Origin of the sequence: Sphingomonas sp. NBWT7 (genome assembly GCF_014217605.1) — a bacterium.
In the GTDB taxonomy this organism is placed as follows: domain Bacteria; phylum Pseudomonadota; class Alphaproteobacteria; order Sphingomonadales; family Sphingomonadaceae; genus Sphingomonas.
Window position 1 is genome coordinate 285,320 of the sequence record NZ_CP043639.1, and the last position, 57,671, is coordinate 342,990.

Genomic DNA, 57,671 nt, shown 5'->3' on the forward strand with positions numbered 1-57,671 from the left:
TAATCCAAATCAAACGGCTTTGGCGTTATTTAGATAGCAAGCCCATCTGTTTGATATGAGCCTAGCATTGGAATCGTGCAAGTGGGTGATTGCGGGCGATCCACTCTCGGTCGTTACCGCCGCTAACCAACCCTTCATCCGGCTTTGGCAACATCGGGCTATGAGCTTCAACAAGCCCTTCCGCGCGGTGCCGATCAAGCTAGGCACTCACTACAAGTCTAGGCAGCGGAAAGAGCGGATGCATCGTATAAAGCGACCAGTGGCGATCTTGATAGGCGCCGCCGTCGTAGGTGCGACCGTAGGCGTCTACTCTGCATTGCTTCCGACAAACTTTAGCGCCGCAACGTCTGCTACCTACAACCAATCCCTATCCGGCTGCACCGCCACAGATGGTGATACGATCCGCTGTGGTGATGAACGCATCAGGCTTTTGGCAATCGATGCACCGGAGCTTCCGGGTCACTGTCGTAAGGGACGGAAGTGCGCGCCCGGCGATCCTTATGCATCTTCGGCGAACCTTGATGCCGCGCTTACCGGTGACCTATCGATAGATCGTGCTGGCGAGGATCGATATGGGCGCACCCTAGCTCGCGTTGCCGGTGCGAAGGGCGACCTGTCCTGCTGGCAGCTAGAACACGCGCACGCGATCTACAAAGTTGATTGGGACAACGGTTGGCGGGTCGCTCGAACCTGTCCCGGCTCGATCCTATAGGCGAACCAAGTCGCTTGATGAACGTTCCCGTTACGTTCTATTTCGACGGAACGGAGATTCGCACCATGGACACCATCAGCACCGACCAACTTGCCGCTCTGATCGAAGCAGCACCCTTACGTGCCACCACCGGACTTAGCGCTACGAATGAAGCCCTTCGGTACTGGTCTACGCGGGAGCTTGCGGAATTCATCGTAGAAGGGCTTGAGCGGCCTTGGACCGTACCGGACAGGGCGCAGCTAGCTTTACCGCTCTGATCGTCCTGTGACGCTTACAGCCGCATGGTTGGGGCTATTAGAAATTTGCGGGAGCTTGCCCATCAGGGCGGCAGCATATGCGCTACGTGTCGAGCTTGCGGTAAGGTGGCGTTGTTCGCTCCGTTCGAACTGGCGACCTACTTTCGGCATCGCGGCTGGTCCGATGCATGGCCGGGATTTGCGCAAAAGCTTGTTTGTGCCGGGCACGATGGTTGCGGCGCTAGAAATCCATTCGTCGTTTGGTCATCGAATGAACCGCCACCAAGAACCCCATCACCACCTAAGCCACGCTTAGTTCGAACAACGGTAGCGCCAGTTGATGAAGGGGAGTGGGAAAGAGCCAAGCGGCGGCGGGGGCGGTAGGACCCAACTGCAAACTGCTTTTTGATCTGCATTGGAACGCCCGGTGCAAACGTAGTACAAATGCAGCGTAGCGGAGCCGTCATAGAAGCAGTAACGAGCGAGCTACGGCCAAACGACGTGACGAAAAAGCTGACTATATGGCAAACGTGCATTCCATTGCCGACTGTAAGAATATGCTACTGGTGGTTCTGGCGACGCTGGACAGTTTATCTAGTCAGCCCGACAGTGAGCAGCGCCATAAGGCTATGGTTGCCGCGTTACATGTTCATCAAGCAATAGAGTCACTTCTTGAATCTGATGCGTTCGATACCGAGTTTCCAGTTACTCTCAACAGCTAAATCCAACGCCTTCTCCATACGCGCGAATCCGTCTTTCGATAGATAAACGATTGTTCTTCGTTTATCAAAAGGATCGTTTTCTCGTACAATCAGGCGTTGTTCGTGCAACAAATTTATCCATCGAAGCCCTGTTGTATTTGGCGAACGAGACGCAATACACAAAGAGGTCGCTGTGACAATATTGCCCCGTCGATAAGCAACGTATAAATCAAGTAGCATGTGCCATGCCGGATCGGAAAACAGATCGCCGCCAAACGCTTTATCTCTCGCGTTTGCAGCAGCGATCAAGCTCAATGCTACAGTCAGCCTATCAATTCTTGCGGGATGCTGTTCCGAGTCTTCCGACTTATCGCGTTCACAAGGCCGTGCAACCACGGTCGCTTCTTGCGTATCTCTGACTTCCGTTACCGCACGCTGCAATTGGTCCAGCGTCGTTTGTATACGGGCGAAAACGATATCGCTCATGCTAGCCAAGTGTCGCCCTTTCCTCCGAAAAGCTCGCTATCCCACGCAAATTACGCGCATATCATAAATCGGTTTCATCTGCCGCACTTCGCCCCGAGCCTTTTGATCCACATTGGCAGTAGCGCCTGCCATTGAAACCGATTTGCACAAAATGTCTGCGTGCATGATTGGGCGCAAAATCACGAGATTGACTGCCGTGACTATTGGGAGCTTTATCGCGACTATGGGCATAAAGCTGTTGGGTCGGAGTTAGTAATTTGAACGATACGTTTGATCGAGCGATGCTGTTAGAGCAGATCAAGTCCAGCCTTGAAGAGGCATTGGCTCGCGCGGACCAGCTATCCGAAGCGCACCTCGCAGTATCAGTTGCTACGGCTATTGATATATTGAAAGGCTTAAGCGCGAGTATTTAGTGCTTTTAGTCCAAAGTCCGCTGAACAGCGTACAATTCTTCCAATGTCTTGACTATCTTGGAATAGCCTTGTTCTGTAAGATTTAATAGGCCATTTCTTGACTCAACAAAACCTTCACTCTTCAACACGTAGATCCAACGCGTTAATAGCGAGCGCGATGTCCGAGGCGGTAATGTTATCGTTTCGATATCGACGATCTCCCCATCGTCTTCTGCAACCAATAACGTGAAGAGTATATATCGTGGCGCGTCGTCCAATAGCCTAGGAAGGTTATCTGATATTACGCTTGATGCCGCCAATAACCTTTGCGCAAATTGCGTTGTGGTGGGCGCCCGCGGCGCCTTGTCTCGTTTTGTCTCAAAGCGAAGCATCTTTGGCATTGAGCCGAAATCCCATCTAGCCTCCGAAATCTCGAAGGCTCATTCAGGCTTCCATACCGTGCACGCGAAATCAACACAGATTGCCGATGAAGGTTAAGACGTAAATTTGACTTATAGGGTTGAAAAAGCCGCCCCAAGCTAATGCATGGCGGTTTAGCGTTCAGCTACTAACCGCCGCCAAGATGCGCCTTTGCAGCAGCCTTCGCATCAGCAACGCTCTTGCCCTTGCGAGGTTTAGACGCGGGCTTTTCATCGGTGATAGCGTCAGCGACCTTCTCTACGATCTTGCGTCCTAGGCCGATCGCCTTCGCTGTGGCGCTTCGTGCAGCACTGTAAGACGGTGACGTCATCGGATAAGAAGGCGGAAGGTTATAGCGATCGCGGTACTGATCCGGCGTCAATCCGTTCGTGGTTAGATGGCGCTTAAGCGTCCTATATTTCTTCCCGTCGATCATCGATACGATAAATTCAGGATCAGCTAGCGACTTCCGTACGCTAACAGCGCGTTCGAACTCCGGTGCCACTTCGTCCTGGTCGGCGGCCGCCGTGCCAAGCGTAGAAACCGTTTTGTGCATCGTCGCCAGAAAGGCGGGAATGGCATCCACCTCGACGCGCGTGTTCGGATTAGCAAGCCACGCAACCGTAAGATCGGTCGCCAGCGCGATGGTATCTGTGGTGTCACTCATCGCGCTACACTACGCGCCATTCCACGAACGAGATAGTCGTCGATTGGTTAGCGCAAAGATGTTTTGTCAATCACAGATATCGATCTAGTTTCGGAGACATTGCCGCGATTAGTTAGCGGGGCGTTAACTAACCTGCATTCAGAATGGGTTCGAAGGGGAACCCATGACGATCATCAATACGAACGGCGCAGCGTTGCGGGCCATGGGGGCAACTCGCACCGCCGACATAAGCCTTGCTACGGCGATGGAGCGTCTCTCCACCGGAAAGCGGATCAACAGCGCGAAGGATGACGCGGCTGGCTTGTCGATTGCTTCCGGCATGACAGCGCAGATTATGGGGATGCGGCAAGGGATTCGAAATGCCGTGGACGGCGCTTCCTTGGTTCAAACGGCGGAAGGTGCGTTGGATGAAGTGACCAATATGGCGCAGCGCATTCGTGAGCTAACGATACAGTCCTTGTCCGGCACCTACAGCGACCAGGACCGCGCCAGTATGCAGGTCGAAGTTGGTGCGCTGAATGAGCAGATCGGCAAGACAATTAAAAATACGAACTTTAACGGGAAACAGATTTTTCCCATTGGGGGACTAGACCCTTCTGGCGCTTTGGAAGGCCCGGTTATCTCTATAAATATTCAAGCCGGTGCGAACGCAGAAGACTCCATTCCTATCAATGTGAAAAGTTTTCCTTTATCGTATCAGCGGCAAACACCAGCGTTCATTACCCCACCTGCTATAGGCCCCTACGTCAGTTCGCATTTCATAACGTTTGATGATTATGTGGTTGGGGCCACAAGTGGCGGGCTACCAATTCGTGCTGATCAAATTGGAACGACTGTAGATGGGTCAATAGGCGATCAATGGTACGATACCAGCCACTCCGGTCGCAACTTCTTCGGCGGTATCCTTTACTACGCTTATCGATCCATGGATTTTGAACAGGAAATCAGTGTAGCGAATACATACAAGGCCGAAAACACCTTAGCTAAGGTAGACGACTTTCTATCGCGCCTAACAGAAGCGCGGGCAGGTTTTGGCGCGTCACAGAACCGATTGGAATCAGCAGTCAACAATCTTGCTAGCGCCTCGACCAATCTTGCTGATGCAAAATCAAGTAACGAAGATGCAGATTTCTCAGCGGAAACGACCGCCCTTGCTAGGGCACAAATCCTGAAACAGGCATCAACGGCGATTTTGGCGCAAGCCAATCAGAGCCAGCAAGGCGTGTTGAAATTGCTTGGGTAAGCCGCAATAGGCTCTATGCTGCCCGCTAAGGCACCTTACAGCGGCGATCCGTGCCTTTAGAGTAGGACCGCCAGTCGATCAGCAATCGCGTTTGTAGAGCCTTGAATGGGTCAAAGCTGCTACGGCGCGTCGCTCGTTTCATTAACAGTCGAAGTCCTACCAGCATCCAAAAAGGGCCAGCATAGTCCTTTTCCACTTTTGCCATTGTGGTACCCTATCCTCACACTAACAATACGACGGCCTATTTCGCGTCGATGGTCGGGCGAACTCCCACGTAAGCTGCGAACTTCTCTGATAGCGCCTTGATTGCCAACTCTTTGTATCTCGCCGGAACGATGATTGAGTCATGTACGGGCAGCGCCGGTATGCCATGCTCAAAGGCAAGAGTGTGCACCGCATCTATCACAGCTTCACTCTCGATGAATTGAAGATCACCCCATCTAATGGGACTATCAGGCCATGATTTTAGAAGCGGTATCGCACTTAGAACCGCTTCCTTCACCGCTCCAAAGGGAACGGCTCGCAAGTCCTGTCCCGTCTTCTTTCGATACGTAGCAACGGCGTTGTCGGTCCAATCCTTGTGAAACCGGTCGTATCCCAAAGTCATCGTAACAAACGTCTTCACCACACCGCGATCAAAGCCGGGAATGATGTAGGGGTCGGGATGGTTCGGGAGCGGGATGCCAGCCATAGCGTGAAGGATCGTTAGGTGGCTGGCTTTGATATCCAGTTCTACCGTCTCTTCCCCGTTGATACGGATATCCTGCCTTATAACAGGCTGCGCGATAGTTCGCCGCTTACCGGCCAGTTGCTGGTAGTTGCCAAACCCTACGGAATATAGCCGTCCACCCTGATCCCAATTGAATGCAGATTGGTCCCCACGCGAAAACATGCGGACGAAGGCGTAGTGGCAGTTTGGCGTAATTTCCTGCTTTGCGAAGAAAGCATTTAGTTCGTTTACCTGCTCCGCAATCTGCTTCGCCTTGCCGTCACCAAGGTCAAACGTCATGCTCTGCGGCTCACGACCAAACCGCCGCGCCGTCTTCAATGTAACCGGGTTTCGCAATGCTGATGGCCGGGGCATGAACCCGAAGTGTAGGTACGCATTGGCTGGCGTGATCCCATAGGCGGCGGCCATTTCAAGCAGCTTGTCCGTGGCCCTAAACCGAGCAGCTTGGGCCTTCGCACCCGCCCCCGTATGCTCCCTGAAACCTCGCTGATAATCGATTAGCCGGAACTCATACATGCCTTGGATAACCGACCTGAACGGCTTGTATCCTACCGGCTCTTTCGTGAAAGCCCCTGGACTCATAACATGATATCCGTAGCTTAGCTCTTGATCTGCAACGATCCTAAATAGGTCGGAAACGAAAGCGCCTAATGCAGCTTTGAATGACGTTGATGGTTTATATGATTTGTCTGTTCTGGTTATTACCTTATTCGATAATTGTTTTATAAAATCTACTGATATTTCCGTATTCGGTCTGTTTATTAGGCTTAGATATTCGCCGTCACCCTCTATCTTATCATTATCTTCGATGAAGGATTTATAGTGACTCCCATATCCTTCTAATAATCCTTTTTGAAAGAAGGATTGGGAGAAGGAAGGAAGAGAGAAGGAAAGGGAAGAAGAGGAAGAAATAGGAAAGAGCATATAGAGTAACCAATTCATTGAAGAGGCATAGGCAGGGTCGAGTCGAACTAAGCGCCAACTGATTCAACGTCGAAGGACTGATGACGCTTCAACTCTAAGCTCCGCACACGGAAAGATACCACCACGGTGAAACGCGGTAGAACTATCATCGTGCGGTCGATGCGGAAGCGTATCAGCGATAGTAGGTGAACGCCGAAACCATCAAAGTCAGCGTGTATCGGCGGTTTAGCGGATCGAAGTGGCGAAGCAATGGCTTCGACTATCTCTTATGACTTCTCCATATTTAAATAACCTATGGAGTAGTTAAGCAAATTTCCCGATTTTCAATTTATACCAGCCACCGCAGCACGACTTTAAACGCGCTGATTAACGGTGCCTGATTTAGAAGACTGGTTGCTAACGAGGGGAAAAGACTTTTCCGCCTTAGTTAGAGCGACTGGTGAAGTCGTGATTCAACCACGATTTCACCAACCTCACAATCTAGGCGTCTTTCGTCGCAGGGCCGCATCTATCGCACCCCTGTTACGATGCTGATCCGATTGCTTCGCATTGGATCGAAAAGAATCCAGTAGTCGCCAATCTGCTCGACCGCCCATCCACGGGATCGGGCTTCCCGCATTACCGTTGAGCGGGTCGAGTAGCGATTAATTGACGATAGTTTGGGGCGGATAGGGCCACCGCTCCGCGCGACCGCACTGCGTTCAAAGAGGCTTTGCGCCCAGCCTTCCGGTGACGTGCGTTTGTAGGTCATAGCTTAGCCCTGCGCACCGATGAAGGCGTCAAGATCGGCAACGCGGTAGAACCGGCGGCCACCGACGCGAACGCTCGCCGGTCCAATGCCACGGCTGCTCCAATTCCCTAGCGTCCTGTAAGACAATCCCAAATAAGACGCTGCGTCACGACGGTTCATCCGCCCGTCAGGTGTAATGCGCACGGTGGTACTCTCAATCACAGTCATAGACCTTATTTTCAACAGGTGCCATAATCGGCCCGCGAATCGGCTATAAAGCGGAGCGTGACGTAAGAAAATGCGATGGACCTAGCGCCTCTACTTCGGTGAAGGACAAAGAAATTTAGACTTTGCGCTATGAAGCGCTGCACTTGTTTGAGGTTATGATGGCGAAGTTTGTAAAGATGACGCGTGATAACGTACGTAAGCTCATTACCGGGAAGCCCATTGCCGAACACGGGATCGTCGTTCAACGAACGAAGAAGGGCGACCTGCGGTACAGCATCAACGTGATGGTCGATGGTGAACGCATTCACCGGGTGATCGGTACCGACAGCGAGGGTGTCACACGCGAGCAAGCGGAACGCGCTATCGAGCAGTTCAGAACGCAAGCGAGGGAAGGGCGCTTAAACCTACCGGCAGGACGTAAGCTGCATCTAAGCTTCGCGGAAGCCGCTAAGGGCTACCTAGAACGGATGGAGCAGACCGGCGGGCGAAACCTCAAATCGAAAACCCGCCACATCAATGCGCACCTTGTTCCGGCGTTCGGAAGCGTGCGGGCTGATCGCCTTACCGACTTTCAGGTGCAGCAGTACACCCGGAAGCGCTTGGAGGTTGTGAAGCAGCCAACCGTCAATCGCGAGTTGGCTACCCTCTCCCATGCCTTGAAGCGGTTCGTGCAATGGAAGTGGATCAAGCACGACGATGCGCCGCGGATCGTAAAAGGATTAGAGCCTCGCAAGAAAATCGCTGTTCTTGATGAGCAGCACGCAACGGCGTTGATGGAAGCCGCCAAGGTCGATTCCGACTCGAGGTTGTGGCTTTTCGTTGCGTTCGGACTGAACGCGGCGATGCGTCACGCCGAAATCCTGCGGGTTCGATACGACCATATCGACTTCGCGAACTGTCGCATCTTCATCCCGGATGCGAAAGCGGGCGAGCGCGAGCAGCCGATCACTTCTAGCCTCGCGAATCACCTACGGAGCCAGTTGGCAGTCGATGGCGAATCGGCAGATTGGGTGTTCCCATCAGTTGGAAAGACGGCGCGTCAGCCGCACCGAACGAGCCTAGCGGTTCCATTCAAGCGAGCGGTGATTCGGGCCGGTTTGCTGCCGGGCAAGGTCACCCCGCACGTCATGCGGCATACGGCGATAACAAGGTTGGTGAAGGCTGGTGTCGACCTTCCCACCGTACAGAAGATCAGCGGTCATAAAACGCTCGCGATGGTTCTTAGGTACGCTCACGTTCACGGTCGCCATATCGACCAAGCGATTGCGGTATTGGACGCAAACGAGCGTTCCACAGCTACACCAGTTTTACACGCAGCCTGATAGATACGGGATAGGTGTCCATGCCCATCCCGGAAATAATCTTTGTTTACAGGCACTTGTGATGGTGCGGACGGCGGGACTCGAACCCGCACGCCCATACGGGCAGAAGATTTTAAGTCTCCGGCGTCTACCGGTTCCGCCACGTCCGCGCATCACCTGCGCTCGAAAGCGCGCGCTGACGGCCTACGTCAAGCGTTCAGACGTTGAGGCGCGCCCGCATCTCCTTGCCGGGCTTGAAATAAGGCACGCGCTTGGCCGTCACGTCGACCGTCTCGCCGGTGCGGGGGTTGCGCCCCGTACGCGCATCGCGGGCCCGGGTGGAAAAGGCGCCGAACCCACGCAGTTCGACGCGGCCATCCTCCGCCAGCCGCCGGACGATCTCATCGAAGAACGTCGCAACCAGCGCTTCGACGTCGCGCACCGACAGGCTGGGATTCTCGTCGACCAGCAGCTGCACCAATTCCGACCGGATCATTCTTCTACCCTCTGACGCGCCGTCGTCAGCACGACGGCGTCCCTATTCTAATACAGGTCAAGAAGGATCAGAATAGGACCGGAACGACATTAATTTCGTTAATGGCCGGAAATCGGGCCGGATCGCACGCGACCCGGCCCTCTTTCCGATCGATCAGTCCTTGCTCTGGCGCGCCTTGAGCGCCTCGCCAAGGATGTCGCCGAGCGACGCGCCCGAGTCGGACGAGCCGTACTGCGCCACGGCCTGCTTCTCTTCGGAGATCTGCATCGCCTTGATCGAGAAGGTTGGCTTCTTCGAACGGTCGAAACCCGTCACCATCGCGTCGAACTTCTGGCCGACCTGGAACCGCTCTGGACGCTGCTCGTCGCGGTCGCGGCCGAGATCGGTACGCTTGATGAAGCCGGTCGCGCCATCGTCGCCCGCCTGAACCTCGAGGCCCGCGTCGCGGACTTCGAGCACGGTGACGGTGGTGATCTGGTTCTTGCCCAGACGATCGCCGGCAGCCGCCGCGCCGCCCGCCACAGGCGCGCCGCGCTCGAGCTGCTTCATGCCAAGGCTGATACGCTCCTTCTCGGCATCGACGTCGAGTACGATCGCCTGAACGGTCTCACCCTTGCGGTGCAGGTTGAGCGCGTCCTCACCCGACACGCCCCACGCGATGTCGGACATGTGGACCATGCCGTCGACGTCGTTGTCGAGGCCGATGAACAGGCCGAACTCGGTGGCGTTCTTGACTTCGCCCTCGACGGTCGTGCCGACCGGATGCTCGGCAGCGAAGCGCTCCCACGGGTTCTGCTGCGCCTGCTTCAGGCCAAGCGAGATGCGGCGCTTGTCGGCGTCGACCTCGAGCACCACCACGTCGACTTCCTGCGAGGTCGAGACGATCTTGCCCGGGTGGACGTTCTTCTTGGTCCACGACATTTCGCTGACGTGCACCAGGCCCTCGATGCCCGGCTCCAGCTCGACGAACGCACCATATTCGGTGATGTTCGTGACGCGGCCCGACAGCTTCGCGCCGACCGGATACTTGGCCGATGCGCCATCCCACGGATCGCTCTCGAGCTGCTTCATGCCGAGCGAGATGCGCTGCGTGTCCTTGTTGATGCGGATGATCTGCACCTTCACCGTGTCGCCGATGTTGATCATCTCGGACGGGTGCTGGACGCGCTTGTAGCTGAGGTCGGTGACGTGCAGCAGGCCGTCGATGCCGCCCAGGTCGACGAACGCACCGTAATCGGTGATGTTCTTGACGACGCCGTCGATGATCTGACCCTCGGCGAGGCTCTGGATCAGGCCCGACCGCTGCTCGGCGCGGGTCTCTTCCAGCACCGCGCGGCGCGACACGACGATGTTGCCGCGCTTGCGGTCCATCTTCAGAATCTGGAACGGCTGCGGGATATCCATCAGCGGCGTGACGTCACGCACCGGACGGATGTCGACCTGGCTGCCCGGCAGGAAGGCCACGGCGCCGTTCAGGTCGACGGTGAAGCCGCCCTTCACGCGGCCGAAGATCACGCCCTCGACGCGCGCGGTCTTGGCGAATTCGGTTTCCAGCTTGTCCCAGGCGGCTTCGCGGCGCGCGCGGTCACGCGACAGCATCGCTTCGCCGTGCATGTTCTCGACGCGGTCGACATAGACTTCGACTTCGTCGCCGACCTTCAGCTCGGCCTTCTGGCCCGGCGCCGGCGCGAACTCGCGCAGCGGTACGCGGCCCTCGCTCTTCAGGCCGACGTCGATCACGGCCATGTCGTTCTCGATCGCGGTCACGGTGCCATGCACCACGCGGCCCTCGAAGCTGTCGGCGCCGCCGAACATGTCATCGAGCATCGCCGCGAAATCATCACGGGTTGGGGTTGGCTGGGTCGCCATAAAGTCGTTGGTCCTAACTCAGTTCGTTTCCGGCCAAGCGGTTGGTTCCGCTGGTCTTGGCCATCACCGCCGCTGCGGCCGAATGCCGCCGCGGCGTCCGCACGGGCAAGGGAGGGAGGAGGGCCAGAACGCGCTGATGCGAAAAGGGCGCGAGAGAATTTCCTCCGCACCGCGCCTCCGCGAACCCAGTCCGCCGGACGGCGCGCCTTACTGCAAAGCGCGGCCGATCACAAGGCGCATCGCCTCAGCCGCCGCGCCGCGCCTCGACCAGCGCGATCGCCTTCTCGACCGATGCCTCGATCGACAGGAAACTGGTGTCGAGCAGCGCGGCGTCACTCGCCGGCACCAGCGGCGCGGCGGCGCGGGAGCTGTCGCGCTGGTCGCGCGCCCGAATGTCGCCGAGCACCTGATCAAACGACGCCGCCGATCCGCGCGACAAGAGCTCGTTGTGGCGGCGGCGCGCGCGGATCGTCGGCGTTGCGCGCACGAACAGCTTGGCCTGCGCATCGGGGGCGATGACGGTACCGATATCGCGTCCGTCGAGCACCGCGCCGCCCTCCTGATGCGCGAACCTCTTCTGCCGCTGGAGCAGCGCTGCGCGCACCAGCGGGTGCGCCGAGACGATCGACGCGAGCTTGCCCATGTCGTCGTCGCGCAGCGCGGGATCGGCGAGCGTCAATTCGTCGAAGTCGCACGCCGCGACGGCATCGGCTTCCTTGGTCGGATCGAGTTCCAATCGTGCCACCGTCGCGCCGACCGCGCGATACAGCAGCCCGGTGTCGAGATGCGGCAGCCGGTAATGGCGGGCGAGCGCCTTGGCGATCGTGCCCTTGCCCGACGCGGCGGGCCCGTCGACGGCGATGATCATGCCAGCGCGTCCTGCCGCGCGAGCCAGCCGCGCACCAGCGCCACCGTCTCCGCCGGCCGATCGTTGAACAGCCCGTGTCCGGCGCCCGGCACGACGGCGAACTCGGCGCCCGGCACGCGCTCGGCGAAGCCGGCGGTGGTGACGGGACGCGCCTCGTCATATTGGCCACAAAGGAACAAGGTACGCTTTCCTTCCAGCTTGGCGAGCAGCGGCTCGCCGTCGTAATCCTTGAGCGTGCCGGTGGAGACGAACTCGCTCGCGCCCCACATCGCGCGGTACAGCGCCTGATTCGATCCCGGCACCACGCGGCGATAGGCCGCGACGTCGGCGGCGGCTGCCTCGCGTCGGCCGTAAGCGGCGTAGAAGGCGGCAGTCGGCGCGTCGCACGCCGGTGGCGGCACTAGCTCAGTCAGCGCGCCGCACTGCCGAAGCTGCGTCCGGACCGCCGGCGGCAGATCGCCGATCAGTGCCTGCGCGTCGGCAAGCCAAGTGCGCGTCGACACGAGCGGGCTGGCGAGCGCGAGCCCGGCCAGCGCCGCCGGCCGCCGCGCGCCATATTCCAGCGCGATCGTGCCGCCCCAGCTAGCGCCTAACACGTGCCAGCGCGCGATGCCGAGCGCCCGCCGGATCGCGTCAAGCTCGTCGACGAAGCGCGCGACACGCCAGTTCGCCGGATCGCCCGGGCGGTCCGAGCGCCCCGAATCGAGCTGATCGTACAGGATCACCGCGCGCTCGTCGGCGAGCGCCAGCGCCTCGAGGAAGCCGGCGTGCGTCCCGCCCGGCCCGCCGTGGATCATCACCACCGGCGGGCGCTTCGCGGCGAGGTCGCCGTCGACGCGAACGAAGATCCGCCCGCCCGGTACCGGTACCATCGCGGTGCGTACCGGCCGATCGAGCACGCGTGCGAACGCCGGCGCTGCGGCGAGGCTGGCGGCAATCCCGGCGATCAGGCCCCGGCGATCGATCACGTCCAGCTGACCGTCCCTCCCAGCGTCTCGAGCAGCGCGAAGAAGCCGGGAAAGCTCGTCGCGACCGGGCTCGCGTCGTCGATGGTGACCGGCGAACGGGCGTGAAGTCCAGCGATCGCCATGCTCATCGCGATACGATGGTCGAGACGCGAGGCGATCCGTGCGCCGCCCGCGATCGGCTCGCCGCCGCTGCCCTCGATCGTCAGCCCATCGGGATACTCGGCGGTGCTGACGCCGCAAGCGTCGAGCGCGGCCTTCATTGCCGCGATGCGATCCGATTCCTTGACGCGCAATTCGTCCGCGCCGCGCGCGATCGTGCGTCCGCTGGCGAACGCCGCCGCAACGAACAGCGCGGGATATTCGTCGATCATCGCCGGCGCCAAATCGTGCGGCACCTCGATCCCCGTCAGCGGCGCGTGCCGTACGCGCAGGTCCGCCACCGGCTCGCCGCCGACAGTGCGCGGGACGAGTTCGGTGATGTCGGCCCCCATCAGCCGAAGCGCGGTCAGCAGCCCGGCACGCGTCGGGTTGAGCCCGACGTTCTCGACGACCACGTCGCTGCCCGGCACGACGCTCGCGGCGACCATGAAGAAGGCAGCGGACGAGGGATCGCCCGGCACGACGATCGTCTGCGGCCGCAGCTCCGCCTCGCCCGTGATCGAGATGATCCGGCCCCGGTTGGTCGTCTCGACCTCGATCGTCGCGCCGAACCCTTCCAGCATTCGCTCGCTGTGGTCGCGCGTCGCCACCGGCTCAATCACGCGCGTGATGCCCGGCGTGTTGAGGCCAGCCAGCAGTACCGCCGACTTTACCTGTGCGGATGCGACCGGGAGCTCGTAGCTGATCGGCACCGCCGGGCACAGGCCGCGCACCATCAGCGGCAATCGGCCGCCGGGGCTGGCGGTGATGTCCGCCCCCATGCTCGCCAGCGGATCGATCACGCGCTTCATCGGCCGGCCGGAGAGCGAGGCGTCGCCGGTGAAGGTGGCGGTGATCGGATGGCTGGCGACCAACCCCATCAGCAGCCGCGTCGACGTGCCCGAATTGCCCATTTCGAGCGCGCCTGCCGGCTGCAGCAGCCCGCCGACGCCGACGCCGTTGATGCGCCAGACCGCATCCTCGCCGCGCGTGATCGTCGCGCCCATCGCGCGCATCGCGGCGGCGGTGGCGAGCACATCCTCGCCTTCCAGCAGCCCCTCGACGCAGCTCTCGCCCACTGCCAGCGCGGAGAGCATCAGCGCGCGATGGCTAATCGATTTGTCGCCCGGCACGCGGATCCGCCCGCGCAGCGTGGCGGCGGCGTGGACGGTCGCCTCGTGTGCGCCGTGGCGCTGATCGGCAGGAAGATTGGCGGGCGGGGCAGGGGGGTGCGGCATTGCGCGCCGCGCCTTGCCAGCGGGGTTGTGCTATGGCAATGGCCGCCCCACTTCGCGGGTCTGGGACTTTCCCGAACCTGTTGACTCTTCCCATCCGAAAGGCACGACACGGCATGATTAAGCCGGAATGGGGCACGAAGCGGACGTGCCCGAAATGCGCCACGCGTTTCTATGATCTGCAAAAGGACGATCCGGTCACGTGCATCGAATGCGGCTTCGCATTCGTGCCCGAGCCGATCCTGAAATCGAAGCAGCCGATGCCATTCGAGGCCGCCAAGGCCGAGAAGACCCCTGACAGCGATCTGGCGGGTGACGACGAGAACGATCTGGTCGCGGACGAAGACGAGGAGCCCAGCGCCGACGATGAGGTCGATTTGGGCGGCGACGACGATCTCGGCGTCGAGACGCAGACGGACGACGACGACAACAATTGACGGCAATTCGGCGAGCGGCCCGAACAGGCCGCTTGCCAAGCCATCCGCGCCCCGCTAGGGGGCGCTTCCCGGACGGATTGGGGCCGTAGCTCAGCTGGGAGAGCGTCGCAATGGCATTGCGAAGGTCAGGGGTTCGATCCCCCTCGGCTCCACCATTTCACCCGTCCTGCTTCACCTTCTTTGCTGCTTTTGTGACGATGGCGATCCGTGCTGCGTGAGCCTGCACGCCAGGCTTCTGCAAAGGCACATCGCTCCCCGACCTTCGCCACGTGACCGCCATTTCTGGCCGGCATGGCAGCAGGCCGGCGTAGCGCGGCATGATCGACAGTCAGCCGTGAAGCGCTGCGCCATTTCTCGCTGCGCACGATCTGCTCGACGGGCCTTGCCGCAAAGCTCGTTCAGCTTGTGCCGCCACGACGCCGCGCCACTGCCACGAAATCTACCATGCGTGGGGTATTTCCGTCCCATTTCGTGCCACCACATGCTTCGATACCGCCTGTGTAGCAGCAAGGTTCGGTGATCTTATGGTGAAGTATAGCGTCGCGGAAAATCGAGAATATTTCCTGAAGCGCAGCGTAGATCATTGTAAGCTCGCGGAATTGTCCGATGACCCGGCTCGGCGCGCGTTGCATTGCCGCTTTGCCGACCTCTATCGCGAGCGTGCCGAGACATCGGCCGTGGTAGAAGGCGACTAGGTACATCGCGCAAAGATACTAGGAACGACCCGCCGCAGTGCCGGTTTAAGCGTCCGGATCGGTCACATATTGTCGCCGATCGTGGAGGCGATAGCGTGATCAAGCCAATTATCGGTACACTGGCAACCTTGGCTGTGATCGGGTGCGCGGCCCCGGCCACGCGTATTTCGACCGGTCTGCAACGCTACGGGCTCGACGCCGAACGCTCGACCTGTGTCGGTGATCGCCTCCAGGCCAATCTCTCGCTCGGCCAGTTGCAGCAGCTCGGCAAGGCGGCGGCGGCCTATCGCCGTGATGATGCTGATCCGACCCGTCTCACCGCAAGCGACCTCGCGCGCGTCGCGGGTGAGATCGACGATCCCAAGATTGCGCCGGAAGTGGGCAAGGCCGCCGCGGGATGCGGCGTGCTGCTCTGAACTTCGCGACATTATTCAAGGACAAGCATCATGAACAAGCATGAGGTGCGCGGCGGCGTGCGCTATGTCGGCGGGAAGGCCGAGAAGCTCGTCGGCGACGTGATCGACGATCGCAACTGGCAGGTCGACGGCGTCGTCGATCAGGTGGCGGGCGCCGTCCAGCATACCTATGGTCGCGCCGTCAGCGTCGCCGAGGATGCGATCGAAACCGCGCCCGGCGCATTGCGCGACGCGATCGACGACGTGCAGGTGCGCGCCGCGCCGGCGGTGGCGGCGGCAAGGCAGGGGGCGCGTTCGCTTGCCGACGAGATCCGCGACAATCCGGCGCTGTGGGCCGCCGGCGCAGCGCTGGGCGGCTATGCGCTCGGCTGGCTGATCCACCGGCCGCGCGGCTGATCGCCCACGTGTCTCCGATGTTGAAGACGCTCCGCGAGACGGCCGATCTGCGCCACCTGCGCCAGATCATCGCCGGGCTCGACGAAGGAGTGATCCTGATCGATCCCGACCAGAGCCTGCTTTGGGCGAACGACGCCGCGCTGCGCATGCACGGTGTCGACAGCCTCGACGCGCTCGGGGCAACGGTCGACGATTATCGCGCGCGCTTTCGACTGCGCTACCGCAACAATCACCGGCTCGAGGCGGACGATTATCCGATCGAGCGCGTCGTCGCCGGTGATAGTTTTTCCGAAGTCGTCGTCGAAGTGACCGTCGCGGGCGAGGACAAGCCGCGCTGGGTCCACCAGGTGCGCAGCCTCGTCCTCAACGACGCCGACGAGGACGAACCGTCGTGCGTCGTGCTGGTGATCCAAGACGTCACCGCGCGATATGAGGCGGAGGACCGCTTCGAACAGTCGTTCAACGCCAACCCCGCGCCGGCGGTGATCTGCCGGCTCGCCGACCTGCGCTACATCAAGGTCAACCAGGGATTCCTGGACATGACCGGCTTCGCCAAGGACGAAGTGCTGTGCAAGACTGTGTATGACATCGACGTCCTGCGCGAGGCGACGCAGCGCGATCTCGGCAAGGAACGGCTTACCGAGGGCCGCACGATCCCGCAGATGGAGGCATCACTCGATCTGCCCGGCGGTGCGAAGCTCGTCATCGTCGCGGGGCAGCCGATCGACCTTGGCGATCAGCCGTGCATGCTCTTCACCTTCGCGGATCTCGAGCCGCGGCGAAAGGCGGAGTCGGCGCTGCGCCACAGCGAGGAGCGCTTCACCCGCACCTTTCAGATGGCGCCGGTGCCGATGGCGATCGGTTCGCGCGACGGGCATCGCCTTTGCGAGGTGAACCAGAGTTTCGCGGCGCTGACCGGCTACGGCGCGACCGAGATCATCGGCCGCGCGCTTGGCGACGTCGCGCTGTGGGCGACCGATACGGTGCGACGCGACATCGAGGGGGCGATCGAGCGCGGCGAGGATCTGCGCGGGCACGAAGCGGCGATCGGCGCGAAGGAGGGCGGGCGAATCGACTGCCTCGTTTCGACGGAGGCGATCACGATCGGCGACGATGCCTGCGTCCTGTGGGCGTTTCAGGACATCACCCAGCGCAAGGCCACCGAACTCGAACTGGTCGAGGCGATCGAGGCGGTGATGAAGGACACCAGTTGGCTGAGCCGGTCGATCATGGACAAGCTGGCCCGGCTGCGCGCGCCGATCCCGGATGAGACGGGCGTCGGGCTGAAGGACCTGACCGCGCGCGAGCGCGAGGTGCTGGCGCTGATCTGCCGCGGGCTGGACGACAAGACCATCGCGCGCACGCTCGACGTGTCGGGCAACACCGTGCGCAATCACGTCGCGCGCATCTACGCCAAGATCGGCGTCAACCGTCGCACGGCCGCCGCCGCCTGGGCGCGCGCGCGCGGCTTCGAGAGCGACACGGTCGCCGCCGGGCTGATCCGGGAGCATTCGGCATGACGGGCGATCGCACGGGCAAGGGGGCCAAGCGCGCCGCCGCCCGCCGCAAGGGCAAGGGGGCGGCGCACGAGATCATCGGCAAGCTGATCGGTGACGATGCCGCCATCCGCGAGGGCCGCGCCGAACAGGATGCGGCGAGCCCCAAGACCAACAAGACATCCGATCAACAGGAGTAACTATGGCAACAAATCTGAACTACGCCGATCTGCCGCGCGAGCAAACCGCGGTGGTCGGCACCGTCCGACGCATCTCATGGGGGGCAATCTTCGCCGGCGTCGTCATCGCGATTGCCGTGCAGTTGCTGCTCGGCATCCTGGGTACCGGCATCGGCCTCTCAATGGTCGATCCGTCGGACGGGACGACGCCGGGCGCGGCGGGCTTCGGCATCGGCGCGGGGATCTACTGGCTCGTCACGACCATTCTCGCGCTCGGCGCGGGCGGCTACGCCGCGGCGCGCGTTTCGGGCGTCACCGAGCGGTTTGACGCGATGGTTCATGGGCTTGTCGTCTGGGGCGTCACGCTGATCCTGACGCTGTACCTGCTCACCTCGGCGGTCGGCGGTATCATCGGCGGCGCGTTCCGCACCGTCGGCACCGTGGCCGGCGCGGCGGGTGCGACGGTCGGCGCGGCCGCCCCGCAGGTCGCTCAAGTTGCCGGCGTCAGCGCGGCGGACGTGCGCGAGCAGGCATCGGCCTATCTTTCGGACGCACCGTCCGATCCGGCGCAGATGACGCCCGAACAGGCGCAGACCGAGGTCGCCAAGCGGCTTCCTGCGCTCGCGCGCGGCGGCACCGACGGTGCGCGTGCCGAAAACGAGATCGTCGATATCGTCGCGGCGCAGCGCAAGATCCCGCGCGACCAGGCACAGGCTCAGGTGACGCGTGCCAAGGCGCAGTTCGTCCAGGCGAAGAACGAAACCGTCAAGGACGCCAAGGTCGCGACCGACAAGGTGGCGGGCGCCGCGGCCGGCACGTCGTTCGTCATCGTCCTGGCGCTGCTCGTCGGCGCGGTCGCCGCTGCCTTCGGTGCCGGCGCCGCAGCCCGCCGCCGATTCTGATCGGAAAGATGGCATGGGGGCGGGTAACGCCGCCCCCCAACCAGCAATAAGGGAGCCTAATCGATGAAGAAGAAGATCGGCCTCGCGCTTGGCCTCACCACGGCGCTGATCCTTTCGGCCTGTAACACCGTCGACGGCGCCGGCCGCGACCTCAAGTCCGCCGGCGACGCGGTGTCCGACGCATCGGGCAAGGACGGCAAGTAAAGTGATTCGGGGCGGCGGCGATGCGCCGTCGCCCCAGCACGCGTCACAATAGGATCATCGCGCCGCCCAGCGACAGCGCCAGCGCGACCAGTGACGCGGTGACGATTACCAAAATCGGCTTGATCCCGGTTTCCAGTAGCGAACTCATCGGCGCACGGATCCCCGTCGCCGCGACGGCACAGGCGAGACATGCCGTCGCAACATCCTGCGCGCCGCGACTGGCCACCGCCGGAATGACGCCGAGCGAGTTGATCCCGGCAAAGACGAAGAAGCCGACGACGAACCACGGCAGTGTGATTCCTGTCTTCTTGCCATCCTCGGGTCGGAAAAATGCGGCAACAAGCGCGAGCACCGGCGCGAGCAGCGCGACGCGCGTCAGCTTGACGATCGCGGCAATCTGCCCTGCGCCATCCGAATAGCTGTAGCCCGCGCCCAGCGCCTGCGCGACGTCGTGGATCGACGCGCCGAGCATGAAGCCCGCCTGCCGGTCGCTGAGCCCAAGCTGATGCGCCAGGGTAGGGTAGAGAAACATCGCGCTCGCGCTCGCCGCCGAGATCACGACCAGCACCAGCGCGAGCTGCGCTTGGTTGGCGCGCTTCTCGCCCAGCGTCGTCGCCAGCGCCATCGCCGCGGACGCGCCGCAGATCGCTACCGCGCCGCCCGCCAGCGTGCCGAACGCGCTGCCCAGCCCCAGGGCGCGCGCGATAAGCACGCCGCTGCCCAGCGTCACCAGCAGGATCACCATCACCGCCAGCAGCGTCATCGGCCCGAGCCCGACGATCTGCCCCATCGTGATCCGCGCGCCGACCAGCACGATGCCCCAGCGCAGCAGCGTCTTGGACGCGAAGCCGAGCCCCGGCCCCATGCGCGGATCGGCGCCGAGGAAGTTGAGCGCCAGCCCGATCAGCAGCGCCATCAGCGTCAGCGGCGCGCCATAGTGATCGGCGACGAACGCCGCCGCCATCGTCGCCAGCACCGCGACCATCAGCCCCGGTACCAGATCGCGCCAGCTCGCCTTGGGCGACGGCTCGAGATCGTTGTACAGATCCGCGGCGAGGGGGAGGGTGGGGTATCGAGTCATATCAATCTCCCGTAATTTCCGGCCGCTCGACCAACCAACTCCCGTTCGCCCTGAGGAGGGACTGAGCGAAGCGCAGCGGAGCCGAAGACCCGTCTCGAAGGGTATGGGTTGCGCAACAGCACTTCGAGACGGCACTTCGCTTTCGGCTCAGCACCTCCTCAGTACGAACGGAGAAGGGGCCCCTCACCGCGTCGCGATCGACTCGAACAGCGCCGCATGCTTGCTGTCGGTCCGCCAAAACACCGGCGGCTGCCCGATCGGCGCCGCGACCTCGACGCTTTGCCCGCCGGCAAAGGTCTCGCCCGACCACAGATGCCGCCATTCCGCGCCCGTGGGCAGGTACGCCGACCAGCGCGTTGCCCCCGCGTCGAGTACCGGCGCGACGATCAGGTCGCGGCCGTAGGCGAATTGCGTCTCGACGTCCCAGCACGCCGCATCGTCCTCGTAATTTAGGAACAGTGCGCGCTGCAGCGGCAGCCCGGTCGCCGCCGCCTCAGCGCACAGATGCGCGACATAGGGCGCGAGCGCCGCATGGATTCTGGTCATGGCGACGAAATGCGCGAGTACGTCGGCGTCGCCGTCAAGCTGCAGGTTTTTGTCGGGCCGGTTGCCCTCATGGCTGCGCATCACGGGCGAGAAGGCCGACAGCTCGCTCCACCGCATCAGCAGTTCGGGCGTGCGGACGTTGTCGTACAGGCTGGTGTAGCCGCCCAGATCGCTGTGGTGATACGCATTGCCGACCAGCCCGGACGAAAGCGCACCGCGGATCACCGTGCCGATCCCGTCGTGGCGCGAGAAATCGACGCATTGGTCCCCCGCCCACAGCAGCGGACAATGTGCGCCGACGCCGGTAAAGCCGGCGCGCATGAAGAACACCGCGTCGCCCGTCTTGCCGCGACTGGCGACCGCGCGCGCGTTCACCTCCGCCCAGATCGTCGGCCAGGCATTGTGCGCGAGCATCCCGTCGCTGCCGTCGTGCAGCCGCACGTCGGTCGGCAGATACTCGCCGAAATCAGCCATCCAGCCCGACAGGCCGATGTCGAGCATCTCCTGCCCGATCACCCGCTCGGCGAACCATTCGGCCGCGGCTGGATTGGTGAAATCGACCACACCGCAGTCGAACTCGCCGAAATCGACCAGATACGGCTCGTCCGCATCCAGCTTCAGCGCCAGATAGCCGGCATCGCGCGCCTCGCCATATTGCGTCCCGTCGACCGCGAGATACGGATTGACGTAGCCGAGGAAACGGATGCCGCGATCGTTGAGTTCGGCGATCTTCTGCCTGAGATGTGGATAGCGCGCGTCGTTCGCCTTCCAGTCCCAGAACAGCCGCTTGCCGAAGCTGGTGACGCGCAGGCCGACCCAGTCTTCGCACCACAGGCCGGTGACGATTGCGCCCGCCGCGAGCATTGCCTCCATCCGCTCGAAGCTGCGCGTGCCATCCTTCAGCCCCAGGATCGCGCCGGAATAGGCCCATTCGGGGAGCAGCGGCTGGCGGCCGAAGCGCGTCGACAATTGCTCGACGATCGCCGCGAAGCGGTTGGCAGCGAACAGCTCGATCCGCGCGGGCACTTCCCACACCGCGATCCCGGGCGAGGCCGCATCGCGGAAATCGAAGCAGCTGTACGCCGTCGTGTCGACATGCAGCGCGTAACGGCGTGAGGACAGATAGGTCGGCTGCGGATAATTGGTGTTCCAATAATCGCCGCCCGAGCGGTGGTCGCGATCGCACTGAAACGTCATCAGCGTCGATTTGTCGCGCCCGACGCCGGGCTCCGACGTCCACATCGGGAAGCGCCGCCCCGCCATGTCGACGTAGGACAATTGCTCGCCGCCACCCCAGAAGCGCTCGCCCGCCTCGCCGACGCACGTCAGCCAGAAGCGATTGAGCGCCGCGTCGTGCGCGTCGAGGTGCAGCGCCCCGTCGCGCAGCGTTAGCGTCAGCAGCGTCGCGCCACCTTCGTTCGACAGCAGAATCGTATTACCGTCGATCGTCGCCACGCGCAGCGCGATCCGCTCCGCAAGCCGATCCTCGAGGAAGTAATTGCCGCGGTACATGTCGACCAGCGGCGTTCCCGTGCCGACGAACAGCGCGGGCGCGTCGGGGCGATGGCGGATGACCAGCGCAGCGCCGGCGTAGATGTCAAAGCCGCCGTCGACCGCGTCGAGCCGCAGCGTCATGCCGCGATCCCGCCGGCAACCCGGGCCGAATAGTCGCGCAGCGCTGCCGTGGCGACCTGTCGGCCGACCAGCCGCAGCTGCTCGGTCACCGCCGGGTCGCTGCATCCGCCCTCCGCGTCGAGCTTCGCTTGGGCGCTGTTGACCGTTGCCGCGAACGGCGTCGGCCAGCCACGTAGCGCGTGCGCGATCGAGCGCAGCGCCGCCACGGTCGATCCGGTCGCCTGCCAGCCGTACGCGGTGGCGATCAGGCCGACGGGCACGTCGGCGAGATAGGGGCGGGAATCACGCGCGGTTTCCTCGAGCAGGTCGATCGCGTTCTTGACGAGCCCTGATACGCTGCCGTGATAGCCGGGCGAGGCGATGATGACGCCCGACGCGGCGCGCACCGCGGCGACCAGCGCGGCCTCGCCTGCCGTGCGATCGGTCAGGCCCGGCGTGTAGAGCGGCAGCTGGACGAGCGCGGCGCCGCCGAACAGCTGCGTCTCGGCGCCAGCCTCCGCCGCCGCCGCGAGCGCGATCTCCAGCGCCCGCTCGGTCGACGATCCCGCGACGGTCGTCCCCCCGATCCCGACGATCAGCGGCTTGTGTTGGGTCATCATCCTCTCCCCCTTCAGCCCTGACTGTTCCCCGGCAAAGTGCGGGATCCAGTAGGGAAGGCTGCGGCAACGAAGCGCTTCGGTCGTTCAGCGACGTTCCGCGACTGGACCCCGGCCTTCGCCGGGGAACAGTTTCACGCGATCACAGCACCAGCGGCCCGTGGCTGAGCTTCGGCAGCACGTGCCGCGCGAACAGATCCGCCTCGGCGGCGTGCGGATAGCCAGACAGGATGAACGCCTCGATCCCCATGTCCTGGTACATCCGCAGCTTGGCGAGCACCTGATCGGGATCGCCGACGATCGCCGCGCCGCAGCCCGACCGTGCCCGGCCGACGCCGGTCCACAGATGCTCCTCGGCATAGCCGTCGTCCTTCGATCCCTCACGCAGCGCCGCCTGCGCCGCGACGCCGGTCGACGTCGTGTCGAGCGACTTGTTGCGGATCGCCTCGCCTTCCTTGGCGTCGAGCTTCGACAGCAGCCGATCGGCGGCGGCACGCGCCTCTGTCTCGGTGTCGCGCACGATCACGTGCGCGCGATAGCCGAACTTCAGCGTGCGACCGTGCTTCGCGGCGCGCGCGGTCATGTCGTCGATGATCGCCTGCACCGCCTCGCGCTTGTCCGGCCACATGAGATAGACGTCCGCCCCCTGCGCCGCGACCTCGCGCGCGTCGGGCGATAGCCCGCCGAAATACAGCGGCGGCGCCTTGCCCGACACCGTCGTCACCGCCGGCGGATCGAGCTTCAATTGCCAGAACTCGCCCTGGTGATCGAGCGCTTCGCCGTTGAGCATCGTCTTCAGGATCTGCATCGCCTCGAGCGTGCGGGCGTAGCGCGGTGCGCTTGCCAGCGTCTCGCCCGGCAGGTCGGACGAGATGATATTCACCGTCAGCCGCCCACCCAGAATGCGGTCGATCGTCGCGATCTGGCGTGCCAGTTGCGGCGGCCAGCTCTCGCCGATCCGCACCGCCATCAGCAGGCGGATACGCTCGACCATCGTCGCGATCGCCGCAGCGAAAGCGGTGGTGTCGATCCCCAATGCATAGCCCGACGGCAGCAGGATGTTGTCGAACCCGCCGCTCTCGGCCTGCAGCACGATGTCGCGGCAATGCTCCCAGCTCGATTTCAGTTTGGCATCAGGAACGCCGAGAAACTCGTAATCATCGTCGCACAGCGCAGAGAACCAGCTGACTTCACACGATTTCGCTTGCGTCTCGTTCACGGCAGCTGTTCCCCCATGCTCGCCTGCAGCACCGCATACCACTCCTGGCGCGTCCACTGTGGCTTGTAGGCGTCGGGGACCGTGGCGATCCGCGACGCATTCTGTGTTCCGACGATCGGGATCGGTCGCGCGGGATGCGCCATGATCCAGCTGTACGCCGCCGCCGCGCGGTCGACGCCGGTCTCGGCCGCCTTGGCATCGAGCAGCGCGGCGACGTCGCGGGCGCGCGCGTCCTGCGGATCGGCGAGCCGCCCACCGCCGAGCGGCGACCACGCGAGCACCGCCATGCCGCGCTGCATCGCCTGGTCGAACAGGCCGTCGAACAACGGCGTCGTCACCAGCGCCGAGAATTCCGGCTGATGGCTGACGACCGGCACGGGAAGGAACTCGGCGAGCGCGGCGGTCTGCGTCGGCGTATGGTTCGACACGCCGATCGCGGTGATCTTGCCTGCGGTGCGCGCGTCGTCGAGCGCGCGCGCGGCCTCCTGTGAGTGCGTCAGCAGGTCGGGGCGGTGGATCTGGTAGAGGTCGATCTTCTCGCAGCCGAGCCGCGCCAGCGATGCGTCGATCGCGCTGGCGAGATAGTCCGCGCTCGAATCGTACGGCACGCCCATACTGATGCCGCCCTTCGAGGCGAGCACCATCCGATCACGCAGGTCGGGAGCTTCGGCGAACACCCGCCCAAGCAGCGCCTCGGCCGCGCCGAATTCCTCGTCGTTGTCAGGGCCATAAATATCGGCGGTGTCGAACAGCGTAATGCCGGCGTCCAGCGCCGCATCGATCAGCGCGCGTGCCTTGGCGACATCGGTGCCGCGGAAGCGCCACATGCCCCAGGCAATCGTGCTGACGGTTAGACCAGTGTCGCCGAGAGCGACGGAGCGAGCGGGGGCGGGCAAATAAGACACCGTTGTCTTATACGAAGAAATGCGCGATGGGGGAAGCAGTCAATTGATCGCGCCGCTGGCCTGCGCGCCGTTTGGCCCGCTGAACCCGGCAACGGCGCGGCGGGCGGGCGGCGCGCCGGGGCAGCGGTGTTCAGTGGTTCGTGCTTTCCAAGATTGGTTCAGGGTTCGGGGTTAGGAGAGGGTAATGACGGGTTTCACTTCAAAGGCGGTCTTGTTGACCGCCACGTGCGGTCTCGCACTGTTTGCGCAGGTCGCCAGCGCGCAGGCCATGTCGCCCGAGGGGCAGACGGTCGAGCCGGTGACCGAGAAGCAGCAGGATGCGCCGGCCCCCGGCGTCGCGGCTGAAGCACCCGCGACCGAGGATGTCGGCAGCGGCGACATCGTCGTCACCGCGCAGAAGCGCAGCGAGCGTCTGCAGGACGTGCCGCTCGCCGTCTCCGTGATCGGCGGCGACGCGCTCACCGCCACCGGCGCGCCGGGGCTCGACGGCGCGGTCGCGCTCGTTCCCTCGCTCAACTTTCAGAAGTCGGGCACCACGCTCAACCAATCGCTGTTCCTGCGCGGCGTCGGCACGACGACCTTCTCGATCGCGGGCGAGCCGTCGGTATCGTCGGTCGTCGACGGCGTCGTCTTCGCGCGTACCGGCGAGGCGTTCAGCGACCTCGTCGATATCGAGCGGATGGAAGTGCTGCGCGGCCCGCAGGGCACGCTGTTCGGCCGCAACGCGTCGGCCGGCGTCGTCAACATCGTCACCAAGCAGCCGACGCGCGATTTCGGCGGCTATGTCGAGGGCAGCTACTTCACCGGCGGTGACGAGGCGCGCATCCGCGGCGCGCTCAACGTGCCGCTCGGCGAGAACCTGCTCTCGCGCTTCACCGGCTTCTACAGCCGCTATGACGGCAACATCCGCAACGACGCCTTCGGTGGCCGCCGCGTCAACGGCTACGAGCATTTCGGCGGCCGCGTGCAGCTCAAGTGGACGCCGAGTGACACGACCACGATTGCGTTGATCGGCGATTATCACAAGAACGACGACGATTGCTGCGCCGAGGTGATCGGCACCGGCCCGCTGACCGGCGCGGGTGTCGGCTTCACCAGCCCCATCTCGGGCGTGCTGCCGACGCCGCGCGGCGACGAGACCCGCCGCATCAACCAGAACCTCATCACCCGCACCAAGGAGGAGGGCTACGGCGCGTCGCTGCAGATCGATACCGAGCTCGGCACGCAGACCGTCACCAGTATCACCGCTTATCGCGAATACAAGAACACCGAGATCCGGGACGGCGATTTCCTCGCCGCGCCTTATGCCGGCTTCACCCAGCTGCATGATCTCGGGCCGCAGACGGGCGACACGTTCAGCCAGGAGCTGCGCCTGACGTCGCCGTCGCGCCAGTTCGTCTCCTACGTCCTCGGCCTCTATTACTCGCGCGCCGAATCGGAGCGGACCTTCTCGCGCTCGGTCTTGAGCTGCAACGCGATCGTCGCGACGCCCAACGCGCTGGTGCCGTGCGGCAGCGCCAATGCGACGCCGACGACCAACCCGTTCGGCACTGCCACCTTCGGTTCGGTGTTCACCAACATGGCGGCGTTCGGCCAGTTCACGGTGAACTTCACCGATCGCTTCCGCTTCATCGGCGGCGCGCGCTACACCGCCGATCAGCTCGAAGTGTCGCACATCCGCCGCACCACGCTGGCGGGCCCGGGCGTCAACGCGAACTTCGACCAGGGCGTGTTCGATCGCTACAACCAGCTGCTCGCCGCCGGTGTCGCGCCTGGTGCGGCACAGACGCAGGCGGTGCTCGCCTCGAACGGCGTGGCGTGGCGCGGCAAGACGACCAACGACAATTGGTCGGGCAAGGCCTCGCTGCAGTTCGACATCAGCCGCGACATCGTCGCCTACGGTGGCTGGACGCGCGGCTACAAGGGCCCGGCGTTCAACGTCTTCTACAATCTGAACGCCAACGGCACCAACGTGATCGCGCCGGAAACCTCGGACAGCTACGAGGTCGGCCTCAAGAACACACTGTTCGACGGCGTGCTGACGCTCAACCTCGCCGCCTTTTACGCCAAGTACGACAATTTCCAGGCCAACAACCCGGATCTCGTCGCGGGCGTGGTGGTGACGCGCTTCACCAACGCGGGTGAGGTGTCGACGCGCGGCATTGAGGCGGATCTCGTGCTGCGTCCGATCGACGATCTGTCGATCTCGGGCGGCATCGCGTACACCGATGCCAAGGTCGACCAGTTCTTCGTCGCGCCCGGCGCGGCGGCGACGGCGGTGATTCCGTCGGGCACCTCCTTGCCCTTTGCGCCGAAGTGGAAGGGTTCGCTCGGCGTCGACTATCGCGTGCGCACCGGCGGTGCGTTCGACGTCTATCTCGGCGCCAACGGCAATTATCAGTCGAAGCAGCTCGCGCTGTTCTCGCCTGATGCCGTTCAGCGTCGTCTTGGCACGATCGACGGCTACGGCCTCGTCAATCTGTCCGCCGGCGTCGGTGATCAGGACGATCGTTTCCGCCTGACTTTCCAGGTGCGAAACCTGTTCGACCAGAGCTATGCCGCGGCGATCCAGAACGGCGGCCCGGCCGGCTCGTACCGCTACCAGATCCCGCGCGACGCCGATCGCTACTACGGCGTCACCGGTCGCGTGAACTTCTGATCCATTCCCGCCCGGATCGGAAGCAGAAGGCCCCCGGAGCGATCCGGGGGCCTTTTTTTGGCGCTGCCGAGCCGTCGAAGTCCAACCGGGTCCCGAGACAGCGCGTGCAGTTACGCACTGTCGTCGATCGGATGGGGCCGCAGCGGCTTCGTCGCCACGGCCCCGTCCGACATTCGAGCGTCAAGCGTTGGCGGCGCTCGTCCGGATCGTGCCGTTCACCCCATTGGGGAAGAACCCGCCCGCCGCCACCGCGGCGCGGTTCTGGTATACGACGTTGAGCACCTGCGGCGCGGTGCGGCCAAGCACCAGCCCGCCGCTATCGGTCGGCACGAGGTTCGCCGTCGCCGCGTTGCCGATGTCCTGATCGGTGTCACTCGTTCCGTCCAGTGCATCGCGCGCGTTGGAGATCTGCGTAATGCGGCTGTAGATGCTCGGCACCGTCAGCCCGCGCCGCCACAGCTCGGACCGGATGACGCCGTCGTGATAGCATTCGGTCGCCAGGATCCCTGCGGATGCTTCCAGAAACACCTTGTTGGTGATGAGCCGCGCCGACCCACGATAGGCCGTGACGCCGACGTCGGTCAGGAGGTACGATCCGATCAGGAAGTTCTCGTCATTGGCATAAGGATCGAAGATCTCGTTCGCGCCGATCACGCCGGCGGCGCGCGCCGCCGCAGTGAAGGCGCCCACGGCGGTGGCACTGCCGATGGTTACGCTCGCGCTGCCCGAGATGTTGAGCGCCGCCTGCGCCGACGCCGAACTGCCCAGCGTGGTGCGCAGGAAGCCGATATGGCCAAGCTCGTCGACTGCGATCTCACGCGCATATTCGCGCACCACGTTATCGGTGAAGTTCACCGCGCGCGCGGCGCCTTCGCCGCTGCCGGTGATCACCGCGCCCTGCGTACCCTGTCCGGATTGCAGATTGTCCGGGATCCCGCGGCCGGAGACGGCGTAGGAATAATAATTGCCTTCCAGATACTCGAGCTGAAGCGCGAAGTTCAGCACGTCCACCTCGGTTACCGCGGGGGCGGGCCCCGGGGTCGGAGTGGGGGAGGGCACCGGGTCGGGGATCAGCGTGCTGTCCTCGTCGCATGCGGCGAGCAGCGAGAGGCCGCCCGTCATCGCCGCCGCGCCGCCGCACAGCCGGATGAAGCTGCGCCGAGCGCGTCGCTGGTGCTCTGCGCGTTCCATCAGGTCGAGGAATTCGATCGTATCGGTCATGTCCCGCCTCCTCAGTTCGCGCCGGAGCGACGAAGCGCCGCGTTCGGATTGTTGGTGCCGTTGGGGAAGAAGCCGCCCGAGGTGGCCTGCGCACGCGTCAGATAGGCGATGTTGTGCACCTGTTCCGCCGTCCGGCTGAAGACGATGCCATTGTCGTCGGTCGGCACGAAGTTCGATGTCGTGCCGAACTGCGTCTGCACCGGCGAGATGCCCTGGTCGTCGTCCGCCACGCGCTGCGGCGGGCCGGAGGCGGTCGCCGTGCCGTCCAGCGTGTCGCGCGCGTCGGAGATCTTGTCGGCATTGCTGCGCAGCGTGGGTACCGCCACGCCGCGCCGGTACAGCGCGCCGCGGATGATGCCGGCGTGGAACGCTTCCGCCGCGAGCAGCCCGGCCGCCGCATCGACGATGTCGGGATTGCTGAGCAGCGGCGAACCGCCCTTGTACGCGGTCACGCCGACATCCTCGAAGATATAGGCTGCGATCAGGAAGCTGTCGTCATTGGCGTAAGGGTCGAACACGCCGCCCGTTGCTGACAGGTCGATGCCCGCCGCCGTCGCCGCTGCGGTGAACACCGCCGGCGACAGGTCGATTGCCGGCTGCGACACCGCCGCCGTCGACAGTACGCGGCGGAGCGAGCCGACGTGAGCAACCTCGTCGCCCGCGATCTCGCGCGCATATTGGATCACCGCTGGATCGGTGAGGTTCGCCTTGCGCGCGCCCGACACCGCGCCCTGCGTTTGCGTGCCCGTCAGCTGATCGGCAGGAAGGCCGGTGCCGTTTGCGGCGAAGCTGTAGAATTGCGCCTCGAGATATTCGAGGTTGAGCGCGAAGTTCAGGACGTCCGATTCGCTCGGCGCCGACTGTGCTAGCGCTGGGCTGGTCAGCGCGAGCCCGCCGACGCCGACGGCCGCCCCGGCAAGCGCCATCCGAAAGAAGTCTCGTCTCGGCGATCGCCGTTGAACGCGCGCGTCGAGCGCGTCCAACATCTTCTCTGTAGCGGGCATGGCAATGCTCTCCTCCCCGTTTCGACGGGGGACGGGCCCGCTGATCGATGGCAGCGGCCAGAGCAGCTACGCGCGGCGCCGGCGAAGGCTGCACGCGACGGCGAACTAACTACTTGATCCGCATCAGGATTGTTACTGGTCGGGAGGTCAAGAGGTGCGGCAGCGCGCGATCAAATGCGCTTCTGCCACCACCCGTGTGAAGGGAAAGCCACCGATCCCTGGCGACGGCGTAATTACCTCGAGCGACCGTGCCGGCGCTATCGGGCTTCCCGGCGCAGCGGCGGCGCTCGGCGCGCCGCCGCCTCGCCTTGGTCAGCCGACCGCGTCAATGCCCGACGGGTGCCGCCTTGGCCACGCCCGGCTCCGCCACCACCAGGCGCGGCACCAACAGGTGGATCAGCAGCAGTGCGACGAGATACGATCCGCCGCAGATCAGCAGCATCGGCGTGTAACCGTGGCCATTGTCGAGCGACCAACCGGCGAGCTCGATCATCCCCATGCCCGACAGGTTGCCCGCGAACGCGCCGATCCCGATCGCCGTCCCGATCATCCGCGACGGGAAGATATCCGCCGTCATCGCGAACACGTTGGTCGAGAAGCCCTGGTGCGCGAACAGCCCGAGCCCGAGCAGCCCCGCTGCCACCCACGGATCGCCCGTCAGCAGCACCAGCGGCACCGGCAGGATCAGGCAGGCGTAGAGCAGCATCGATCCCTTGCGGGCGCGGTTCACGTCCACCCCGCGCCGCAGCAGGTACGTCGGGAGGATGCCGCCGCTGAGGCTGCCCAGCGCGGCAAGGAAATAAATCATCGCGATCGGCACGCCCAGGCTGCCCTGGCTCATTCCGAACATACGGTGGAACAGGTCGGGCATGAAGAACAGCAGGAACCACCACACCTGGTCGCTCAGCGCCTTGGCTGCGATCACCGCCCACTGCCGCCGGTCGCGCAGCAGCGCCGACCACGGCACCGACGCGCCGCGATCGCCCGCCGCGGCGCCTGCCTCGCCCGGCGTCGCCGACGAGCGCGGCGTCACCAAGAGCCACGCGACGACCCACACCAGCCCGAGCCCGCCGGCGATCAGGAACGCCGCGCGCCAGCCGAGCGCCAGCGCGAGCGCCGGGATCGTGAGCGGTGCCACCACCGCGCCGAAGTTCGACGCCATGTTGCCGACGCCGAGCATCAGCGAGCGCTGCTCGGGCGGGAAATAGGTCGCGGCAGTCTTCACCTGCGCCGGGGTTCCAATCGATTCGGCCGCCCCCAGCGCCGCCCGCACGCCGACGAACCCGCCGACGCTGCCGACGAACGCGTGCGCCATGCCCGCGAGGCTCCACGCACCGACGCCGATCGCGAACCCGCGGCGAAGACCGATCCGATCGATGAACCAGCCGGTGCCGAGAAACGCGACCGCGGCGGAAAATTGGAAGGCGGAGGCCATGTGGCTGTAGTCGCGATCGCTCCAGCCGAACTCGGTCTGCAGCATCGGCTTCAACAGCGCGATGATCTGCCGATCAACGTAGTTGAGCATGATCGCGGTGAAGGCCAGCGCCACGATCAACAACCGGCGCGTATTGCCGATGCCCTGAACCATCACCCTCTCCACTTGCTCGTAAGACAACGGTGTCATCATTCGGTCGTTTGCGCAACCGGCGGCGCAGCGGATGACGCGCGTGTGACGACCTCGTGCGCCAGCCTGCGCTGCGTCGGCGCGCCATCCTCCGGCGGCGCAAGCAGCAAATCGGTCGCTGCGTCGGCCAGCGCGCGCACCGGCTGGCGCACCGTGGTCAGTGCGGGCCAGACGATCGTCGCGGTCGGCCCGTCGTCGAACCCTGCGACGGAGAGCGCGTCGGGCACGCGCACGCCGCGGCGGTGCGCGGCGGCGAGCACGCCCGCCGCCATATCGTCGCTCGACGCGAAGATCGCGGTCGGTGGCTGTGGCAGCGAGAGCAGCACGTCCGCCGCCGCCTCGCCCGAGGCGACGTCGAACTGCCCCTGCCGGATCAGGTCGAGGTCGACCGCCACCGCATGCTCGCCCAGCGCCCGGATATATCCCGCCAGTCGCTGTGCCGACGCGGCGAAGCTACGATCGCCGACGACGAAGCCGATCCGACGATGCCCCAGATCAAGCAGATGCGTCGTCATGTCGAATGCCGCGCGCTCGTTGTCGATCAGCACCGCCGGCGCCTCGTCGATCCGTACGCCGGGCTGCAGCCGCACGAAGGGGATGCCGCGCCGCGCGAGCTCGCCCAGCACGCGCGCGTCGTCGCACGCCGGCGGCGCGAGCACGAGCCCGTCGGGATGCGCCTGATCGAGCAGCGCGACGATATCCTCGAGCAGCGTCGGTGACGCACGGTCGTACGGCTGCGCGATCATGCGGATCTTGTCGCGCTGGCAGCGTTCGCGCACGCCCAGCTGAATCTCGTAGACGTACCAGGGGTTGGGATTGTCGCAGATCAGCGCGATCTGGTGCGATCGGTGCCCGGCGAGCGCGCGCGCCGCCTGGCTCGGTTGGAACCCGATCTCGCGCATCACCTCGCGCACGCGTTCGCGCTTGTCCGCGCTGACATATTGCTGGTCGTTGATGACGCGCGAGACGGTCTTGATCGAAACGCCCGCGATCCGCGCAACGTCGCGGATCGTCGGGCGGACAGGGTCGGGCGCGGCGGTGCTCATCGTCTGTCCCATAGGACAGGCGCCGGCTTTGTCACGCCGCCAATCGGCTTATTGCGCCGGCGTCGCCGCGGTGCCTTGCAGCGTGGTAAAATAATCGACGATCGCCGGCACGTCGCCCGGCCCGATCGGCGCCTTGTACGTGTCGCGCATCTTCTCCACCGTGGCCTGCCATTGCGCGGCGGTCAGCTTCGGCTGCGCCAATCCCATGCTCGCCGAGTGGCACGACAGGCAGCGTTGGTTGACGAGATCGGCGTGCGGCCCGGGCGGATAGGTCGCGGCATCGTCGGGCAGCTCGATCGCGGTCGAGGTGAGCGCGAAGCCGTTGGCCGATACGGCCGGGGCGGGGGGGGCACTCGATGATGCGGGCGCTGGCGCGCTGCGGCTGCCCCCGCCGATCGCGACCAGCACGAATAGGCTGCCGGCGATCAGCAGGACGACGATGGCGGCAAGCGATGGCGTGCGCATCACGTCAGCCTCACGACAACGGGCTCGACGCAATTGCGCATATAGCCGCCCGGGTTCCAGTTCGCCGCCATCGGCTGCGTTTCCCCACGTGTGTTGGTGCATCGCGCCATCACCTTGACGCGGCCCGGGCGTGGCACGCCCACCCGTGCGGTGAAGCGTCGGAAGCCGTAGCGATCGTCCTCGCGCCCCAGCGTCGCCGGCTCCCACGTCCGCCCGCCCGTCGCCGATATGTCGACGCGCGCGACGCCCGCGTCGCCGCCCATTGCGATCCCCTCGATCGGCAGCACGGGATCATAGCCATAGGTCGCGCCGTCGGCGACGCTGGTGATCCACGATCGCGGGATCATGCGGCTGATCGGCGTGGTCGGAAAGTCCTTCGATCCCGGCGCCACATTGGCGCGCGGGGCGGTGGGAATCTTGTACGCCTTCGCCATCCAGTACCGATCGTCCGGCGCGGGCAGCACCTCGATCGTGTCGAGCGCCTTCATCCAATATGTAGAAAACCAGCCCGGCACGATGAGGCGTACGGGAAAGCCGTTGAGCAGCGGCAGCTGCTCGCCGTTCATCGCGAACGCCAACATCACCTCGCCGTCGCGCGCGTGATCGATCGCGAGCGCCTTCTCGAAATCGGGCGCCCCCGCGACCAGCGGCTTGTCCATCCCGCCGACGCGCACCGCGACGGCGCCCGGGCGCACGCCGGCGAGATCGAGCACGTGACGCAGCGGCACGCCCATCCACTTGGCGTTGCCCATCGCACCGTGGCCCCATTGCGCGCCGGGCACGCGCGGCTCGAACAGCCCGCGCGAATTGCCCGAACACTGGTTCACCGCCGCAAGCTCGATCCGCGGCATGCGCAGCAGCTGCGCGAGCGGAATCGACAGCGGCCGCGCGACATGCCCGCCGACGCGGATGCGATACGTTTCCACATCGATGCTGGTCGGCAGATCGCCCCAGTGCCAGCGCACGAAGAAGCGGTCGTTCGGGGTGAAGAGCGACTGCTGGAACACCTCCATCGGCGTCTCGAGCAGCGCCGGCCGCGCGCGTTGCAGGATCATCGCGCCCTTCTGCGGGAAATCGCTCGTCATCGCGCGTTTGGACGGCCCACCGGGCAGCCGCAGGTCGACGTCGGCGCCCAGTGCGCGCGCCGCCAGCATCGCCCCGCCGCCGGCGACGCCCGCGGCCAGCAGCCGGCGCCGCGTCACCATCTGCGCCACGTCGAAATCAAGCCGATCCATCACTCACCGCTCTCTTGTCCACCTGTCACTACCACCGTCACCGTGTCGCCCGCGCCCGGCTCAGTCGCCCACGACGTGCACCATCGTCACTGCCGCCGCGTCGCACGCGGCGCGCAGGCCGTCGTCCATATCGTCGCTCACCAGATAATCGATGTCGTCCAGCCCGCCGATCCGCACCGGCGCCGGTCGGCCGAGCTTCGACGAATCGAGCGTCAGGATCACCTTGCGCGCTTGCGCGATGATCGTCTGCGACACGCGAACCTCGTCGACGTCGAAATCGAGAAAGGTGCCGTCGGCCTCGATCGCCGACGCGCCGATCAGCGCGTAATCGACGCGGAAGCTGCGGATGAAATCCATCGCCAGCGCGCCGACCACCGCGCGGTCGCCCGGCCGCACGCGCCCGCCGGCGGCGATCACCTCGATCCCGGGGCAGTCGGCCAGAATCTCGACGACGTTGAGGTTGTTGGTGATCACCATCAGTTCGCGATGCCCGGTCAGGTGGCGCGCGATCGCCTCGGTGGTCGATCCGATGGTGAGGAACAGGCTCGATCCGTCGGGCACCAGCGCGGCGGCCGCGGCGCCGATCGCGTCCTTCGTTTCCGCTGCGACCAGTCGCCGCTCCGCGTAGCGCAGGTTGCCGACACCCGACGTAACCACCGCGCCGCCGTGGACGCGCGACAGCATCGACCGTTTGGCGAGGACGTTCAGATCCTTGCGGATCGTCTGCGGCGTCACCCCCAGCGTCTCGGCGAGCGTATCGACCGACACGCTGCCGGTATGCCGCGCCGCCTCCAGGATCATCCGGTGGCGCGTCGCCACGACGTCGGCGGCCTGCTGCATCAGCCGGCGACGGCGACCGGCACCGGCGGCGACACCGCGAGATATTCGTCGAGCGCCTCAGCGGTGCCGGCCGGCGTATGCAGCCCCAGCTTGCTGCGCCGGTACAGAATATCCTCGGCGGAGCGCGCCCACTCGTGCGCGACGAGGTAATCGACCTCCGCCCGGTACAGGTCGCCGCCGAAGTTCTGGCCCAGCTCGGCGACCGTCTGTGCCGCGCCGAGCAAGCGATCGGTACGCGTGCCATAGGCGCGCGCCAGCCGGCGCAGCAGCGCGGGGGGCAGGGCGGGGCGCTCGGCGATCAGCTGCGCCAGGAAGCGGTCGAAATCAGCATCCGGCATGTCGCCGCCGGGCAGCACCGCGCCCGCCGTCCACGCCCCGCTCGCCTGCGGGAAGAAACGCGCGAGTTCCTTCATCGCATGCTCGGCGAGCTTGCGGTACGTCGTGATCTTGCCGCCGAAGATGCTCAGCATCGGCGCGCGGTTCTCGCCAGCGTCTAGATCGAGCACATAGTCGCGAGTGACGGCGGAGGCGTTGGACGATTTGTCGTCGTACAGCGGGCGGATGCCCGCATAGCTCCAGCGGATGTCGCGCTCGGCGACCTTCGTATCGAAATAGCGTCCGATCGTATCTAGCAGATACGCCGTCTCGCCCGCGCTGATCGCTGCCTTGCCCGGCTTCTCGCTCCACACCTCGTCGGTCGTGCCGACCAGCGTATACTCACCCTCATAGGGGATCGCGAAGACGATGCGGCGGTCGGGGTTCTGCAGCATGAAGGCGTGCGCGCCGTCGTACAGCTTCGGCACGACGATGTGGCTGCCCTTCACCAGCTTCACGCCGCGGTCGGTCCGCGAGTCGGGCACGCGGCCGAGGACATCGGCGACCCATGGCCCCGCGGCGTTGACGAGTACCTTCACGTGCACCTCGCGGCGCCCCTCGGGCCCCTCCAAAGTCCCCTTCCAGCCCCCATCGATGCGCTTTGCATCCACCAGCCGCGTCCGCGTCTCGATCGCCGCGCCGCGCGCGGCGGCATCGATCGCGTTGAGCACGACCAGCCGGCTGTCCTCCACCCAGCAATCCGAATAGATGAACGCCTTGCCCGCGCGCGGATCGAGCCCGGCGCCGACCGGCGACTGCGCGAGGTTCACCGTACGCGTGCCTGGCAGCTTCTCGCGCCCGCCGAGGTGATCGTAGAGGAACAGCCCCAGCCGCACCATCCACGCCGGGCGCGGCGACTGGTTCTGCGGCAGCACGAATTCGAGCGGCCAGATGATGTGCGGCGCCATATTCAGCAGCCGCTCGCGCTCGATCAGCGCCTCGCGCACCAGCCGGAACTCGCCATATTCCAGGTAGCGCAGCCCGCCGTGGATCAGCTTGGTCGATGCCGACGAGGTATGGCTGGCCAGATCGTCCTGCTCGACCAACAGGACGCTGAGCCCGCGCCCCGCTGCGTCGCGCGCGATCCCCGCGCCGTTGATCCCACCGCCGACGATCAAGAGGTCGACCGCATCCGCCGCCGTGCCCGTCACCATGCCGATACCTCCACCATCCCCCCTCCATACCCCCGCAAACGGCTAAACGAAAGGGTGTTGACGTTCGAGCGAAACAGGACAAGGCTCATTCGAACGTTCGTTTGGAGAGAGACGTGGGCGCGCATATTCTGGTGATCGATCAGGGGACCACCTCGACGCGCAGCGTGCTGTTTGACGATCAGGCGCGCCGCGTCGCCATCGGCCAAGTCGAATTTCCACAGCATTATCCGGCGCATGGCTGGGTAGAGCACGACGTCGAGGACATCTGGCGCGACACGCTGGCAACCGCGCGCGAGGCGATCGCGAAGAGCGGCGTCGCGGTAGCCGACGTGGCCGCGATCGGCATCACCAACCAGCGCGAGACGGCGGTGGTATGGGACCGTGCGACCGGCGAGGCGATCCACCGCGCGATCGTGTGGCAGGATCGACGCGGCGCCGCGCATTGCGCGCAGTTGCGCGCCAATGGAGCGGAGGAACTGATCCGCGCGCGCACCGGGCTGCTGATCGATCCGTATTTTTCCGCGACCAAGATCGCCTGGATCCTCGACAACGTCGCCGACGCCCGCGCGCGGGCCGAGCGCGGCGAGCTCGCGTTCGGGACGATCGACAGCTTCCTCCTTTGGCGCCTTACGGGCGGCAAGGTCCACGCGACCGACGTCACCAACGCCAGCCGAACAATGCTGTTCGACATCCATCGCGGCACGTGGGACGAGGAATTGTGCCGGCTGATCGGTGTCCCGCCCGCGATGCTGCCGGCGGTGCACGACAATGCGCACGTTTACGGCACCACCGATCCTGCCCTGTTCGGCGCGGCGATTCCGATCGCCGGGATCGCGGGCGATCAGCAGGCAGCGCTGTTCGGACAGGCGTGTTTCGATCGTGGCAGTGCCAAGTCCACTTACGGAACGGGCTGCTTCATGTTGCTCAACACCGGCGCGCAGGCGGTCGAATCGAAGCACCGCCTGCTCACCACGCCGGCGTATCGGCTGGCCGGCGAGACCACCTACGCGCTCGAAGGGTCGATCTTCGTCGCGGGCGCGGCAGTGAAGTGGCTACGCGACGGGATCGGCATCATCACCCATGCCAGCCAGACCAACGACATGGCGACCAAGGTCGAGAACAGCCACGGCGTCTACATGGTGCCTGCGTTCGTCGGGCTAGGCGCGCCGCATTGGGACCCGGACGCCCGCGGCTCGATCCATGGGCTGACGCTCGATACCACCGCCGCGCATCTCGCGCGCGCCGCGCTAGAGGCGGTTGCCTATCAGACGCTCGATCTCGCCGAGGCAATGGCGGCGGACGGGGGCAGCCGGCCGAAGATCCTGCGGGTCGACGGCGGGATGGCGGCGAACGACTGGCTGTGCCAGTTCCTCGCCGATCTCACCGATACCGCGGTCGAACGCCCACTCGATCTCGAAACGACCGCGCGCGGCGCGGCGTTCCATGCCGGGCTGGCCACCGGCTTGTGGTCGGGGCTCGACGCGTTGGCTGCGCTATGGGCGCGCGAGCAATGTTTCGAGCCGGTGATGACGGCGGAGGACCGCGCACCGCTCGTCGCCGGGTGGCGCAACGCGGTGCGACGGACGCTGAGCGATCAGGCGGCGGGCTGACGCGTCGTCAGGCGTGCCCGGCCGACGGGTAGAACATTGCTCGCACCAGGCCGTGACGGTTGAACGGCTTCCAATCGTCCTCGGGCTGCGCGAGCCGATCGGCGACCGCGTAGAGCACCGCGGGGTTGACGCCGAGCCCGCAATGGCTGCCGTGGACCTCGATATTGTCGCTGTTGCTCGCGAACGGCTCGACGCAATTCTGCCACGCGACGATGCCGTCCTCGCGGCTCCAGATCGCCGTCGACGGGACGGGCGGCGGCGTCGCGCTCTCGCGCAGCTGCTCGCGCGTGTGATTGTCGTCGATCCGTTGCCCGGTGAGCAGCTCGTACGCGCGCCACACGTTGGTCGCGCGCGGCGTGCCGGTGAACGGAGAGCCGAGCGAGATCACCTGCCGCACCGCCTCGGGTACGCGGCGGCTGACCATGCGCGCCATGACGCCGCCGAGGCTCCAGCCGACGAGGCTGACCTTCTTGCCGGTGAGTTCGTGCACGGCGTTGAGGCGATCGACCAGTTTCTCGCCCTGCAACCCGACCGCGCGGGGCCCGAGATTGCGGCCGAGGTCCCAGGTATGCGCGTCATAGCCCATGCGCGTCAGGTAGCGGCGCAGGACGGCGGTTGAGCGATCGGTAGTGGTGAAGCCGGGCAAGACAAGCACCGGATGCCCGTCGCCACGCGGCGCGGTGGCGAGCAGCGGTGCGGCCCACGGCAGCGAGCCGAACTCGGCCAGCGCGCGCGGCAATTCGGTGAGGGCGAGCACCGCCGACGGCGGCTTGACGTCGGTCGAGGTCGATGTGGCAGCAGAGGCCAAAGATATTCTCCTGGGATTTCCCACGTCGAACGCGCGGATGCTTATTAAGTTCGATCGCACCGCCGATCAGGAATCGAAACCATAGGCACGATGCTGTGCGGCGCTGCGTGAAATATCATAGGACAGGATCACGAGATCATGCGGCTGACCGGCACGATCGCGCACCTGATCCTTCAACAATGCTTCGCCGCGGAAGCCGAGGCTTTCGAACAGTGCGATCGCGCCGGTCTGGTCGGGCGTCATCGCCGCCGTTAGTTTGGCGAGCCCGCGCTCGGCGGCGATGCGCAACATCGCTTCGAGCAGGTCGCGCCCGAGGCCCTCGCCGCGCCGCTGCGCGGAGACCAGCAGCCGGATCTCGCCGACGTGCGCGGACCAGCCGAGCGGATCGCGGACCAGCGCGGCCGAGCCGATGATCGCGCCGTCATCCTCCGCGACTAGGCTGTCGATCCATTCCTCCGCGATCGCGCCGAGCCATGCGGCGATCACACGCGGGTGCTTCAGGTCCCGCCCAAGGAACAGCAGGTCGTGATCTGGTAGCGCGTCGGCGAAGCCAAGCATCGCCTCGCGATCGGCGATGCGAAAACGGCGGATGCGGTGCGTCATGTTGATCTTTCGGCAAGCCATGCGGCGAGCGCCGGCCACATCCGCTTGGCCGCATTGGGGCCGGCGACGAGGCTGACGTGCCCGCCCTTGAGGACGATCTCGCTCTTGTCCGCGGCGCCGATCATGCCGAGCAGCGGCTGCGACGCGGGACGCGGCACGATATGATCGTGCTCGGCGGCGAGGTGGAGGAACGGAACGGTGACGCGCGACAGATCGACGCGGCGCCCGCCGACGTCGAGCGTGCCGTGCAGCAGCGCATTGTCCCACATCAGCTGCTTGGTCGTCTGGCGGAAATACTCGCCGGCCAGCGGCAGCGTATCGGTGTTCCACCGTTCGAACATGCGGAACGACTTCACATATTCGTCGTCCCAGAGATTGTCGAACAGCCGCACGTTGCCCGCTGCGCGTGCGCCGGGGCGCAGCATGTCGAACGATGAATAGAGCATTTCGCCCGGCACGTTGCCGAACGTATCGACGAGGCGATCGACGTCGAAGAAGCGTTTGTCCGACCACGCCTGGAACATCTCCATCTGCGTGAAATCGACCGGCGTCGTGAAGGTGGCGAGATTGGCGAGTGGCCCATCGGCGTTGAGCGCGGCGTAGATCAGCGACAGGACGCCGCCGAAGCAATAGCCGACGACGCTGACGTCGGGCTCGCCCGTTTCCTCGGTGATCCGCTCGATCGCGCGAGGCAGGAAGCCGAGCGTGTAGCTCTCGAGCGTCAGCGATTTCTCGTGCGGACGCGGCGGCTCCCACTCGAGCATGAAGACGTCGAACCCGGCGCGCAGCAGGAATTCGACCATGCTCTGCCCGGGCACCATATCGAAGATGAAGCCGCGATTGGTCGTCGCCATCACCAGCAGCACAGGCACGCGATAGACGTCGTCGACCAGCGGGCGATAGTGGTTCAGCCGCATCGTGCCGTGCTCGATCAGCACGTCCTTCGGCGTCGCGCCGACGACGGGGGCGGGCGAGGTGAAATATTCGAGCCCCTTGATGTTGCGCGCCATCAGCCGCTCGAATTCGCGCGTGGCGGCGCCGATCGGATCCTCAGTGGTGTCGGGCAAGGCCGCGCGCGATCACTTCTGCGGCGCGACGGGCGGCTTGCGCCCGCGGGTCGGCCGTGGCTTGTCAGGATCGGACCGGGCGGTGCCGAGCTGCGCCTCGATCCGCGCGAGCGACGCTTCGATCGCCGCGATCCGCCCTGCCATCGCGTCGAAATCGCTACGCGTCGGCAGATTGGCCGCGGCGAGCGCCTTCTCGGTCATCTGCTGCATGTTGGCCTGCATCGTTGCGGTGGCGGCGGTGGCGGCGCCCATCGAGCGGCTGAACTCCTCCGATCGCATCGCCTCGCCGCCGAGGCTGTTCACCGTCTTCTCCCATTGGCCCAGCATATCGCGGAAAAAGGCTGCCGGATCGGGCGGGGTTCTCTCCATGACGGCCAAGCTTTCACGCCCGCCCGCGCCCGTCAAGTCATTGCTGCGGCGGTTGCTGCGCGGAAAGCACGGGCGTGCCGGCGGCGGTGTCGATCTGCGAATCGCCCCCTAGCGTGCGGTACAGCGTGACGAGATTGGTCGCGCGGATCAGCCGGGTCTGCACCAGCTGCTGCTGCGCGGCGTATAGCGAGCGCTGCGCGTCGAGGCTTGATAGGAAGGTGTCGATCCCACCGCGATAGCGCGCCTCAGTCAGCCGGTAGGTATCCGCGGCGGCGGCGGCGAACCGTTCGTTCGCGGCGAGTTCGTCGGTGATCGTGCCGCGCCGGGCGAGCGCGTCCGCCACCTCGCGGAACGCGGTCTGGATTGTGCCTTCGTACTGCGCGAGCGCAGCGCGTTGGAGGGCGGTCGCCTGCTCGACGCTCGCACGGCCGGCGCCGGCGCGGAAGATCGGGTAGTTGGCGGTCGCCGACGCGGACTTGGTCAGCGCATCGCCCGAGATCAGCGAGCCGAGCGCCTGGCTGGCGAAGCTGAACAGCCCGGTGAGCGAGATCGTCGGAAAGAGCGCGGCGCGTGCCGCGCCGATTTCGGCGTTGGTCGCGCGCAGCTCGTATTCCGACTGTACCACGTCAGGGCGCCGCAGCAGGATGCGGCTGTCGAGCCCGGCAGGCAGTTCGGCAACTGTCCGTGATGCTTCCTCGATCGAGGCGGGGAGGAGCGCGGGATCGACCGGGGCGCCGACGAGCAGCTGCAGCGCGTTGTTGTCCTGCGCCAGCGCAGTGCGCTGGCTGGCGATGTTACCCTCGGCGGTGGCCAGGATCTGTTCGGCCTGCCGCAGGTCGGTACGCGGCGCGACGCCGCCAGTCACGCGCGCGCGGGTGAGTGCGACCGAGCGACGCGCGATCGCGGCGGTATCCTCGGCGAGCTTCAGCAGCGTGCGATCGGCGGCATAGGTGAGCCACGCGCCCGCGACATCGCCGGTCAGCGTCAGCCGTGTCGCACGGGCGGCGGCTTCTTGCGAGAAATAGCGGTTGAGTGCGGCGTCGCTGAGCGAGCGAACGCGGCCGAACAGGTCTAGCTCGAACGCGTTCACCCCGACGCTGGCAGAATAGGTGGTGCCGCCGACCGCGAAATTGCCGCCCGCCGCGCCGCGGCCGATGTCACGCCGGTTGACCCCGCCGCCGGCGTCGATCTGCGGAAACAATTCGGCACGCTGGATGCGATATTGCGCGCGCGCGGCGGCGATGTTGGCGACGCTGGTGCGTAGATCGCGGTTGTTGGCGAGCGCCTGATCAATGATCCGCTGCAATCGGGTGTCGCGGAAGACGTCGCGATAGCTGACGCTGGGCAGCGCGGCCTCGCTCTGCCGCAGATACGCGTCGCCGACCGGCCAGGAGGGCGGGACGGGGAGGGCAGGCTGGACGTATTTCGGCGCCATGCTGCACGCGCCGAGCGCCAGCGTGCCGGCGAGCAGGATCGGGCGAAGCGCGCGCATCACGATTGCTCCAGCGTTGGCGGCGCGTAGGGCGGTTCGCGATTCTCCGCCGGCGGATGGAAGCCCGGTTCGCGACCGCGCAGCTTGGCCATGCCGTCGCGGAAGCCGCGGCGGACGAGGACGAAGAACAGCGGGATGTAGAAGATCGCCAGTACCGTCGCGGTCAGCATCCCGCCGATCACCGCGGTGCCGATCGCGATGCGACTGTTGGCGCCCGCGCCGGTCGAGATCGCGAGCGGTAGCACGCCGAAGATGAAGGCCAGGCTGGTCATCAGGATCGGGCGCAGCCGGATGCGTGCGGCGGTGAGCGCGGCATCGATGACGCGCGCGCCCTTCTTCTCCTCCTGCTCGGCAAATTCGATCATCAGGATCGCGTTCTTCGCCGCGAGCCCCATCGTCGTCAGCAGGCCGATCTGGAGATAGACGTCGTTGGTCAGCCCGCGCAGCGTGACGAACAGGATCGCGCCGATCAGCCCGGTCGGAATGACGAGCAGCACCGCAAGCGGGATCGACCAGCTCTCGTACAGCGCGGCGAGGCACAGGAAGACGACGATGATCGACAGGCCATAGAGCAGCGGCGCCTGCCCCGACGACAATCGTTCCTGATAGGAGATGCCGGCCCAGGCAATACTGGTCCCGGGGATCTGCCGGGCGAGCTCCTCGATCCGGTCCATCGCATCGCCCGAGCTGCCGCCCGCACTCTGCCCCTGGAATTCGAACGATTCGATGCCGTTGAAGCGCGACACGGTGGTCGGTGCCTGCGACCAGGCGGTCGTCGCGAAGCTCGAGAAGGGCGCCATCTGGCCGTTCGAGCCGCGGACGAACCATTGGTAGAGATCGTCAGGTTCGGCGCGATACGGCGCGTCGCCCTGGACGTAGACCCGCTTCACGCGGCCGCGATCGACGAAATCGTTGACGTAGCGCCCGCCCCACGCGGTCGAGAGGGTCGTGTTGACGTCGGTCTGGGCGATCCCGAGCGCCGCGATCCGCTGGGGATCGGTCTTCACCTGCAACGTTCCGATATCCGGCAGTTCGGACAGGCGCACGCCGGTCAGTTGCGCGTCACCGTTGGCGAGCCCGAGCAGCTTGTCGCGCGCAGCGGCGAATTCCTGTTTGCTGAGCCCGCCGGTGTTCTGCAGCTCCATCGTGAAGCCTTCGGACTGGCCGAGACCGCGGATCGCCGGCGGGACGAGGGCGAATACCTGTCCATCGCGCAGCACGCGGAGCGCCGCGGCGGCGCGGGCGACGATCGCGTCGGCCGTATTTTCCTTGCCCTTGCGTTGCGCCCAGTCGGTCAGCGCAATGAAGCCCTGGCCGGTGTTCTGCCCCGATGCGCCGCCGCCGCCACCGCCCGCGACGGTGAACATCACCTTGACGTTCTTCTTCTCGTATTTCTGAAAATACGCCTCGATCTCGCGCTGGATCTGCGTCGTACGCCCTTGCGTCGCGCCGGCAGGCAGGCGGAACTGGACGATCGCGCCGCCCTGATCCTCGGTCGGGAGGAAGCCCGTCGGCAGGCGAAGGAACAGCACGGCGAGCAATGCGACGACGCCGAGGTAGATGACGAGGAACAGCCACTTGCGATCTATCACGCGCTTCACGGCGTTGACGTAGCGCTCCGTGCCGCGCTCGAAGCTGGTGTTGAACCAGTCGCGTGCGCCGTGAACCTTCTGCGCCACGCGCGGGAAGCGGCGTTCAACCCAGCCGCCCTGCTGCTGATCCTTGTCGTGCCGCTGTTTGAGGAGGTGCGCGGTTAGTGCGGGCGAGAGAATGATCGCGACGGCGACCGACAGGATCATCGCCGAGATGATTGTCAGCGAGAACTGACGATAGATGACGCCCGTCGATCCGCCGAAGAACGCCATCGGAAGGAACACCGCAGACAGGACCAGCGCGATCGCAACGAGCGCAACGGTGATCTCGTTCATCGATTCGATCGTCGCCTCGCGCGGCGTCATGTCGGGGTTTTCTTCGAGCAGCCGTTCGACGTTCTCCACGACGACGATCGCATCATCGACGAGCAGGCCGATCGCGAGCACGAGACCGAACAACGTCAGCGTGTTGATCGAGAAGCCGGCGAGATAGAAGACCGCGAACGTGCCGAGCAGAACCACGGGAACCGCGATTGTCGGGATCAATGTCGCGCGCCAGCTCTGCAGGAAGACGAACATGACGATGACGACGAGGATCACCGCCTCGATCAGCGTCTTCACCACCTCTTCGATCGACAGCTTGATGAAGTCGGTCGAATCGCTCGAATAGGCGACCTTCATGTTGGGCGGATACGTCTTGGCAACGCGCGCGATCTCGTTCTTGACGAGCTCCGCGGTCTCCAGCGCGTCGGCGCCGGGCGCCAGCAGCACCGCGATGCCGGCGCCGGGATGGCCGTTGATCCGGCTCACCGCATTGTAATTCTCCGAGCCAAGCTCGACCCGCCCGATATCGCCCACGCGCACCGTCGCACCCGACGGCAGCGTCTTCAGGATGATCTCGCGGAACTGCTGCGGCGTCGACAGACGCGACTGCGCGGTAACCGTGGCGTTGAGCATCTGCTCCGACGGCATCGGCTGGCCACCGAGCTCGCCGGCGGCGACTTCGGTATTCTGCGTCTGGATCGCGGATATGACGTCGTTCGGGATCAGCTGAAAGCTCGCGAGCTTGGCCGGATCGAGCCAGATGCGCATGGCATATTGCGAACCGAAGACGTTGGTATCGCCGACGCCTTTGGTGCGGCCGAGCGGATCCTGCAGCGTCGAGACCATCAGGTCGGACACGTCGCGGTTCGTCATCTTGTCGGTCGTGTCGTACACGCCGGCGATCAGCAGGAAATCCGGGTTCGACTTGCGGACGACGACGCCCTGCTGCTGCACCTGCGTCGGCAGGCGGGTGAGCGCCTGCTGTATCTGGTTCTGCACCTGGACCTGCGCGATATCGGGATCGGTGCCCTTCTCGAACGTCGCGGTAATCGAGACTGACCCACGCGAGGTGGACGAGGACGCGAAGTAGAGCAGCCCGTCGATCCCGGTCAGCTGCTGCTCGAGGATCTGGGTGACCGAATTCTCGATCGTCTCGGCATTGGCGCCGGGATAGGTCGCGCGGATCGATACCTGCGGCGGGGCGACGTCGGGATATTGTGCGATCGGCAGCGCGAGGATCGCGCCAACGCCCGCCATCATCACGATGATCGCGAGCACCCAGGCGAAAATGGGCCGGTCGATGAAAATGCGTGACACGTCAGCCCTTGCCCTTGGCCTTCTGCTGCTGCTCGAGCTGTTCGGGCGACGGCGGTTTGGGTTGTTGCGGCGTGCCGGCGGGCACCGCCTTGATCTCGGCGCCCGGCCGCAGCGTGCTGATGCCCTGCGTGATCACCTTCTCGCCCGCGCGCAGCCCGCCGGTAACGACCCAATTCTGCCCTTCGGCGCGATCGGCCTTCACCGTGCGCTGCACGGCCTTGTTGCCGTTGACGATCCACACCGTGGCATTGCCCTGCGGATCGCGCGACACGGCGGCCTGGGGGACGAGGATGGCGTTGGCGGTGATTGCCTGCGCGAACACCGCGCGCACGAACATGCCGGGCAGCAACAGCCCCTGCGGATTGGGGAAGCGGGCGCGCAGCGTGACGGTGCCCGTTTGCTGATCGACGACGACTTCGGCGAATTCGACCGTCCCGGTCTGGCCGTAATCGCTGCCGTCCTCCAGTTTCAGCCGCACCGTGGCGTTGGCGGGAAGGACGCCGCCGGTCGCCAGCGCACGGCGCAGCTGCAGGATCGACGCGGCCGATTGCTGGATGTCGACGTAGATCGGATCGAGCTGCTGGATCGTCGTCAGCGGATCGGCCTGGCTGGTTGTGACCAGCGCGCCGACGGTGAACAGCGATCGCCCGATCCGGCCGCTGATCGGCGCGGGTACGGTGGTAAAGCGCAGGTTGATCCGCGCGGTTTCGAGCTGCGCGCGGTTCTGCGCGATCGTCGCCTCGGCCTGCCGCTGCGTTGCGACGGCGTCGGTATAGTCCTGCTTGCTCACCGCCTCGATCGCGGCGAGCGGGCGGAAGCGGTCTGCGCGGATGCGCGCCGCTTCGGCGGTCGCGCGCGCACTGGCGACGTTGGCGGACGCTTCGTTGGCGGCGGCGCGATAGAGACTGGGATCGATCTGATAGAGCGGCTGGCCCTGGCGGACGATCGTGCCTTCGGTGAAGAAGCGGCGCTGGATCACGCCCGTCACCTGCGGGCGGACCTCCGAGCTGCGGTAGGCAAAGGTACGACCGGCGAGCTCGGTGACGAGCGGCACCTGCGTCGGCCGCGTCACAACATAACCGACCTGGACAGGACCGCCGCCGCGACCCTTCTCCTGCGCGCCCTGCGATCCGCCGCTGCACGCCGCGAGTGCCAGCGCGCCGAGCGCCGCCAGCTGCCGTCCGTTAATCACCTGCATCAATCCGTTATGCTTCCGCGTCCTAGGCCGCAGCAACCGATCTCCATCGCCAAGGGAAAGCAAGGGGAATGCATCGATGATTGGTCTCCGAACGGGAGGATAAGCGCCTCGGGCCGGGAAGCCGCGAATTGAAGCAGCGTAACCGTATTCGTTCGGCACGACCAGCCCAAGTGCGACAGAATGATTGCCGCAACCGAATGAAACCATTCGCACATTGAGGCGTTGCGGTTGTGGCGGGTAATAAAAAATACGACGATTTGCGGGTGGAAAAGGGGCGTTTGGTGGGGTTCAATTCGGGGTGTCATCGCTGGTTGGCTGTTGCGTTGGTCACGGCCGCGGCACCGGCAACCGCGCAAATGGCGAAGCCGGGTACGGCACCGGCGACTGGGCCTGACGCACCGAAAGCCACGACGCCGGGTGGCGCGAACGGCACCGTCTCGACGAGCCAAGTTGGTCAGCCGTCTGTACCCGCTGATCCCACAGACAATGTCATCGTTCCCGATGCGGAATTCAATGCGGCGTTGCCTCCGTTGTCGAGCGATCTCAACGCGCCGCTCGAGCCGATGCCGCGGGCTGACGTCGAAGCACCGACCACTGCGGCCCCTGCCATTACGCCTGCGCCAATCGTACCCGCGGGTACGCTGCCACCGCCTGCCGTCGTCGACGCCGAACTCGCCCAGCCGCTCAACCCGCTGTCCACTGCGGATACCGTGCCGCTGCAGACGGTGGCTGATATCAAGGACGCCGACGCGCCCGAGATCCGTTACGAAACGGTGGTTCGCGGGCTCGAACCGCTCGGTCTCGACGACGAGTTCAAGTCGCTCTCGGCGCTGCGCGAAGGCCATGGAAAGGCTGGCAACGCGACGCAGGTCAATGCCCGTGCGAAGGAGGACGAGGGGCTCGCCGTTCGTCTGATGAAGTCGCTCGGCTATTACGACGGCGTCGCGGTGTCGACACTGGAGAACGTACCGGGCGAGCCGGCGAAGCTGCGCGCGATCGTTACCGCGACGCCGGGCCGGCTCTACAAACTCGACCAGATCACCGTGAACGCCGGCCCGACCGTGCCGCCCAACCTCGTGCGTGAGCAATTGCCGCTGAAGACCGGCGATCCGATCGAAGCGGCGCGCATCCAAGGCGCGGAGGCGAATGTCAGCCTCATCCTGCCGCAGAGGGGCTATCCCTTCGTCAAGGTGGGGGAGCGCGACATCCTTCTCGACGACGAGACGGTGACGGGCGATTATACGCTACCGGTCGACACCGGCCCGCGCTCGTCGTTCGGCGTGCTTCGGCCGGAGGGCGATGCGGTGTTCGACGTCGAGCACCTCAACGTCTTTCCGCGCTTCAAGCAAGGCGACCTGTTCGACACTCGCAAGCGCGACGATCTGCGCGAGGCGCTGGTCGCGACCGGCCTGTTCGACACGCTGGCGGTCGAGCCGGTACGCACCGGGCAGCCTGGGCCCGACGGAACCGAGCAGGTCGACCTCGTCGTCCGCCAGAGCAAGGGGCCGTGGCGCAGCCTCGCCGGCAGCGCGGGCTATGGGACGGGTGAGGGCGTCAAGGTCGAGGGCAGTTGGACGCACCGCAACCTCTTCCCGCCCGAGGGCGCGCTGGTCCTGACCGCGATCGGCGGCACGCAGCAGCAGGGCGCCTCGGCCACCTTCCGCCGGCAGAATGCGGGCAAGCGCGACCGCTCCTTCTCCGCGGGCGTCGCGGCCAACCATTCCAACTATGACGCGTTCGATGCCTTTACCGGCACCGCATTCGTGCGCTGGGCGTATGATTCGACGCCGATCTGGCAGAAGCGCTTCACCTATGCGTTCGGTGCCGAACTGACCGGCACCAACGAGAGTGTCTTCGATTTCACCCGCAACGAGCGCGTGCGCCGGACCTACGGCATCGCCGCCATCCCGGCGCAGGCGGTGTGGGACACGTCGGACGACCTGCTCAACCCGACCAAGGGCTATCGCCTCAAGCTCAACCTAAGTCCCGAGACGTCGGTACAGGGTTCGGTCCGCCCCTATGCGCGCACGATGATCGAGGGCACGGTCTATTATCCCGTCAGCGACAGCCTGGTGATCGCCGGCCGCGCACGCGCGGGATCGATCTTCGGCATCGACCGCGACGATATCGCGCCGTCGCGCCGCTACTACGGTGGCGGCGGCGGATCGGTACGCGGCTACGGCTTCCAGCGCCTCGGGCCGTTCGAGCCTGTATCGTCGCTCGTCCCTAACGAGGATGGCGAGATCGACATCGGCGATCTGCGCCCGGTCGGCGGGCGCAGCATCAACGAATTCGCGCTCGAGGCGCGCTACCGCTTCGGCAATTTCGGCATCGTGCCCTTTATCGATGCCGGCAACGCCTATGAGAGCACCTTTCCCAAGGCGTCCGACCTACGCTTCGGCGCGGGCGTCGGCGGTCGCTTCTACACCAACTTCGGGCCGATGCGCGTCGACCTGGCGACGCCGCTGAACCCACGCCCGGGAGACGGCAAGATCGCGCTCTACGTCTCGATCGGGCAGGCATTCTGATGCCCGAGGACAACGTCACCACCGATACCGTCGCCGTGCACCGCCCGCTGTGGCTACGCATCCTGAAGTGGATCGGCGTGGCAATCGCCGCGCTGCTCGTCCTGCTGCTGGTAATCGTGTTCGGCATCAACACCGATCCCGGTCGGCGCCTGGTGGCCGACCAGCTCGGCGGATATACCACCGCGGGCGGGCTCAACATCAAGGTTGGGCGGATCGACGGGTCGCTCTACGGGCGCATGGTGCTGAGCGACGTGCGCGTCAGCGATCCCAAAGGCGTGTTCATCTCCTCGCCGCGGCTCGACGTCGATTGGCGACCGTTCGCCTTCGTCAACAATCACGTCAACGTGCGGAGCCTGGAAAGCCAGCTCGTCACGATGACGCGCAACCCGGAATTCATTCCGCAGCCGAGCGATCCCGACGCACCGCTGCTGCCCGATCTCGACATCGATATCGACCGGCTGCGCGTCGCGCGCTTCGTGATGGAAGCGCCCGTTGCGGGCCAGCGGCATATCGCGCGGCTCGACGGCGCGGCGCATATCGCCGATCGGCGCGCGCAGCTGACGGTCGATGCCGCCGCCCTGCGCGCGCCCGGCGTCGCCGGCGGCGACACGCTCCGGCTCAAGCTCGACGCCGTACCCGACGACGACAAGCTCGATCTCGACGCGCGGCTGTTCGCACCGGCGGGCGGTCTCGTCGCGGCAATCGCGGGCACCAAGGCGCCGCTGACGGCGACGATCGGCGGGCAGGGGAGCTGGGCGGCATGGCGTGGCAAGGCCGTGGCGACGCTGGGCGGCGGGCAGTTCGCCGACCTCGACCTGTCGGCACGCGACGGACATATCGAGATCCGCGGGACGACGCAGCCCGGCCTCTATCTCGAAGGGCCGGTCGAACGGCTTACCGCGCCGCGGCTCGACGTCGCGATCGACACGACGCTCGCCGAGCGCCGCGCCGACACGCGGATCAAGCTCGCCTCGAGCGCGCTGGCGGTCGACGCCGGCGGGATCATCGATCTGGCGAAAAGCCGCTTCGGCAATTTCGCGGTCGACGCGAAGCTGCTGACGCCCGGCGCGATCGCGCCCAACCTGCGCGGGCGCGACGTGCTCGCGCGGATGGTGCTGAACGGCGCGTTCGCGACGCCGACGGTGGATTACAAGGTGCGCGCGACGACGCTCGGCTTCGCCGAAACGACGGTCGAAAACCTCTATGCTGAGGGGCTCGCTCGGGTCGACAGCGCGCGTATCCTGGTGCCGGTGCACGCCCGCGCGCGGCGCATCAGCGGGCTCAATCCCGCGCTCGGCGGTCTCACGACCAACGTGCGGATCGACGGCGACCTAGCGATCGACATGCCGACGATCCTGTCGGACAATCTGCGCATCTGGTCCGACACGATCGATGCGACCGCGATCATCGCCGCCAACATGGAGACGGGGCGCTACACCGGTGCGCTGAAGGGCCGCGTCAACAATTTCCGCGTCGAAAGCGTCGGTATCGTCAATTTGACGACCGACGCGAAGCTCGTCAGCACCCCCAACGGCGGCTTCGGCATCGTCGGCCGCGTCGCGGTGCAGACGCGCGAGATCTTCAACGACGGCGTGCGCAGCTTCCTCGGCGGCAACGCGGTGGCGGCGGCGAACCTCGGCTACGACACCAACGGCATCGTCACCTTTCGCGACGTGCGGCTCAACGCGCCGGCCTTCCGCGTGACGCGGGGCAGTGGGCGTTACGATCTCAACAGCGGTGCTGTGCTGGTCGACGCCGATGCCTATTCGGCGCAATATGGGCCATTGTTCGCACTAGTGACGGGCAGCGCCGCCGCCCCGGTGGTGACGCTGCGCGCACCGCGGCCGGGCGTCGGCGTCGGGCTCGCCGATCTCAACGCACGGATTGTCGGGCGCGGCGGCGCTTATGCCGTGACGGCGACGGGAAACACGACCTACGGCCCCTTCAACGCCGACGTGCTCGTCCGGCCGGGGGCTCAGCTGACGGTCGATCTCAACCGCGTGATCTTTGCCGGCGTCAATTTCACCGGGCGCGTCGTCCAGACCGCCGCAGGGCCGTTCGCCGGGCGCGTGCAATTCGCCGGATCGGGGCTGTCGGGCGCGATGCGGCTCGCGGCGCAGGGCCGCTACCAACGCGCCGATGTCGACGCGCGCGCCTATGCCGCACAGATCCCGGGGCAGGTCGATTTCGTCATCGGCCGAGCGATCGTGAAGGCCAGCATCGTGCTCTACGATACGCCGCAGGTGATCGCCGACGCGCAGGTCGCCGACCTGCGCTACGGCCCTACGGTGATCCAAACCGGGCGGGTGAAGGTGAACTATGCCGGCGGGCGCGGCACCGCGCAGGCGTTGTTCACCGGATCGAACAGCGTGCCGTTCCGCCTCGCCGCCAACGCACGACTGTCGCCGAACGACTATCTCGTCGCGCTGCAGGGCCAGACGAACGGCATCAACTTCCAAACCGGCAATCCGGCGCGGATCGTCGCCACCGGCGGGACGTACCGCCTGTCGCCGACGCAGATCGTGTTCGATCAGGGCCGCGCGCGCGTTGCCGGCAGCTACGGCAACGGGATCAACGCGCAGCTGCGGCTCGACAGCCTCGACCTGTCGATCGCCAACGCGCTGGTGCCCAACCTCGGGCTTGGTGGGCGCGCGACGGGCAGCCTCGATTTCGTCCAGGCGAACGCCAACGCTTTCCCGCAGGCGGACGCGCGCGTCGCGATCAGCAACTTCACGCGGTCGAGCCTTGCCGCGGTGTCGGAGCCGGTCGACGTTGTGTTCGCCGGGCGCCTGGTGGCGAGCGGCGCGGAGGCGCGCGCGCTCGTCAAGCGCGGGCCGACGACGGTGGGCCGGATGCAGGCGTTCCTGCGTCCGCTCGGCAGCGGCGGTTCGTGGGCCTCGCGGCTGATGGCGGCGCCGCTTAGCGGCGGCATCCGCTACAACGGGCAGTCGGGTGTGCTGTTCAGCTTCGCCGGTCTTGCCGAGCAGCAATTGTCCGGGCCTATTGCGGTCGCGGCCGATTTCGGCGGACGGGTGACCGATCCGCGGCTCAACGGCGTGATCCGCGCCGATGCGCTGACCTACGACAACGAAACCTACGGCACGCGTCTGTCGCAGATGGCGATCCGCGCACGCTTCACCAACGATCGCCTGCAGATCGACAGCGTGCGCGCGCGTGCCGGCCGCGGCACCGTGCAGGCGCAGGGCTATGTCAGCCTCGCCGCCGATCAGGGCTATCCAATGCAGATCGACGCGCAGCTCGACGACGCGCAGCTCGCCAAGTCCGACGCGCTCGGCGCGACGGCGAGCGGCACCGTGTCGATCACCAACGGGCGTAATGGCGGGCTGATCAAGGCGGACATCACGGTGCCCGAGGCGCGCTACCAGATAATCCGCCAGGGATCGGCCGAGGTCCCCGAACTGACCGGCGTTCGGCGCAAGCGCGACACCCGCCCGGCGCGGATTACCGACCGGCCCGCGCCTGCTTCGCCGCCGGGGCTGTTCCGCCTCGACATGCGCGTGCGTGCCGACAATCGCCTGTTCGTCTCCGGCATGGGGCTGGAGAGCGAGTGGGAGATGGACCTGCGCGTCGGCGGCACGTCCGCGGCGCCCGTGATCACCGGCGGGCTTGATCTGGTGCGCGGTACCTATTCGTTCGCCGGCAAGCGCTTCGAGGTCGAGCGTGGCCGCGTGCGTTTCCGCGGCGGAGCGCTGACCGATCCCGATATCGATATCCGCGCGACGACGACGAACGACAACGTGACCTTCGTCATCGCCATCACGGGGACGGGGCAGCGGCCGCAGATCGCCTTCACCTCAACCCCGGCGCTGCCGCAGGATGAGGTGCTGAGCCGGCTGCTGTTCGGCACCAATCCGGAGAATTTGTCCGCGACCGAGGCGATCCAGCTGGCGGCGGCGCTCAACTCGCTGCGCGGTTCGGGGGGTGGACTCAATCCGCTTGGCAAGCTGCGCTCGGCCACCGGCTTCGACCGGCTGCGGATCTTGGGCGCGGACGAGGCGAGCGGGCGCGGCAGTGCGCTGGCGGCAGGCAAGTATCTGACCGACGACATCTACGTCGAGATCGTCACCGACGCGCGTGGCTTCACCGCGACGCAGCTGACGATCGCGCTGACCAAGTCGCTGAGCTTGTTGACGCAGGCCGGCTCGTTCGGCGGCTCGAACGCGCAACTGCGTTATTCGAAGGACTATTGATCGCGTGCCGCACTCCCCTGGCGGGGGCGGGCGGCACCGGACAGGCAATTTACATCGCGGTAAGTTAGGTCCTTTTCCGCAACCGGTCGTTGGGCTAGGGTTGCGACAGGAAGAGGATCCCGCGCATGAACGAGCACGTCGACGTCATCATCGTAGGCGCCGGGCTGTCCGGCATCGGCGCGGCGCATCATCTGCAGCAGCGCTGTCCCGATCGCAGCTACCTGATCCTCGAGGCTCGGCAGGCGATGGGCGGCACGTGGGACCTGTTCCGCTATCCGGGGATCCGATCGGATAGCGACATGCACACGCTGGGTTACAATTTCCGCCCGTGGACCAAGGCGAAGTCGATCGCCGACGGCCCGTCGATCCGCGAATATATCGAGGATACGGCGCGCGACGGCGGGATCGATCGCCACATCCGCTTCGGCCACAAGGTGACGGCGATCGAATGGTCGACCCCCGATGCGCACTGGACGGTGACGACGCAGGGGCCGGACGGCACGGCGACTTTCACGTGCAACTTCCTGCACATGTGTTCGGGATATTACGATTACGATCGCGGGCACACGCCGCATTTCGCGGGACAGGAGAGCTTCGCCGGCCGCATCGTTCATCCGCAGCACTGGCCGCAGGACCTCGATTATGCCGGCAAGCGCGTGGTGGTGATTGGCAGCGGCGCAACGGCGGTGACGCTGGTGCCCGAAATGGCGAAGCAGGCGGCGAGCGTCACGATGCTCCAGCGCTCGCCGACCTATGTCGTCTCACGCCCCGGCGAGGACGCGCTCGCAAACTGGCTGCGCCGCAAGCTGCCCGGCAAGACCGCCTATGGCATGACGCGGTGGAAGAACGTGCTGATGGGCATGGTGTTCTATCGCATGACGCGCAAGCAGCCGGAGAAGGTGAAGCAGAAGCTGCTCGACGGGGTGCGCGAGCATCTCGGCCCCGATTATGACGTCGCAACGCACTTCACGCCGCGCTACAACCCGTGGGACCAGCGGCTGTGCCTGGTGCCGGATGCCGACCTGTTCGACACGATCAGGGCGGGGCGCGCCGATGTCGTCACTGACACGATCGAGCGCTTCACTCCGGCAGGCATCCTGCTCACATCTGGCCGCGAGCTTCCCGCCGACGTTATCGTCACCGCGACGGGGCTCGAGGTGAAGCTGCTCAGCGGGATCACGCCGGTGGTCGACGGTGTTGCAAAGGAACTCGGCGAGGCGCTGCAATATAAGGGGATGATGTTCTCCGACGTGCCCAACCTCGCCTTCACCTTCGGCTACACCAATGCGTCGTGGACGCTGAAGGCCGATCTGGTGGCGATGTACCTGTGCCGTATCCTCAACGTGATGAAGAAGCGCGGGCTGCGCCAGGCAACGCCGCGCATCGGCGGCGACGCGATCACGCCCGAACCGTTCGTCGATTTCAGCTCGGGCTATATTCAGCGCGTCGCGGATCAGCTGCCCAAGCAGGGCAACCGCAAACCGTGGAAGCTCAACCAGAATTACGCGCTCGACGTGATGGCGCTGCGCTTCGGATCGGTCGAGGACAGTATGGAATTCTCCAACCCGGCGCCGAAACCCGCGAAGCAGCGCGTCGCGGCCTAGCCCGCGAGCGCCGGCGGCGGTAGCAGCGCGAGGGCGAGCGTGCAGAGGCCGAGGCTGAAGGAAAGGATCAGCCGCAGCTGCAGCCAGCCGGCGGCCGGCGGCGCGGCAATGCGCGTGAGCGCCCGATCGGCCACAGGGCTGAGCAGCAGGCAGACTCCCAGCACGACGAGTGACGGGCCCGGCCAGGCAAGCCCCTGGAACCACGGCAACAATGCGCCCCAGGCGACGAGGCTCGGGGTGACGGCAAGCAGGTAGTGCCACCACCGCCGATCGCCGGCACGCAGCGCGTCCGCCCACCAGATGCCGCCGAGGAACGACAGGATGATCGCGGCGTAGAAGCATCCCGCCGCATTCGCCGCCCAGCGCGCTGCGGGATCGACAACGCCCGACACGACGCACGCGGCCTGCGGCAGGATACCCGCAAGCCCGAGGACGACGACGGGGCGGGGCAGCGAGCGAAGCGACATCATCGGTCCTGACGAATACGTATCGGACCCGAACGCCGGGGGCGATCAACGGGTTGCCGCGCCTGCCGGTCGCGGTGCGGCGAGGTGCCGGCTCTTTCCGCTCCAGTTTCGTCACGCACGGCGCTAAGGCGCGTCGCTTGCCAGCCGAAGGAGCGCGATACGTGAACCAGATCCTGATCCTCACCACCGGCGGGACGATCGACAAACTCTATTTCGATGCGCTCAGCACCTATCAGATCGGCGAGAGCGTGGTCGATCGGATGCTGGCGACGGCGCGGGTGACGCTGCCGTACCGCCGCGTCGAACTGATGCGCAAAGACAGCCTCGAACTCACCGATGCGGATCGCGCCATGATCGCGGCGGCGATCGCCGATGCGCCCGAGCAGCGCATCGTCGTCACGCACGGCACCGATACGATGGCGCAGACGGCGCAGGCGCTACGCGGCATCGCGGGCAAGACGGTGGTGCTGGTCGGTGCGCTTTCGCCGGCGCGCTTCGCGGAGAGCGATGCGACGTTCAACCTTGGCATGGCGTTCGCCGCGGCGCAGGTAGCGCCGGCGGGCGTGTGGATCGCGATGAACGGCACGTTGTTCGACGGCCAGCACGTGCGTAAGGATCGCACGGTCAACGCCTTCGTCGCGGATTGATCACTGAATGGCGCGCCGGCGGCAATCAGCCGGCGCGCGACCGGATCAGCGCTGCGCGACGGCGACGGAGGCGACGGGCGGCGGGAAATCGAGCACACCGCACTTCTTCGCCTGCCACTCGCCCTTGCCCGACCAGCACTGCTTGTCGAGCCGCGGCACGCGCGCGCCGGCGTGGAACGAGCGCGGGAACTGCTGCTCGCCCCACGGCGTCAGGCTGTTGCGCAGCTGGCGCATCCGCTCCTGCGCGATCACGCCGAAGCTGCCGCGCGGCGCGTAAAGCGCAAGACGGCCGATCTCACCGGCGGACTGGCAGAAATTATATTGCGAGGCGACGGCGTTGAAGCTCGAATAGGTTTTCGTCCCAAATTGATCGAGCGCGCCCTGCCCCGCCTTGGGCGCCTTGTTGGTGCGCTGGAAATATTTGGTCAGCGTGTCGTAGCTGTCCTTCAGCTCGGCACGGTGATCGGTAAGGATCGCGTTGTAATTGTCGACCGTCAGCAGCGTCGGCTCGAACTGGCATTGCAGCGCGGCGACGTTGAGCGCGGCGCGGAGCGTCCACGTCAACCCGGCGCGCCGCTCGGCATCGGTGGCACCCGGCAGCGCCATGGCGATACCCGGTTCGTCGCCGCGCACGACGGTGCCGGTCAAATCCTTGGACTTCATGAAGAACTGTGCCGATGCGGGCATCGACGATACAAGCGCCACGGCGGCGACAGCCACCCCCGCGATCCGCAACCGACCCATTTTCTCTGAACTCCCCGACCCGAACGCAGCGGATTCATACGCATTTTCGGGCCGTTATCCAAGCCTCTTCATCATGTTCGCGCCTCAGTCGGTCGCATCGACCGGGCTGAGGAGACACCCGCAAAACGCAGAAAGGCCGCCCGGTCGCCCGGACGGCCCCCAACATAACGCCATTGGCGCGATGATTACATCGCGTTCGTGGTTGTGGTCATGCTGTTGGTCATCATCATGTCGTTCGACATCATGGTGTCGTTCGCCATCATGCCGCCGTTCATCGCGCCGTCCACGGCGGTCATGTTGTCGGTCATGGTGTCCATGCCCTCGGTGGCGTTCATGTCGGTGACGGTCGTGTTGTCGACGGTGGTCTCGGTCTTCGACCCGCAGGCCGACACGGCCAGCGCGGCTGCCGCGATAGC

General features: G+C 65.4%; 50 protein-coding genes and 2 tRNA genes (1 of these 52 cut by a window edge). 18 read left to right on the forward strand and 34 right to left on the reverse strand.

Features of this window, described 5'->3' with window-relative positions:
- The first annotated feature begins 777 nt into the window (after positions 1-777).
- Positions 778-969, forward strand: a complete 192-nt coding sequence (locus tag F1C10_RS16905; RefSeq protein ID WP_374939386.1) for a DUF6771 family protein — start codon at positions 778-780, stop codon at positions 967-969.
- 644 nt (positions 970-1,613) lie between these two features.
- On the opposite strand, the gene F1C10_RS01360 is transcribed toward F1C10_RS16905, so the two are convergent.
- On the reverse strand, positions 1,614-2,135 hold the full coding sequence (locus F1C10_RS01360) for a hypothetical protein (RefSeq protein WP_185208150.1): 522 nt from the start codon (positions 2,133-2,135) through the stop codon (positions 1,614-1,616).
- Between the two features lie 257 nt (positions 2,136-2,392).
- Here F1C10_RS01360 and F1C10_RS16520 point away from each other — a divergent pair, with 257 nt between their 5' ends.
- Positions 2,393-2,548 (forward strand): hypothetical protein, encoded by a 156-nt coding sequence (locus tag F1C10_RS16520; RefSeq protein ID WP_219729772.1) that lies wholly within the window; start codon positions 2,393-2,395, stop codon positions 2,546-2,548.
- A gap of 547 nt (positions 2,549-3,095) precedes the next feature.
- Here the strand turns inward: F1C10_RS16520 and F1C10_RS01365 are convergent.
- Positions 3,096-3,614: a MucR family transcriptional regulator gene (locus F1C10_RS01365; RefSeq protein ID WP_185208151.1), complete on the reverse strand. Its 519-nt coding sequence runs from the start codon at positions 3,612-3,614 to the stop codon at positions 3,096-3,098.
- Between the two features lie 163 nt (positions 3,615-3,777).
- Here F1C10_RS01365 and F1C10_RS01370 point away from each other — a divergent pair, with 163 nt between their 5' ends.
- A complete protein-coding gene (locus tag F1C10_RS01370) occupies positions 3,778-4,857 on the forward strand; it encodes a flagellin (RefSeq protein ID WP_185208153.1) in 1,080 nt (359 codons plus the stop codon).
- 241 nt (positions 4,858-5,098) lie between these two features.
- Here the strand turns inward: F1C10_RS01370 and F1C10_RS01375 are convergent, their stop codons facing one another.
- Together F1C10_RS01375 and F1C10_RS01380 are read right to left on the reverse strand one after the other, a co-directional pair.
- Complete coding sequence (locus F1C10_RS01375) at positions 5,099-6,529, reverse strand: hypothetical protein (protein WP_185208155.1); 1,431 nt, start codon at positions 6,527-6,529, stop codon at positions 5,099-5,101.
- 736 nt (positions 6,530-7,265) lie between these two features.
- Positions 7,266-7,469, reverse strand: coding sequence for an AlpA family transcriptional regulator (locus tag F1C10_RS01380; protein WP_185208157.1), 204 nt, complete (start codon positions 7,467-7,469; stop codon positions 7,266-7,268).
- 158 nt (positions 7,470-7,627) lie between these two features.
- On the opposite strand from F1C10_RS01380, the gene F1C10_RS01385 reads away from it, so the two are divergent.
- The gene (locus F1C10_RS01385; RefSeq protein WP_185208159.1) at positions 7,628-8,791 is read left to right on the forward strand and encodes a site-specific integrase; all 1,164 of its coding nucleotides are present in this window, start codon (positions 7,628-7,630) and stop codon (positions 8,789-8,791) included.
- A 62-nt stretch (positions 8,792-8,853) separates the two neighbouring features.
- On the opposite strand, the gene F1C10_RS01390 is transcribed toward F1C10_RS01385, so the two are convergent.
- The 6 genes from F1C10_RS01390 to aroA form a co-directional block, all read right to left on the reverse strand.
- A tRNA-Leu gene (locus F1C10_RS01390) sits at positions 8,854-8,940 on the reverse strand.
- A gap of 47 nt (positions 8,941-8,987) precedes the next feature.
- On the reverse strand, positions 8,988-9,266 hold the full coding sequence (locus F1C10_RS01395) for an integration host factor subunit beta (RefSeq protein ID WP_185208160.1): 279 nt from the start codon (positions 9,264-9,266) through the stop codon (positions 8,988-8,990).
- A 153-nt stretch (positions 9,267-9,419) separates the two neighbouring features.
- Positions 9,420-11,135: a 30S ribosomal protein S1 gene (rpsA, locus tag F1C10_RS01400; RefSeq protein ID WP_085809116.1), complete on the reverse strand. Its 1,716-nt coding sequence runs from the start codon at positions 11,133-11,135 to the stop codon at positions 9,420-9,422.
- A gap of 244 nt (positions 11,136-11,379) precedes the next feature.
- Positions 11,380-12,003 carry a (d)CMP kinase gene (gene cmk, locus F1C10_RS01405; protein ID WP_185208162.1) on the reverse strand — a complete coding sequence of 208 codons (624 nt, stop codon included), beginning with the start codon at positions 12,001-12,003 and terminating at the stop codon, positions 11,380-11,382.
- Positions 12,000-12,971 carry an alpha/beta hydrolase gene (locus F1C10_RS01410; protein ID WP_258043010.1) on the reverse strand — a complete coding sequence of 324 codons (972 nt, stop codon included), beginning with the start codon at positions 12,969-12,971 and terminating at the stop codon, positions 12,000-12,002. The genes cmk and F1C10_RS01410 overlap by 4 nt, the downstream gene beginning before the upstream one ends.
- Positions 12,968-14,347, reverse strand: coding sequence for a 3-phosphoshikimate 1-carboxyvinyltransferase (gene aroA / locus F1C10_RS01415; RefSeq protein ID WP_185208163.1), 1,380 nt, complete (start codon positions 14,345-14,347; stop codon positions 12,968-12,970). Before aroA ends, F1C10_RS01410 begins: the two co-directional genes overlap by 4 nt.
- 113 nt (positions 14,348-14,460) lie before the next feature.
- Here aroA and F1C10_RS01420 point away from each other — a divergent pair, with 113 nt between their 5' ends.
- Positions 14,461-14,781 carry a TIGR02300 family protein gene (locus tag F1C10_RS01420; protein WP_085809120.1) on the forward strand — a complete coding sequence of 107 codons (321 nt, stop codon included), beginning with the start codon at positions 14,461-14,463 and terminating at the stop codon, positions 14,779-14,781.
- Between the two features lie 79 nt (positions 14,782-14,860).
- Positions 14,861-14,936: transfer RNA gene (locus F1C10_RS01425), tRNA-Ala, on the forward strand.
- Between the two features lie 243 nt (positions 14,937-15,179).
- Here F1C10_RS01425 and F1C10_RS01430 read toward each other — a convergent pair.
- Positions 15,180-15,482 (reverse strand): hypothetical protein, encoded by a 303-nt coding sequence (locus tag F1C10_RS01430; protein ID WP_185208165.1) that lies wholly within the window; start codon positions 15,480-15,482, stop codon positions 15,180-15,182.
- An 89-nt stretch (positions 15,483-15,571) separates the two neighbouring features.
- On the opposite strand from F1C10_RS01430, the gene F1C10_RS01435 reads away from it, so the two are divergent.
- The 6 genes from F1C10_RS01435 to F1C10_RS01460 all read left to right on the forward strand — a co-directional run bounded on the left by F1C10_RS01435 (position 15,572) and on the right by F1C10_RS01460 (position 19,069).
- Positions 15,572-15,892 (forward strand): hypothetical protein, encoded by a 321-nt coding sequence (locus F1C10_RS01435; RefSeq protein ID WP_185208167.1) that lies wholly within the window; start codon positions 15,572-15,574, stop codon positions 15,890-15,892.
- Positions 15,893-15,922: 30 nt separating this feature from the next.
- Positions 15,923-16,288, forward strand: coding sequence for a CsbD family protein (locus F1C10_RS01440; RefSeq protein ID WP_185208169.1), 366 nt, complete (start codon positions 15,923-15,925; stop codon positions 16,286-16,288).
- Positions 16,289-16,305: 17 nt separating this feature from the next.
- Positions 16,306-17,808, forward strand: a complete 1,503-nt coding sequence (locus tag F1C10_RS01445) for a PAS domain S-box protein (protein ID WP_185208171.1) — start codon at positions 16,306-16,308, stop codon at positions 17,806-17,808.
- Entirely contained in the window at positions 17,805-17,984 is a 180-nt protein-coding gene (locus tag F1C10_RS01450; RefSeq protein ID WP_185208172.1) for a hypothetical protein, read from the forward strand. Before F1C10_RS01445 ends, F1C10_RS01450 begins: the two co-directional genes overlap by 4 nt.
- A gap of 2 nt (positions 17,985-17,986) precedes the next feature.
- Positions 17,987-18,865 (forward strand): hypothetical protein, encoded by an 879-nt coding sequence (locus tag F1C10_RS01455; RefSeq protein WP_185208174.1) that lies wholly within the window; start codon positions 17,987-17,989, stop codon positions 18,863-18,865.
- A gap of 63 nt (positions 18,866-18,928) precedes the next feature.
- The gene (locus tag F1C10_RS01460; RefSeq protein ID WP_185208176.1) at positions 18,929-19,069 is read left to right on the forward strand and encodes an entericidin A/B family lipoprotein; all 141 of its coding nucleotides are present in this window, start codon (positions 18,929-18,931) and stop codon (positions 19,067-19,069) included.
- 43 nt (positions 19,070-19,112) lie between these two features.
- On the opposite strand, the gene F1C10_RS01465 is transcribed toward F1C10_RS01460, so the two are convergent.
- From F1C10_RS01465 to F1C10_RS01485, 5 genes are all read right to left on the reverse strand, one after another.
- Entirely contained in the window at positions 19,113-20,150 is a 1,038-nt protein-coding gene (locus F1C10_RS01465; RefSeq protein ID WP_185208178.1) for a YeiH family protein, read from the reverse strand.
- A gap of 183 nt (positions 20,151-20,333) precedes the next feature.
- Positions 20,334-22,331, reverse strand: coding sequence for an alpha-glucosidase (locus tag F1C10_RS01470; protein WP_185208180.1), 1,998 nt, complete (start codon positions 22,329-22,331; stop codon positions 20,334-20,336).
- Positions 22,328-22,927, reverse strand: coding sequence for an NADPH-dependent FMN reductase (locus tag F1C10_RS01475; protein ID WP_185208181.1), 600 nt, complete (start codon positions 22,925-22,927; stop codon positions 22,328-22,330). The genes F1C10_RS01470 and F1C10_RS01475 overlap by 4 nt, the downstream gene beginning before the upstream one ends.
- Before the next feature lie 142 nt (positions 22,928-23,069).
- Positions 23,070-24,146: an LLM class flavin-dependent oxidoreductase gene (locus tag F1C10_RS01480; RefSeq protein WP_258043011.1), complete on the reverse strand. Its 1,077-nt coding sequence runs from the start codon at positions 24,144-24,146 to the stop codon at positions 23,070-23,072.
- Positions 24,143-25,051, reverse strand: a complete 909-nt coding sequence (locus F1C10_RS01485; RefSeq protein WP_374939359.1) for an aldo/keto reductase family oxidoreductase — start codon at positions 25,049-25,051, stop codon at positions 24,143-24,145. Before F1C10_RS01485 ends, F1C10_RS01480 begins: the two co-directional genes overlap by 4 nt.
- Before the next feature lie 184 nt (positions 25,052-25,235).
- Between F1C10_RS01485 and F1C10_RS01490 the strand changes: the two genes are divergently transcribed.
- Entirely contained in the window at positions 25,236-27,710 is a 2,475-nt protein-coding gene (locus F1C10_RS01490; protein ID WP_258043012.1) for a TonB-dependent receptor, read from the forward strand.
- A gap of 180 nt (positions 27,711-27,890) precedes the next feature.
- Here F1C10_RS01490 and F1C10_RS01495 read toward each other — a convergent pair whose 3' ends face one another.
- The 8 genes from F1C10_RS01495 to F1C10_RS01530 all read right to left on the reverse strand — a co-directional run bounded on the left by F1C10_RS01495 (position 27,891) and on the right by F1C10_RS01530 (position 36,674).
- Complete coding sequence (locus tag F1C10_RS01495; protein ID WP_185208185.1) at positions 27,891-28,931, reverse strand: ferritin-like domain-containing protein; 1,041 nt, start codon at positions 28,929-28,931, stop codon at positions 27,891-27,893.
- An 11-nt stretch (positions 28,932-28,942) separates the two neighbouring features.
- Positions 28,943-29,935 (reverse strand): ferritin-like domain-containing protein, encoded by a 993-nt coding sequence (locus F1C10_RS01500; RefSeq protein ID WP_185208187.1) that lies wholly within the window; start codon positions 29,933-29,935, stop codon positions 28,943-28,945.
- 325 nt (positions 29,936-30,260) lie between these two features.
- Complete coding sequence (locus F1C10_RS01505) at positions 30,261-31,523, reverse strand: MFS transporter (RefSeq protein WP_185208189.1); 1,263 nt, start codon at positions 31,521-31,523, stop codon at positions 30,261-30,263.
- A gap of 35 nt (positions 31,524-31,558) precedes the next feature.
- Positions 31,559-32,605: a LacI family DNA-binding transcriptional regulator gene (locus F1C10_RS01510; RefSeq protein WP_185208190.1), complete on the reverse strand. Its 1,047-nt coding sequence runs from the start codon at positions 32,603-32,605 to the stop codon at positions 31,559-31,561.
- Between the two features lie 48 nt (positions 32,606-32,653).
- Positions 32,654-33,070 carry a hypothetical protein gene (locus tag F1C10_RS01515; protein WP_185208192.1) on the reverse strand — a complete coding sequence of 139 codons (417 nt, stop codon included), beginning with the start codon at positions 33,068-33,070 and terminating at the stop codon, positions 32,654-32,656.
- A complete protein-coding gene (locus F1C10_RS01520) occupies positions 33,070-34,305 on the reverse strand; it encodes a molybdopterin-dependent oxidoreductase (protein ID WP_185208194.1) in 1,236 nt (411 codons plus the stop codon). The genes F1C10_RS01515 and F1C10_RS01520 overlap by 1 nt, the downstream gene beginning before the upstream one ends.
- A 60-nt stretch (positions 34,306-34,365) precedes the next feature.
- Positions 34,366-35,145, reverse strand: coding sequence for a DeoR/GlpR family DNA-binding transcription regulator (locus F1C10_RS01525; protein ID WP_185208196.1), 780 nt, complete (start codon positions 35,143-35,145; stop codon positions 34,366-34,368).
- Positions 35,145-36,674 (reverse strand): glycerol-3-phosphate dehydrogenase, encoded by a 1,530-nt coding sequence (locus tag F1C10_RS01530; protein WP_185208198.1) that lies wholly within the window; start codon positions 36,672-36,674, stop codon positions 35,145-35,147. Before F1C10_RS01530 ends, F1C10_RS01525 begins: the two co-directional genes overlap by 1 nt.
- A gap of 113 nt (positions 36,675-36,787) precedes the next feature.
- Between F1C10_RS01530 and glpK the strand changes: the two genes are divergently transcribed.
- A complete protein-coding gene (gene glpK / locus F1C10_RS01535; protein ID WP_185208200.1) occupies positions 36,788-38,284 on the forward strand; it encodes a glycerol kinase GlpK in 1,497 nt (498 codons plus the stop codon).
- A gap of 7 nt (positions 38,285-38,291) precedes the next feature.
- On the opposite strand, the gene F1C10_RS01540 is transcribed toward glpK, so the two are convergent.
- The 7 genes from F1C10_RS01540 to F1C10_RS01570 form a co-directional block, all read right to left on the reverse strand.
- On the reverse strand, positions 38,292-39,092 hold the full coding sequence (locus tag F1C10_RS01540; RefSeq protein ID WP_185208202.1) for a triacylglycerol lipase: 801 nt from the start codon (positions 39,090-39,092) through the stop codon (positions 38,292-38,294).
- Between the two features lie 66 nt (positions 39,093-39,158).
- Entirely contained in the window at positions 39,159-39,695 is a 537-nt protein-coding gene (locus F1C10_RS01545; RefSeq protein WP_185208203.1) for a GNAT family N-acetyltransferase, read from the reverse strand.
- Positions 39,692-40,762: an alpha/beta fold hydrolase gene (locus F1C10_RS01550; RefSeq protein WP_258043013.1), complete on the reverse strand. Its 1,071-nt coding sequence runs from the start codon at positions 40,760-40,762 to the stop codon at positions 39,692-39,694. The genes F1C10_RS01545 and F1C10_RS01550 overlap by 4 nt, the downstream gene beginning before the upstream one ends.
- A gap of 12 nt (positions 40,763-40,774) precedes the next feature.
- Positions 40,775-41,131 (reverse strand): poly(R)-hydroxyalkanoic acid synthase subunit PhaE, encoded by a 357-nt coding sequence (locus F1C10_RS01555; protein ID WP_185208205.1) that lies wholly within the window; start codon positions 41,129-41,131, stop codon positions 40,775-40,777.
- Between the two features lie 37 nt (positions 41,132-41,168).
- On the reverse strand, positions 41,169-42,623 hold the full coding sequence (locus F1C10_RS01560; protein WP_185208207.1) for an efflux transporter outer membrane subunit: 1,455 nt from the start codon (positions 42,621-42,623) through the stop codon (positions 41,169-41,171).
- Entirely contained in the window at positions 42,623-45,799 is a 3,177-nt protein-coding gene (locus F1C10_RS01565; protein ID WP_308458086.1) for a multidrug efflux RND transporter permease subunit, read from the reverse strand. Before F1C10_RS01565 ends, F1C10_RS01560 begins: the two co-directional genes overlap by 1 nt.
- A gap of 58 nt (positions 45,800-45,857) precedes the next feature.
- On the reverse strand, positions 45,858-47,054 hold the full coding sequence (locus tag F1C10_RS01570; protein WP_185208210.1) for an efflux RND transporter periplasmic adaptor subunit: 1,197 nt from the start codon (positions 47,052-47,054) through the stop codon (positions 45,858-45,860).
- A 356-nt stretch (positions 47,055-47,410) separates the two neighbouring features.
- Here F1C10_RS01570 and F1C10_RS01575 point away from each other — a divergent pair, with 356 nt between their 5' ends.
- The 3 genes from F1C10_RS01575 to F1C10_RS01585 all read left to right on the forward strand — a co-directional run bounded on the left by F1C10_RS01575 (position 47,411) and on the right by F1C10_RS01585 (position 55,397).
- Positions 47,411-49,582: an autotransporter assembly complex family protein gene (locus F1C10_RS01575; RefSeq protein WP_185208212.1), complete on the forward strand. Its 2,172-nt coding sequence runs from the start codon at positions 47,411-47,413 to the stop codon at positions 49,580-49,582.
- Positions 49,582-53,793, forward strand: coding sequence for a translocation/assembly module TamB domain-containing protein (locus F1C10_RS01580; protein ID WP_185208219.1), 4,212 nt, complete (start codon positions 49,582-49,584; stop codon positions 53,791-53,793). The genes F1C10_RS01575 and F1C10_RS01580 overlap by 1 nt, the downstream gene beginning before the upstream one ends.
- 125 nt (positions 53,794-53,918) lie before the next feature.
- Positions 53,919-55,397: an NAD(P)/FAD-dependent oxidoreductase gene (locus tag F1C10_RS01585; RefSeq protein ID WP_185208221.1), complete on the forward strand. Its 1,479-nt coding sequence runs from the start codon at positions 53,919-53,921 to the stop codon at positions 55,395-55,397.
- On the opposite strand, the gene F1C10_RS01590 is transcribed toward F1C10_RS01585, so the two are convergent.
- Positions 55,394-55,864, reverse strand: a complete 471-nt coding sequence (locus F1C10_RS01590; RefSeq protein WP_185208223.1) for a DUF3429 domain-containing protein — start codon at positions 55,862-55,864, stop codon at positions 55,394-55,396. The two genes, F1C10_RS01585 and F1C10_RS01590, sit on opposite strands and share 4 nt — an antisense overlap.
- 161 nt (positions 55,865-56,025) lie before the next feature.
- Here F1C10_RS01590 and F1C10_RS01595 point away from each other — a divergent pair, with 161 nt between their 5' ends.
- The gene (locus F1C10_RS01595) at positions 56,026-56,511 is read left to right on the forward strand and encodes an asparaginase domain-containing protein (RefSeq protein ID WP_185208225.1); all 486 of its coding nucleotides are present in this window, start codon (positions 56,026-56,028) and stop codon (positions 56,509-56,511) included.
- A 45-nt stretch (positions 56,512-56,556) separates the two neighbouring features.
- Here the strand turns inward: F1C10_RS01595 and F1C10_RS01600 are convergent, their stop codons facing one another.
- Both F1C10_RS01600 and F1C10_RS01605 read right to left on the reverse strand, forming a co-directional pair.
- Positions 56,557-57,231 (reverse strand): hypothetical protein, encoded by a 675-nt coding sequence (locus F1C10_RS01600; protein ID WP_308458068.1) that lies wholly within the window; start codon positions 57,229-57,231, stop codon positions 56,557-56,559.
- 209 nt (positions 57,232-57,440) lie between these two features.
- Positions 57,441-57,671, reverse strand: the 3' portion of a protein-coding gene (locus F1C10_RS01605; protein WP_185208229.1) for a hypothetical protein. It continues 33 nt past the right edge of the window; 231 of the gene's 264 nt are visible here — the last part of the coding sequence; the start codon falls outside the window, past its right edge; its stop codon occupies positions 57,441-57,443.

Bases quoted from the DNA above. Each gene is read 5' to 3' on its own strand.
- F1C10_RS01505 (WP_185208189.1), bottom strand. From the start codon at position 31,523: ATGGTTCAGGGCATCGGCAATACGCGCCGGTTGTTGATCGTGGCGCTG.
- F1C10_RS01365 (WP_185208151.1), bottom strand. From the start codon at position 3,614: ATGAGTGACACCACAGATACCATCGCGCTGGCGACCGATCTTACGGTT.
- aroA (WP_185208163.1), bottom strand. From the start codon at position 14,347: ATGCCGCACCCCCCTGCCCCGCCCGCCAATCTTCCTGCCGATCAGCGC.
- F1C10_RS01500 (WP_185208187.1), bottom strand. From the start codon at position 29,935: ATGCCCGCTACAGAGAAGATGTTGGACGCGCTCGACGCGCGCGTTCAA.
- F1C10_RS01495 (WP_185208185.1), bottom strand. From the start codon at position 28,931: ATGACCGATACGATCGAATTCCTCGACCTGATGGAACGCGCAGAGCAC.
- F1C10_RS01370 (WP_185208153.1), top strand. From the start codon at position 3,778: ATGACGATCATCAATACGAACGGCGCAGCGTTGCGGGCCATGGGGGCA.
- F1C10_RS01455 (WP_185208174.1), top strand. From the start codon at position 17,987: ATGGCAACAAATCTGAACTACGCCGATCTGCCGCGCGAGCAAACCGCG.
- F1C10_RS01590 (WP_185208223.1), bottom strand. From the start codon at position 55,864: ATGTCGCTTCGCTCGCTGCCCCGCCCCGTCGTCGTCCTCGGGCTTGCG.
- F1C10_RS01490 (WP_258043012.1), top strand. From the start codon at position 25,236: ATGACGGGTTTCACTTCAAAGGCGGTCTTGTTGACCGCCACGTGCGGT.
- rpsA (WP_085809116.1), bottom strand. From the start codon at position 11,135: ATGGCGACCCAGCCAACCCCAACCCGTGATGATTTCGCGGCGATGCTC.
- F1C10_RS01520 (WP_185208194.1), bottom strand. From the start codon at position 34,305: ATGGATCGGCTTGATTTCGACGTGGCGCAGATGGTGACGCGGCGCCGG.
- F1C10_RS01395 (WP_185208160.1), bottom strand. From the start codon at position 9,266: ATGATCCGGTCGGAATTGGTGCAGCTGCTGGTCGACGAGAATCCCAGC.
- F1C10_RS16905 (WP_374939386.1), top strand. From the start codon at position 778: ATGGACACCATCAGCACCGACCAACTTGCCGCTCTGATCGAAGCAGCA.
- F1C10_RS01585 (WP_185208221.1), top strand. From the start codon at position 53,919: ATGAACGAGCACGTCGACGTCATCATCGTAGGCGCCGGGCTGTCCGGC.
- F1C10_RS01375 (WP_185208155.1), bottom strand. From the start codon at position 6,529: ATGAATTGGTTACTCTATATGCTCTTTCCTATTTCTTCCTCTTCTTCC.
- F1C10_RS01430 (WP_185208165.1), bottom strand. From the start codon at position 15,482: ATGTACCTAGTCGCCTTCTACCACGGCCGATGTCTCGGCACGCTCGCG.
- F1C10_RS01545 (WP_185208203.1), bottom strand. From the start codon at position 39,695: ATGACGCACCGCATCCGCCGTTTTCGCATCGCCGATCGCGAGGCGATG.
- F1C10_RS01530 (WP_185208198.1), bottom strand. From the start codon at position 36,674: ATGGTGACGGGCACGGCGGCGGATGCGGTCGACCTCTTGATCGTCGGC.
- F1C10_RS01460 (WP_185208176.1), top strand. From the start codon at position 18,929: ATGAAGAAGAAGATCGGCCTCGCGCTTGGCCTCACCACGGCGCTGATC.
- F1C10_RS01525 (WP_185208196.1), bottom strand. From the start codon at position 35,145: ATGCAGCAGGCCGCCGACGTCGTGGCGACGCGCCACCGGATGATCCTG.
- F1C10_RS01475 (WP_185208181.1), bottom strand. From the start codon at position 22,927: ATGACCCAACACAAGCCGCTGATCGTCGGGATCGGGGGGACGACCGTC.
- F1C10_RS01560 (WP_185208207.1), bottom strand. From the start codon at position 42,623: ATGCGCGCGCTTCGCCCGATCCTGCTCGCCGGCACGCTGGCGCTCGGC.
- F1C10_RS01575 (WP_185208212.1), top strand. From the start codon at position 47,411: ATGGCGAAGCCGGGTACGGCACCGGCGACTGGGCCTGACGCACCGAAA.
- F1C10_RS01510 (WP_185208190.1), bottom strand. From the start codon at position 32,605: ATGAGCACCGCCGCGCCCGACCCTGTCCGCCCGACGATCCGCGACGTT.
- F1C10_RS01555 (WP_185208205.1), bottom strand. From the start codon at position 41,131: ATGGAGAGAACCCCGCCCGATCCGGCAGCCTTTTTCCGCGATATGCTG.
- F1C10_RS01465 (WP_185208178.1), bottom strand. From the start codon at position 20,150: ATGACTCGATACCCCACCCTCCCCCTCGCCGCGGATCTGTACAACGAT.
- F1C10_RS01470 (WP_185208180.1), bottom strand. From the start codon at position 22,331: ATGACGCTGCGGCTCGACGCGGTCGACGGCGGCTTTGACATCTACGCC.
- F1C10_RS01450 (WP_185208172.1), top strand. From the start codon at position 17,805: ATGACGGGCGATCGCACGGGCAAGGGGGCCAAGCGCGCCGCCGCCCGC.
- F1C10_RS01565 (WP_308458086.1), bottom strand. From the start codon at position 45,799: ATGATGGCGGGCGTTGGCGCGATCCTCGCGCTGCCGATCGCACAATAT.
- F1C10_RS01380 (WP_185208157.1), bottom strand. From the start codon at position 7,469: ATGACTGTGATTGAGAGTACCACCGTGCGCATTACACCTGACGGGCGG.
- F1C10_RS01580 (WP_185208219.1), top strand. From the start codon at position 49,582: ATGCCCGAGGACAACGTCACCACCGATACCGTCGCCGTGCACCGCCCG.
- F1C10_RS01570 (WP_185208210.1), bottom strand. From the start codon at position 47,054: ATGCAGGTGATTAACGGACGGCAGCTGGCGGCGCTCGGCGCGCTGGCA.
- cmk (WP_185208162.1), bottom strand. From the start codon at position 12,003: ATGATCATCGCCGTCGACGGGCCCGCCGCGTCGGGCAAGGGCACGATC.
- F1C10_RS01385 (WP_185208159.1), top strand. From the start codon at position 7,628: ATGGCGAAGTTTGTAAAGATGACGCGTGATAACGTACGTAAGCTCATT.
- F1C10_RS01360 (WP_185208150.1), bottom strand. From the start codon at position 2,135: ATGAGCGATATCGTTTTCGCCCGTATACAAACGACGCTGGACCAATTG.
- F1C10_RS01440 (WP_185208169.1), top strand. From the start codon at position 15,923: ATGAACAAGCATGAGGTGCGCGGCGGCGTGCGCTATGTCGGCGGGAAG.
- F1C10_RS01445 (WP_185208171.1), top strand. From the start codon at position 16,306: ATGTTGAAGACGCTCCGCGAGACGGCCGATCTGCGCCACCTGCGCCAG.
- F1C10_RS01515 (WP_185208192.1), bottom strand. From the start codon at position 33,070: ATGCGCACGCCATCGCTTGCCGCCATCGTCGTCCTGCTGATCGCCGGC.
- F1C10_RS01420 (WP_085809120.1), top strand. From the start codon at position 14,461: ATGATTAAGCCGGAATGGGGCACGAAGCGGACGTGCCCGAAATGCGCC.